The following is a 57,671-nucleotide window of genomic DNA, read 5'->3' on the forward strand; positions in this document are numbered from 1 at the left end:
TTCTTTTTTAGTTTCAGGTGTCTCTACTGGTTTAGTAGTGTCTTCTTCTTTGTTTTCAGGTGTTTCTACTGGTTTAGTAGTATCTTCTTCTTTAGTTTCAGGTGTTTCTTCTGCTTTAGTAGTAGTATCTTCTGTCTTAGCTTCAGGTGTTTCTACTGGTTTAGTAGTGTCTTCTGTTTTAGCTTCAGGTGTTTCTACTGGTTTAGTAGTGTCTTCTGCCTTAGCTTCAGGTGTTTCTACTGGTTTAGTAGTGTCTTCTGTTTTAACTTCAGGTGTTTCTACTGCTTTAGTAGTATCTTCTGTTTTAACTTGAGAAGGTACTGAAATAACAGATGATTTATTTTTATTATCATCTCCATCGTCTCCAGCAGAAGCATCGGCAGTTACCTCTACTGATGCAGGTGATGATGATTCATCGGCAGAAGCTGTATTTCCACCAACAACACCTAAACCAGCAAGGAGAGCACCAGCATATAGCCATTGCTTACCGGATTTCCATTTTCTAAAACCAATTTTGTTTTGATCTTCTTGATTTTTTTTCAATAATCTATTCCTTTCTTCGAGTACTTGTATTAAAACAATTTAAGATACTTAAGTATCTCTCAATAGTCTAAAACAAGTTTTTAACGCATACTGTACTCAATAAAATATTATAGAATACAAGTAATTTTGATGATAAATTTATCATCATCAATCTCCCATTTCTAAGTTATAACTCCATTATAGCCTAGATTTACGACTTTCCCTTTGTAACACCTTCCTTTCTAATACAAATGTTTGTTAAACATTGAAATAAAAGAAAATCTATTTTTGATAAAAATAGTCTATTATATTATTACATAATTCATGAAAATAGTAAAATAGTTACTACAGTTTTAATTGGTATAGACAGGTCTGCTTATTAAAATATCTGATAAAATTTTTCCTAAAATTTAGTACAAAATATATTCTTTAAATCAAAATCTCATCATATAATAATATAATAAATATAGTGTTTCAATTTTAAATATTAATATAGAATAGTAGAAAGATTAAATATTTAGTTATGTATGCAGGTTTTAAATACTCAATAAACTTTCAAAATATAATATAAATGATAGTAATAAAAAATAATCAATCAGATAAAACTATCCGATTGATTATTATTAATGTTCTATTATTCTTACAGGGCTTCCGACTGCTGTGGCATTATCTGGTACATCTTTAAGAACGAGACTATTTGCCCCGACTTTGGAGTTCTCACCAATTGTGATATCCCCCAAAATTGTTGAACCTGCTCCCAGCATAGCGCCTTTCTTGACAGTTGGATGTCGTTTATTATCGGGAGAAAGATCAATTCCTCCTAATGTTACTCCATGATAGATAGTAACATCATCTTCAACAATTGCTGTCCCTCCAATGACAATGCCCATTCCATGATCAATAAATACTCTTTCACCTATTACTGCTGCTGGATGTATTTCAATTCCAGTTTTTCTGCGTGACTTTTTTGCTAGCATGAGGGCTCGAAAGGTTTTGCCCTTCTTAAAAAGTCGGTGGGCTCTGTAATGGTTAGCTAGTGCCTGTACTCCGGGGGTGAAGAAATATGCTTCTAATTTGCTTGTTGTTGCGGGATCTTTTTCTACTGCACTTGTCAGTAGGCCGTCAATATATTTGATGTACTGACGCATTATTCACCGAACAAATCTGTTGATAGGTAGCGTTCGCCTGTGTCAGGTAGAACTGTTACGACTACTTTGCCTTTTCCTAGTTCGTCAGCGACCTTAACTGCTATAGCAAGGTTTCCTCCTGAAGAAATACCAGCTAGGATACCTTCTTTTTGAGCTAGGTGATGCGCGTACTCATAGGCTTCTTCCTTACTTACAGTTTTGATTTCGTCCACGACTTCTGCTTTGAAGTTATCTGGTACAAAGTTGGCTCCGATTCCTTGGATAGCATGTGGTGCAGCCGTACCTTGGCTAAGTAATGGACTAGAATCTGGTTCGACTGCTACTGCTTTTAGCACGATTCCTTGGTCCTTAAGGTAGCTTGAAACTCCGACTAAAGTTCCTGCTGTTCCTACTCCTGCGACAAAAGCATCAACTTTTCCATCTGTTGCTTGGAAAATTTCTGGTCCAGTTGTTTTATAGTGGGAAGTAACGTTTGCTTCGTTGCTAAATTGACTAGGCATGAAGTAACCTTTTTCTTCTACTAATTCTTGGGCTTTGGCAACTGCCCCTTTCATACCGCCTTCACTTATTAAAACAAGTTCCGCACCATAGGCTGCCATTAATTTTCTTCTTTCAATTGACATTGAAGATGGCATTACAAGAACTACCTTGTAACCTTTTGCTGCTCCGATAAGAGCTAGGGCAATACCCATGTTACCACTAGTTGGTTCTACAATTGTATCACCTTCTTTAAGACGACCTTTTTCTTCCGCATCTACTATCATTTGATAAGCAGGTCTATCTTTTACGCTTCCGCCAGGATTACGAGATTCGATTTTTACTAAAATATCTGCACGATTATCTGCTTCAAGACTTTTAAGTCTAACTAATGGAGTATTTCCGATTGTATCTAAGATTGAGTCATAAATTTTATTTGTCATTTTAATTGTCCTTTTTATTTAATAAGGAAGTCTGGTGAGACTTTTAGCACATTTTATCTTTAAGGATTATACAGCAGCAAGCACTGATATCCTTCATAGATTTACTACATCGATATTTTGATTTCATTTTTTAATACTTACTGCTCCTTTCTCAATATAAAAACCTCCTGCAATGTATATAATATAAATACATTACAGGAGGCGATATGTGCGCGGTTCCACTCCGATTTTTATCTCTTAAGATAATAGACTTTAAATATGAATTACGAAAATTCGATATTTATCGTCCTTATTTAAGCTCGATAACGAGAGCGACCGTATCTTCTACTTTGTCAATTGACAGTTCAATTCAAAGCTCAATGAAGCACCTTCCATATTTTCAGTAATGCACTCCCACCTGCCGTGCACTCTCTAAATACCAATAATATGTACTTTCTCATTTCAAAGCCTTGAGATTATAATACATAACTTTCAACCTTTAGTCAATATTTACAACCCAGAAAACTTGAATAAGTATTTAAAATTAAATATAATCATATGAAAGGAGATATTATGCCTATTGCACAAAATTCAATTTTTATAAGTCTTGCATTTCTAATTTTTTATATAGTAAGTATATATTTTATAAGTAAATCATTGTCTTATGGAAAAATATTAACTATTATTTTCTCGTTAATTTCCCTTATCTTTATAAGTTATTATAATCTTAAATATTTTGGAAAACTAAACAATGAAAATCTTTTTGAGATGTCATATCTAATGAAAATTGCTACTCCCATTTTATTTGTCCCTTATTTTTTAGGAACTGATGCATGGATAAGAAAGGGAAATTTTAAGATTAAACCAATTATTGTTTTCATCTTGGAAGTTTTATTATTCCTATCAATGTATTACTTATGGTCATTGATAATGAACTTAATATTTGTAGGAACAATTTAGAATCATCATCATTGATGGTTCTTTTATTTTTGATTTAATTGTTCAAGCTCTTGTTCATTTAGGTCCCTATATTTACCTTTATCAAGGTTTGGATCAAGCTCAAGATTTCCCATTTTTATACGTTTGAGATAGGTTACCTCTTTACCGACTGCTTTTACCATGCGTTTGACTTGATGAAATTTTCCTTCATGTAAAACCAAGCGTATTTCAGATGTATTTTTGTCCAAATCACGCGCCACTACCTTAAGCTCTGCTGGCATACAATCTTCTCCACCATCAATGGTAATTCCTTCATCAAAAGCTTTCACGTCTTCATCAGTCATAACTCCTGCTACCTTGGCGTAATATTCCTTAGGTACATGACTTTTAGGTGCTAATAATCTGTGAGACATGGCTCCGTCGTTGCTTATTATAAGTAAACCTTCCGTATCTTTATCGAGGCGTCCTACAGGGAAAAGATCGTCACGATAATCTGAAGTAGAAAATAAATCCATGACAGTTTTATCATGATTATCCTTGGTCGCTGACACGACACCGGCTGGCTTATGTAGTAAATAATAGAAAAATTCCTGATACTTAATTTCTTGTCCATCAAAAATAACCTTATCTATTTCTGGATCGACCTGAAATTTATCTGATTTAATTTGCTTGTCATTTACCTGAACAAGTCCTTTTTTGATATAGTTTTTGACTTCCTTGCGTGAGCCAATATTCATATCTGCTAAATACTTATCTAATCTCATGTTACCTCTAATATAAGTCCATAATCCAGTCATCACCTACTTTTTTGTAGTAAAATTCAGTGATTTGATCATTATTTATTACTTCCATTATTTCTTTAAGTCCACTTGAACATGGATGTTCAAAAATCTCCGTTTTGTCTATCCAGAATACTCGTCCTTCTTCTGACGACATTAGTTGACCTGAAAAATCTTTGGTTTTATATAAAAAACTTATTTGACTAACTCCATCACCTGGCAAATACTGCATTGTTCCACAAAGCTCAGGATTTTCGATTGTTAATCCAGTTTCCTCATAAACTTCTCGTATTACTGCATCATAAAAAGTTTCATTTTCTTCCACATGACCGCCTGGAAGCGTTAGTCCAGGCCAGTCTTTCTTAGTACGTTTTTGTACCAATACTTTTCCTTGGTCATCATAGATCATACACATATTTGTAAAACTTACTAGTTGTGCTCTTGACACTCTAATTCTCCTTTAACTCTTTTAACATTTTTTCAACTTCTTTTTTCCCAATTTCATCATCTGCTTGCTCAAAATATTCAATTGAAGATTTGTAGTTTTGAACTACCTTCTCTTCATTTGATAGAGAAGCATATGTTTCACCTAATGCTCTGTAGGAACATGCAATAGATATTAAATCATCGCTTTCCACAGCAAATTTTAAAGACTCTTCAAGCAAAAGTAAAGCTTTTTTATATTGATTAAATTTTAAATGTAAATAACCTTGTTCGTATAGATTAATTGAATTCTTAAGAGAATCTTCAGGAAAATTATCAATTATTATTTTATATTCTTGATTAATAAGATCAAGTGCATTTTTATACTCTTCCTTCTCACGATAAACCATAGCTAACTGATGGAGCCCAATGTGAAGGTTATCTAAATCTTCTTTTTGCTTTGCTAGATTTACATATTCTTCATATATTTTCATTGCCTGTTCATATTGACTATTCTCAAAAAATGAATAACCTTTTAGATTTAAAAAGGAAAAATAAAGTGGACTATCTTGGTTAAGATTATACGTTAAATCTGTAATTATATTTTTTACCAAGGAAAGGTTTCCTTCAAAAAGTGCAACGAAACCTTGATTAATTTTCTCTTTTTGAATCATTTTAAATCCTCCTAGTTAGTACTACTATAATATCATTTTTCTTTATTTATAAATAGAATATTAATAAAATGTAGTATTCAATATTTTGTAAGTTTGTGATAGAATTATGTTATGTGTAAAAAAATGCAAAAAACTAATGGGAGACTGATTTGAAAAAGATATTTTTATTACTAACGACAGCATTAACTATGTCCTCGATAATGGTTAATTCAAATAATATTGCTTCTGCTGAAGAAGTTAACAATACTGGTGATATTGTACAAGTTGCTCGAAATTTTGGCTATCAGGTTAATGAAATTAATAGGCCAAAATCATCTATAGTAATAGATGCTGAAAATGGTCAAGTTTTGTGGCAGGACAATCCAGATATTCCTAGAAATCCAGCTAGTATTTCTAAATTAATGACTATCTACCTAGTTTTTGAAGCTATTCATAATGGACAAGTTTCTATGGATACTATTGTTACAGCTACTCCAACAGATGAAGCAATTGGAAAGCTACATGTGATTAGTAATAATAATATTGTTGCAGGCGTTAGGTATCCAGTAAGAGAGCTCATTACAATGACACTTGTACCTTCTTCGAATATTGCAACGGTTATGCTTGCTAACCTTGTCTCAAATAATGATGCTGGTGGATTCGTTACGAAGATGAACAATAAGGCTCAAGAAATTGGAATGACTAATTCTTACTTTAATAATGCAAGTGGTGCAGAGGCAGTTGCCTTTAGCGGGATGTATTTGCCACAAGGTTATGATCAATATGCTGCAAATGTTACTACTTCAAGAGATTTATCTATTTTAGCTTTCAATATGCTGAAAAATTATCCTGAAATACTTGATTTCACAAAAAATCCTCAAGTTACTACAATGAAGGGTACGCCTTATGAAGAACATTTTGAAACATATAATTATTCAACACCTGGCGTGAAGGAAGATGTCCAAGGTTCTGTATATGGTTACCCAGGAGTCGATGGCTTAAAAACTGGATCAAGTCCTGGTGGTGCATTTAACTATGTAGCAACCTGTAAAAAGGGAGATATGCGTGTTATAGAAGTCATTATGGGAGTTGGTGACTGGTCAGATCAAGACGGTGAATATTATCGTCACCCATTTGGAAACGCCCTACTAGATCAAACATATCAAGATTATTCTCTTCAAACCATCCTTCCTGCGGGGGAGCATGAAGTTAATGGTAAGAAAATAAAGATCGATTCTGAACTAAAAGGAGTCGTAAGGAAAAATTCAACACCTGAATTTAAATTAGAAAACGATGAACTCATGCTTTCTAATACTCTTCCACTCGTTAACGATAAAATGACACCTATCGAAACAAAATACGAAGAAGTTAATGACGATAACGATAATTCAAATGAAGCTACCTCTTCAAGTAAAAATGAAGACAAAAGCAATGGAGATTCATATAAGGATTTCTTTAAGAAAATACAAAATAGATTAACAGAAATTCCTAATAAAGATCTTCATTCACTCATTGCAGTTGTTTCTGGTGTAATATTACTTCTACTATCAAAGATCTTCAATAAGAAAAAAATCTTATCATTGATTACTGCTCTTTTGGGAATTGGTACAATTGCACTAGCTATAATTAACTTTTTTCACCCTCTTATTTAATTATTATTAAATTTTCAATTTTAAACCAATGATTTTAGTGCTCTAAGCCTAATTTTATTGGTTTTTATTATATAAAAAAACTTTTTAAGAAACGTTGTTCTAAAAGTAAGTTTTAGATATAATTATTTTAATAACGTAAAAGAAAGATATTTTATGACTAAAAACATTCAAAAGCGACCTTTCTATCATAAGTGGTGGTTCTATCTACTATTTATATTTTCCGCCACAATACTGATTTTTATTTATATTATTTCAAGCACTTTTTTCACTCTAACTGATAAAGATATTGTTGCAGATGAAAATGGAAGCTACCGTATTAGTGGGATTAAGGAGCCTAATGTAACTGTTAGTTTAAACGGTATAACTGTTAATCTACCTGTAGATGATAATAATCGCTATGATGTAATAGTAAACCAAACGGAACCAAAGGACGAGATTAGCCATGCTCAAATTATTGCAGTTCACAATAGTCGGACGATTTCGCGAGATATAAGGATTGATAATAGAAAATATTTGGAGCATCAAAAAAAGCTTGCTGACGATAAGGCACAAGCCGATGCTGAAGCAAACGCTATGGAAAAACTTAACTTAGTTGAAGGACAACCAACTAGAAATAATCTTGCTGAAGCTATTTCGGCAATTGATAATTTACCACATGAAAATGCTGGTTTATCTGAAAGACTGAAAGCTGCCATAGATAAAGTTGATGAAGCTGAAAAATTAGACAAGGAAGAAAAAGAAAAATATAAGCAAATTGAGAATAAAATTTCTGCTGCTGAAGCTAATCCTAGTAGAAAAACAATTGATGAGGCTGAAAGAGCATTGGAAAATTACTCTTCTCCTAATAAAGCTGATTTATCTAGTCGTTTAGAAAAAGTAAAAACTAAACTTGAAAAATCTAATAAGAGCAATACTTCTACTACATCTTCTTTTGAAAAATCTGATAATCATCAAAATAATCAATCCAAAAAAACTGTTTATATTGCTAGAAAAGGTGACTCAAAAGTTTATTGGTATGATAAAAATAAAATGCCTTCCTCAACAAACTTTGATAATGTTGTAAGTATGACTGAAGATGAAGCACTCAGCATAGGGAAGAAACATTCACCAGAAGAATAAAGTTAAGAAAACTTTCAGAACTATATCATAAAATTGATGTAGTTCTTTTTATCTAAATTTTTAGATTTGAGAATATAGTATTTTTATACATATTACTCACTATTGAGAGGAAAATGATGAAATTTATAAGTAAAATAATGACAATATTTTTAGTAATAATTGCAATAATAATTGGTGGAACTTTGTATGCTTTTAAAATAGAACCATATCAGGTTAGGGTCAAAGAGTACCAGATTAATGATACTTCAGCAAATAAGCAAGAATTAAGAATTGCTCAAATATCTGATACTCATATTAAGGAGGATTATACTACTGAGAATCTCTCTAAAGTTATTAATAAATTAAATGCAAGTAATCCAGACATTGTAGTTTTTACAGGTGACTTATACGACAACTATGCTAAGTATAATGACGATGCAAACCTAATAAATGAATTAAGTAAAATTAAATCTAAGTATGGTAAATTTGCTATCTGGGGAAATCATGATTATGGAGGAGGTGCATCAATTCAATACCCTACTATTATGGAAAATTCAGGTTTTCAGCTTTTATCTAACGAAAATACTGAAATAACTACAGATAATGGTAAAATAATTTCTTTAACAGGTATAGATGATTCTATGTTAGGAAATCCCTCTACTGAAAACTTAGCTGAAAATATCAATGCTGACTATAAAATTTTGCTTTCTCATGAACCTGATTCACTAAACAACTATATTAACTATGACTATAATCTTGCAATGAGTGGACATAGTCATGGCGGACAGGTTAACATACCGTTCTTTCCTTCAATAAATGAAGCAGCTACTTCTACAACTAATTTAGCTTCAAATTATAAGAAGGGATTGTACCATATTGGTGAAAATGGACTTCAAAATATATTTGTTAATTCCGGTATTGGTACTACACATATTTCAGCTAGATTTGGGGTTACACCTGAAATTTCGATACTAAAGATTAGTCTTTAGTATCTTTTTCTTTTGTGATATACTTAGAAAAATTTATTAGGAGGTCACATGGAAAAAATACAAATTATAAAGTTTGACAAAAAATACCAGGATGATATGGTAAATTTCATTCTTGATATTCAACAAAATGAATTTGGTGTTGCTATAACCCTAGATGACCAACCAGATTTACTAAATATTACTCATCATTATGAAGATAAGGATGGACTTTTTTTACTAGCAATGGACACAGAAAATGAAAATGTTATTGGAACAATTGCATTAGTTAAATTAGATGAAAATAAGTCTGCTTTGAAAAAGGTTTTTGTTGATCCTAAGTATAGGGGTGAATACAGGGTGGGGCAAAAACTACTGGATGCTGTTGTTGATTTTGCGCGAGAGACTGATATTGAAAAAATATATCTTGGTAGTACTGCTATGATGAAACGTGCTCATAATTTCTATAAGAAAAATGGTTTTGTTGAAGAAGATTTTTCTGTCTTTCCCAAAGATTTTCCTATTGTTGAAGTAGATAGTATATTTATGGTCAAAGACTTATAGATTAATTTATACTCTTATTTAAGAGTATCTTTGATATCAAAAAAAATTCCATCATAATTGATGGAATTTTTATTTTATATAAATATTAAGCTAAAGCTTTTTTTGCTTCATCAGCAAGAGCTGTGAAAGCTGCTGAGTCGTTAACAGCTAGGTCAGCTAACATTTTACGGTTAACTTCGATACCAGCTAATTTAAGACCATGCATAAGTTTTGAATAGCTAAGACCATTCATACGAGCTGCTGCATTGATACGTGCGATCCATAATTTACGGAAATCACGTTTCTTTTGACGACGATCGCGGTATGCATAGTTATATGAGTTATAAACTTGTTCTTTAGCAGTACGGAACAAAGTATGTTTAGCTCCATAATAACCTTTCGCAAGTTTTAGAGTACGTTTACGACGTTTGCGGCTTACAACGCCACCTTTAACACGTGCCATTTATATATTCCTCCGATATTTTTCTTTAATAATAGTTTTAAATGAAATCTGAATTATCTCATTTGTGAAAGCATTGCTTTAATACGTTTGAAGTCACCACTACTTACCATTGAAGCTTTACGAAGTTGACGACGTTGTTTTTTAGTTTTTCCGTGGAAACGGTGAGAAGTGTAAGCACGGAAACGTTTAAGTCCGCCGCTACCAGTACGTTTAAAACGTTTTGCGCTTCCGCGGTGAGTTTTTTGTTTTGGCATTTTATTGATTCCTCCGAATTATTTTTTGTCTGCGATTGGCGCCAATTGCATAAACATTGAGCGTCCATCCATTTTTGCACGTTGCTCAACGACTGCAATATCTTTAGTCGCTGCAGCAAAGTCATCAAGAACTTTTTGTCCAACTTCTTTATGGGTAATCATACGACCCTTAAAGCGGATTGAAACCTTAACTTTGTATCCTTTAGCAAGGAATTTCTCAGCTTGACGTAGCTTAGTATCAAAGTCATTTTTGTCAATTACTGGACTTAAACGAACTTCTTTAACTGTTACCACAGTCTGGTTTTTCTTTTGTTCTTTTAATTTTTTCTTTTGCTCAAATTTGAACTTAGAAAAGTCCATAATTTTTGCTACAGGTGGTTTAGCTTGTGGTGAGATCAAAACAAGATCTAAATCTTGGTCTTGTGCTTGTCTTAAAGCATCTGAAGTTTCTACAACTCCAAGTTGGTCACCATCTGCACTGATTAAACGAACTTCGCGAGCGCGAATTTGCCCGTTCATAAACAAATCTTTTGCTATGATATATCTCCTTCTAAATATTCTTTTTCGTTTCAAAGCGAAAAAATGAGCCTACCGCAGTAAGCCCATTTAAATTCCTCACCAGTGCATACAAATACGCTAGTAAAGATTAATCGATCTCTGCCCAGTACTATACACACTTAGGCGAGAAGCTGGTGCTTCTGCTTTTCAACTTTATTAGTATAACATATGTACAGTACATGTCAAGAGTTTTATTTCAATTATTAATTTTTATATTAAAAATAATTTTAAAACTATAAAATATGAAATTTTTATCAGTCTATGACGACTTATAACTTTCTAATAGCTACAAATCTACGATTACCACTTCCTGCAATATATGATATCCATTCATATCCGTTAAAAGTTGTTTTATAGTCATAAATTACAGATTGACCTGAATTATATGTAGCAAGAGATGGACTATGTATTTTTGGTTCAGCTCTAACATCTGATTTCTCTTTAAATACATGAGTACCGCTAGATTTTGTAAGAGACCAAGTAGATGATGGGTTTGCATTTGAACTAGATGTATTTTTGGATATTAATTCAACTTGCATATCATATATTTCCAAAGATTTCCCACTTGTACCTGACATTTTACCATTAGTAACCCAAGGTTGCCATCCATTATTTTGAACATTCACTCTATATCTAATATCATATGTTTTTGCTAAATCACCAGTCAATCTAATTTCTACAGCTTCTAATCGTTTGCTTTGTCCTGTTGTACCTGATACATTTCCATTTGAAGTCCAATTTTGCCAACCCACATCCTGAATATGAGATCTATATTCAATTGATCCAGAGCTTGATAGGTTGTTTACAGTCAATGCAATAGCTTCAACTCTTTTCTCCCCTTTTAAACTTGAACTTCTACCATTAGAAACCCATGGTTGCCAACCATAAGTCGATACATGGGCTAAATAATTAATTCCATCTGATGGATTATTATTTTGTAACTTTGAATCTATTTTATTGGTATTTGAAGATAAACTATTTTTAATGATTGGAATATATCGACGATTTCCTTGATAACTAAGATAAGAAATCCAGGTATAGCCATCTGCATCTAATTTTCTATCATAATTAACACTTGCACCTGCTGAATAGTATGCCAAATCAGCACTAGAAATTTTAGCTTCTGCTTTAATTGGATATTTACCATCAAATTTATATACACCACTTGGTGGAATATTATTATTTTGACTTTGTGGATTCGTTTGATTGCTAGTATTTGTCTGAGAACCACTTAAGTCCTTAAAATGAATATACCCACTTACACTGTTTTTATCAATCCATCTGGAATTATAGTTTCCTGAATAGTTCCAATTATATTCTTCAATACGTACTCTATTACCTTCAATCTCAGCAACCCACGCAACATGCATACTCGTCCACCACGCTATTGCTCCGATAGCTGGGGTCATATCTACACGATATCCTTGATTTCGAGCAGTGTATCCCCATGTATTCGCATTACCATATCCACCTGGAAGATTAAACTTGTTTACGGTACTAAGACGATTGGCAACAAATGATGTACATTGTCTTACGTACATTCCCCAATTATCTGATGCATGTGACCCAACTGGATAAGCCTTCCATTTAGATGGATAGTCATCACCTATTACTGCCGCTTGTGCAACAGTTGCTTGGTTGATTGAAAACATACCTGGTACAATGCTTCCTAATAATGTAACGCTTAAAGCACTACTAGCAACAAATCTTTTAAAACTAATCAAATATTACTCTCCTCTTCATCATTTACTTCGTACTAAACTATAATTTGTACCATCATTAAAATTAACATTGACTTCATCATCACCATTAAAAATAATAGTAACTTTATTTTTAGCAGGTGTTTCACGATATCTTCCCCAATTTGCCGTAACAGTATTTCCATTACTTGAAGCACTGCTAAGATAAATAACTCTTTCTACTGCTTGACTTCCCCATGAAAAATAATCATCATATCCTAATGGACCCAATAAATATATGAAACCTGTTTCTGTATCTTTCCATGTTCCGGTTAAGTTATCCAAGCTATAAATCGTTTGATTTGGTATCTCCTTAGCCTCTGTATTTGTTTCAGAATCATTTGTATAAGAATTTGTTTTCTCCGGTTCATTATCATTACTGCGATAATCTTCAGATTGTTCATTTGTAGTCAGTGGAATAGAATTATTCTCAGTTGAAATTTCTTGAGTATATTCTTCATTTACTGCTGAAGTAGAACTTGTTTCCTCTATAATTTGAAGAGCTGACGACTCTGATTTTTCACTAATGCTTTCACTACTTTTATTAGTGATTGAAGAAGTAATTGAAGATTCACTAATAGAATTTGTTGACGACACATTGTTGTTAGTCTTACTCCCTCCACAAGCTGTAAGTGTGAGAATAGACACTGAGCTTAATATTCCTATTAATATTTTTTTATTCATTGTTCACCTCGTTATATTTTGCTAGCTAAAAGATACAGAAACCACCTGACGGTAATCGAATATTCTTATCTGTCTATCTTTCTGAATATATATACGAAGTTAAAAATAATAAATATCAAAATAAAAATATTTTCCACAAAAAAGGATATTGATTCATTCTAGAATCAATATCCTTCGGGAAGCTTTAATTAGGCATTATTGTCATCTTTTGGATTATGACTACGATATTTATGCCACATAATAAGACAACAAACTGCTGAAATACTTAAATTTGGAAATGTATCTACCCCATTAATTTGATATACATAAGACATAATTACTGCAAGAAAAATTAATGTGTAAAATGTTGGAATTAATATTCTGAATTTTCCGCTTAAAATACTATCACTGAAAACTAGAAACATAACTAGGAAAATACAAATCGTCATCATAAGTGGTTCAATCATACGATCTCCTTAATTGTAAAGCGTTTTTATTTATTATAAAGATAGTAAATATCTTTTAATCTCTTTTTCTGTTTATATTATAGCATATATTCACAATCTTTGCAAACGCTTTCTAATTATATAGATAATGCAAATTCCAATAAATTTATAAGAAATTAAGTATTCTCTAATATATATAACTTTAAAACTTTACTTAGAAATCCCTTTTCGCTCATAAGACCAAGACATAATATATGAGAATAAAAATAATGATATTACTGTACCTTCTCGCACATAGATTGGTAAGTTAAAGAGGAAGGATAATAGTAAAGAACCACTGAACCCTACTACGTCAACGCAATAACGGTAAAACTTCATAGAATGATTTGTTCTTTCAGAAACTAAAGTACAAAAGTTTTCTATTGGAAATTTTAAGGTGTTGTAATAGAGAATACGTCCAACTGCAAAACACGTTACCACTAAACCGATGAAGAAGCAGATAACCTTCATAAAATAATTATCTAAAGTAACTGAACCCAATAGGCTATAGTAAAAGAAGTTTACTACATAGCCGAAACATAAGTTTGCGACTAACATTAGAAGATAGCGGCTGATACTTCTTTCCTTATCCAAAATGAAGCAGACAAGTAAGAACGAAAGATTACTAATTGTCGTTAGCGTACCAACCTTCATATTAAAAATATCAGACATTGAGAGTATAAGAGCATTAAAGCAAGTTACTCCAATATCTGCTTTAATTGAAAGCGACATTCCAAGCCCACTTACTGCATAATAAAAAAATGAAATTAGTAAGGCTTTCTGTCCATAGCTAAGTTTGTTAAAAAAATTCAAAGGTTCCTCCTGATTTAAATAAATCCATACATATACATAGTCAAAAAAATATTGAGCATAGTCCAAAAACTAATGCTCAATAACTATTAATCAATGTGATTTTCAATAGCTTGCCAAGCCTGATCATAACCAGTCTTATCGACACTTGAAAAAATGATAAAATCATCAGTGCTGTCAAACTGCAAAGCTTTTTTAATCATACTTTCATGTTTATTCCATTTACCACGAGGGATTTTATCTGCCTTAGTAGCAACTAAAATTACTGGAATTCCATAATATTTAAGAAATTCATACATTTGTACATCATCTACTGATGGTTCATGGCGCATATCTACAAGGCTAACAACAGCACGTAAATTGCTACGAGTTGTAAGATACTCTTCAATCATTTTACCCCACTTAGCGCGTTCAGATTTACTAACTTTAGCGTATCCATAACCTGGAACGTCCACAAAGTGAATTGTATCATCTATATTATAAAAATTTAAAAGTTGAGTTTTACCAGGTTTACCAGAAGTTCTAGCAAGGTTTTTACGATTCAAAAGAGTATTGATAAAACTTGATTTACCAACGTTTGAACGACCAGCTAACGCGATTTCAGGCATGTCAGTTTCTGGATATTGCTTACTTGACGCTGCACTAATAACGATTTCTGCATTATGTTTGTTCATATTTCACCTCCTGTGTTTATGATTTTAAAAGGCACCATAGTGCCAATATATTATTCTTTTTCTTCAGTTTTTTCTTTGTCAATTGCATTTTCAGCTTTTTTGATAATAATTGGATCTTCAGAACCATCAACTGCTGCTTTTGTAATGATTACTTTTTCAACATCATCAATACTTGGCACGTCATACATAATATCCATCATAACTTCTTCGATGATTGAACGTAGTCCACGCGCACCTGTTTTTCTTGAAATAGCTTTTGCTGCGATCTCAGTAAGAGCATCATCCTCAAATTCTAAGTCAATTCCGTCATACTTCATCAACTTCTTGTACTGTTTAACCAAAGCATTTTTCGGTTTAGTCAAAATGTTAACTAAGTCTTCTTCAGTCAATTGTTCAAGAGCTGCTACAACCGGTAAACGTCCAATAAATTCTGGAATAAGACCAAATTTTTGAATATCTTCAGAAGTAATTTCTTGCATGTATGAAGCATCATCAGCAAGTTTTTTATTATTAGAACCAAATCCAATAACTTTTTCACCTAAACGTGACTTAACGATATCTTCTATGCCATCAAATGCTCCACCTACGATGAACAAAATATTTTTTGTGTCAACTTGAATCATTTCTTGGTTTGGATGTTTACGTCCACCTTGAGGTGGTACACTTGCTACTGTGCCTTCAATAATTTTAAGAAGGGCCTGTTGAACTCCTTCACCTGATACATCTCGAGTAATTGAAACATTTTCAGATTTTTTAGCAATCTTATCAATTTCATCAACATAGATAATACCACGTTCTGCACGTTCAACATTATAGTCACTAGCTTGTAAGAGCTTCAATAGAATGTTTTCTACATCTTCACCAACATATCCAGCTTCTGTTAAACTAGTCGCATCAGCAATTGCAAACGGAACGTTAAGAGATCTTGCCAATGTTTGAGCTAGGAAAGTTTTACCACTACCTGTTGGACCAATTAGTAGAATATTTGATTTTTGAAGTTCAACTTCTCCTTCTTCTTGTGTTTGAGAGAAATTAATACGCTTGAAATGATTATAAACTGCAACTGCTAAGGCACGTTTTGCACGGTCTTGTCCAACTACATATTCATTTAAAGCACCCATTATTTCACGGGGTTTTTTACTGTCATTAACTTCAGCTAAAACTTCTTCGCGTTGTTCTTCTTCAAGAATTTGGACAGATAAATCTACACACTCATTACAAATGTATACTCCACTTCCTGCTATTATTTTTTTAACTTGATCTTGGCTCTTTCCGCAGAAAGAACAAGTTATCATATCATTTGTACTTGCCACATTATACCTCATTTTCTAACACCACTAGTCATAAATTATGACTAGTGTTTTTTATTAACTTATTTATTCTAAATGGCTTTTTATTTTTTTCGGTCTAAAACTTCAACTGTAAAGTCATAGATATTGGCTTCATCTTTTTCATGCAATTCTTGTCTTGCTAGCTCAAATTCAGAAATTGGAAATGTTTCTGGAAAATAAGTGTCACCGACAAGTTTAGCATGTACTATTGTACGATAAAGCTTAGTAATATCTTGAGCAAACAGATCAAGAATTTGAGCACCCCCGATAATATATAAATCTTTATCCTGATTTTTGTACCAGTCTAAGACTTGATCGCGGTTTGTCATGACTAAGATTTTATCAGATTCAGCATCATAATCTTTATCAGTAGTTAGAACAATCGTTGTTCGTCTAGGTAATGCACGTTTGTTCATACCATCAAAAGTTTTACGTCCCATAAGAATCGCTTGGTCAAGCGTTGTTTCTTTAAAATGTGCCAATTCAGCTGGTAGACGCCATGGTAACGTTCCGTCTTTTCCGATTAAACCATTTTCATCTTCAGCCCATATACCTGCTATCATGATAATCTCCTTTTTGAATGTCACTTTAACTAAAGTTCCTTACTTATTTATATAATATTAACTCATAATAAGTAAATTTGCACGATTAAAGTGGACCAAATATGCATTCATTAAACACATCAGATATCTATTATAACATATTGCACTTATCTAGTTAAGAAAAAGAATTCAAAATGCACTATATATGGTCTTAATAATTCGTATTTTAAAAGAAAGCTAAGATTTACTTAACTTTCTTTTTATAAGCATTATATATAAGGTAAATACTTTCAGATAAAGCTAGTATTACAATGATTGAAATCAAAGGATATTTTGCAATTGTTACGCCCATCAAGGATAGACTCATAATTGAAATAATAAATATGAGTGAAATAAGTTTAAAGGCAATATAGCCAGCAATTACCACTAATAAAATTTTTAATATTAATGGTAATTGATTGAATTTATTTATTATATCTTTGATAAATTTCGGTGCCTTCTCAGGTACTTTTATATCTTTCATATAACTTACCTTCTTTCAACTATTAATTAAATAGCTAAATCAAATTTTAATTGTGGTTTTACTGGTTCATAGTCTACAAGCTCAAAGTCTTCAGGTTTGATATCAAAGAAGCTTGTTCCAGGTTCAGCATTTAAGACTAATCTTGGTTTGCAATCACTTGCTTGACGACTCAACAACTCTTCAGCATTTTCAAATTGATTGTTATAGATGTGAAGGTTATTTACAAAGTAGAAGAACTTCCCTACCTTCCATCCAAAATGACAAGCAATCATCATTTGAAGGGCAACATATTGCATGGCGTTAATATGGTGAGCAACTAACATATCATTAGATCTTTGAGTTAAAGTTGCATCAAGGTAAATATCGTCGTCGATTTTTCGAACATCAAACATTGTTTGAAAAGCACAAGGAAGTAACCCTTCACTTTCATCGAAATCTTCATATTGCCAAAGATTAATTATATTACGACGATTCCATGGATTCTTTTCTAATCCATCTAAAATTCGACCAATAATATTATGTTTCTTTACAGTAGCCCCGTAACGAACACCTATTGTCCCATCAGCTAGTCCCCAGTCATCCCAGTAGTTAACGTTGTATTTTTCTTTTAGGACTTCAAGTTCATTTGATTGATCTTGATAAATCCAAAAAATTTCCTTGATAGCTGATTTAATAGGAATTGGACGAAGGGTTGTAATTGGAAATTCTCCATTTGCTAAATCGTATTCAGCAAAACTTCCAGTTATGTACTTACTATTGGCAGTTTCACCATTTTTGTAACGTGGGCGAGCTTGCTCACTCCAAACACCATTTTCTAAGATATTTTTAATATTATCTTTAAAAATCTTATCTGCTTTTGTCATTATGCCTCCGATATTAGTAAGGTTTTTCTAAAATAGTTGAATTAAGCTCTTTCGCTTAGGTATTCATAGCGGTCATATTTTTGCAAGAGTTCTTCTTGCGCTTGATCAAGTTCTTTTTGAAGGATTGATAATTTACCAAAGTCACTTCCATTAGAGTTCATTTCGACTTCTATTTCAGATATTCTTTCTTCAATTTTTTCAATTTCGTCTTCAATGGTTACCCATTCCTTTTGTTCAAAATATGAAAGGCGTTCTTTCTTTTCTTTAACCTTTGTTTCTTTTTTAGGTGCTGTTGTTTCCACTTTAGATTCAACTTTCTGTTCAGACACTTTGCTTCCCAGATAAGTTGAATAATTTCCATGGTATTTATCTATTTTACCATCATTAAAGACCAATAGCTGATCAGCTACCTTGTCCAAAAAATATCTATCATGGCTTACTGTAATTACTGCTCCAGGATATGTGGCAAGGAAATCTTCCAATACTGTCAAGGTAGCAATATCAAGGTCATTAGTAGGTTCATCAAGTAGTAAAACATTTGGTTGTTCTAAAAGAATTTTCAAGAGATAAAGGCGTTTCTTTTCTCCCCCAGAAAGCTTAGAAATAAGTGTTCCGTGCGTTGTGCGTGGGAAGAGGAACTGTTCAAGAAGGTTCACAACTGAAGTTGTTTCTCCGCTTTGATTCACGCTTGCTGCTGCAACTTCTTCGAGGAAATTGATAACACGTTTATTTTCGTCAAGTCCACGGATTGTTTGTGAGAAATAGCCAATTTTTACAGTCTCACCTATATCAAGAATTCCAGACGTCAGGTCTAAATCTCCGTTGATGATATTTAGGAATGTTGACTTTCCTGAGCCATTATTACCGATGACACCGATGCGGCTATCTGGCTGAACGATTAAATCAAAATCACTGAAAATTTTCTTGTCAGGATATGAAAATCCTGCATCTTCAAATTTTATAACTTTTTTTCCAAGACGTGTTGTAGCAAGATTAATTTCCATTTCGCTTGAATCATCATTCTTAATGGAATCTTTTAGATTTTCAAAACGATCAATACGTGCCTGTTGCTTTGTTGCACGCGCTTGAGGGCTTTTACGAATCCAGGTAAGTTCTTGCTTGAAAAGTTGTTTTTTCTTATGATTTTGCGTTACTTCACGCTCTTCACGCTCTGCTCTTTGAGTAAGATAATCTTGATAGTTTCCTTGATACTCAATAAGCTGTGCATTATCCAACTCAAAAATCCTTGTAGCAACGTTATCTAGGAAATATCTATCATGGGTAATGAATAAAACTGCTCTTTTTAGGTTAACAAGATAATTTTGCAACCAAGCAATTGTCTCGACATCAAGGTGGTTGGTTGGTTCGTCAAGAAGTAATAAATCGCTTGGATTTACTAAGGCTTGAGCAAGCTGAACACGACGTTTTTGTCCACCAGAAAGACTGGAAATTTTTCTACTCGTATCCCTTATATCAAGTTTTGAAAGAACAGTAGTTATATCTTGTTCGATATTCCATGCATCAGAGCTTGTCATAGCTTCTTCTCGTTTCAAAAGTGCATCTTGATACTTTGTATTTTCAGGATCTTCTGTTAAATCTTCTAATGCTTTTTCATATGCTTTAATAACAGACATTTGTGGGAGACTGTCATCTAAGACTGCATCTAAAATTGTATCATCTTCATTGAATGACGGTTCTTGCATTAAATAGGTAATCTTATAGTCGTGCGCATGGATAAAAGGAGATACATCTCCATCATAGCCCGAAACCCCTGATATTACGTTAAGTAGTGTAGTCTTTCCTGTACCATTTACACCGATTAATCCAATCTTATCCATATCATGAATTATGAAAGAAATATCCTTAAATACGGTCTTGTCTCCGACTGTTTTGCTTAAATTTTCAACTCGAAAATCACTCATTTTATTCTTCCTTTAATTCTTTTTCAACGTATTCTAAGATTGCGTCTTGATTGTTTTCAAGCTGACCATTAACAACTAATTCTTCAACTTCTGATATTATTTGACCAATCCAAATACCACCTTTACGATTGAAATGATTCATTAAAACTTGACCATTTATATTAAGTTCAGATTTTGATTTGATTGGTAATTTCATTGTAAGTTGAGGTAAGAGGGATGTATCAATATCTCTTTCTTCTGCTTCAAGTAATCCTTCAGCATACATAAAGGCATCAAAACCATATTTATATAAATCTTTGACTTCCCAAACACGCTCAAGGGCTATTTTATATGCTTCATAAATATTAGTCACTTTCTTAGTGAATTCATTTGAAACATTCCATTTTTTCAGAAAATCTTTGCAATTTTCAACTTCTAAATTAATCAAAAGATATGCCCATGCTTGCTCTGAGGTAGTAAACCAGAAGTAATCAGATTTTATATTTTTCAATACATTTTCAAGTTGAGCTTCTTTCCCTACTAAACCTGTAAGATGATTATATGCTTTTGAATCAATAAAGTTTCTAAGTCCTTTTCTCCAGTAATCAGATGTAAGGAGCTTATCTAATTCTATAAAGCTACGCTCAATTGATATTTTCTCCAAAAGTGGAGCATGAACTTTCATGGCTTCAAATGTTTTTTCTTCGATATCGAAATCTAGGCTTGCTGAAAAACGGAGAGCACGCATTATTCTCAGTGCATCTTCATTAAATCTTTCATCTGCTACACCCACAGCACGAATTAATTTATTCTCTAGGTCAGTTAAGCCGTCAAACTTATCAATTATTTGCCCGTCTTCTGCTAAAGCAAAGGCATTTATGGTAAAGTCTCTGCGAAGCAAATCTTCTTCTAAACATCGCACGAAAGTAACTCCACTGGGTCTTCTGTAATCTACATAGACATCTTCTGTTCTGAAAGTTGTAATCTCGTATTGACTATCTTCTGCTAAGACAAGAACAGTACCATGTTCAATTCCAATATCAACGGTTTTTTCAAAAATTGCTTTTACTTCTTCCGGATATGCACTTGTCGCAATATCCACATCATGTATACGACGCTTTAATAAAACGTCTCGTACACTTCCACCGACAAAATAGGCCTCATAACCAGCCTCTTCTAAGGTATTAATTAAAGGTAAAGCCTGCTGAAATTCAACAGGCATGTTTTCTAATCTCATAATAAATGTTCCAAACCATATACTAAATGATCCAAATCAACCACTTTTTTAATTCCAAGATTTACTCCTGTCATAAATGAAGCACGATCATATGAATCATGGCGAATTTTAAGTCCTTCTCCTGGTGCTCCAAAAAGTACTTCTTGGTGAGCAACTAAACCAGGTAATCTTACGCTGTGAATCCTAAATCCATCATATTCAGCACCACGTGCACCTGGGATACTTTCTTTTTCTCCCTTGGCACCTTGTTTCTTGAAGTCACGATTTTCTTTGATTAATTCAGCTGTTTTAATGGCAGTACCACTTGGAGCATCCATTTTATTATCATGGTGAAGCTCAATAATTTCTACATCTGGAAAATATTTTGAAGCTTTAGCGGCAAATTCCATCATTAAGATTGCACCGATTGCAAAGTTTGGAGCAATCAAGCCACCAATTTTCTTATCAACTGATAGTGATTCTAAATCCTTAATCTGTTGATCAGTAAAACCAGTTGTCCCAACTACTGGTGCAAAACCATTCTCAAGGGCAAATTTTGTATTTTCATAAACAACTTTTGGAGTTGTGAAATCGACCCATACTTGGGCATCAATTCCTACTAAGCCTTCTTTATCATTAAATACTGGGACACCATAAGCTTCTTTTTCCGTTGCAAATGGATCTAAAACAGCAACTAATTCTAACTCAGGATCATCTTGAACCATACTAACTGCTGTTGATCCCATTTTCCCACGATAGCCAGCAATAATTACTTTAATCATAAGGTGTGACCTTTCTATTTTACGATAGGTGAGATTGCAAGCGCTAGGGCATTTTCACCTAGATGAGTTCCGATAACTGCTCCAAATGATGCTATTGAAATATCATCAAATCCTTCTTTGCGAAGGTTACTGACCATATCTTCCGCAAGATCATTTGCATTTGAATGGATAACAAAAATTTTATAGTCACCATATTTTGTACCATCTTCAATAATTGAAATTAATCTCTTATAAGCTTTTTTACTAGAACGAACCTTATCGAGTACAACAATTTCTCCATCACGGTCAAACTCAAGGATTGGCTTGATATTTAAGAGATTACCTACAATTGCTGCTCCATTTGATAAACGTCCACCTAAAACGAGGTGATTCAAGTCATCAACAACAATATATGCACGAGTTTTTTCAATTATTTCATCGATATGATTACTTATTTGTTCAAAGTCTAAACCATCTTTTGCCTCATTAAGTACAGTTTCAACCATGTATCCAAGTGGTGCACTAGTAATCAATGTATCAAAGAATTTGATAGTCATATCTTCATATTCATTTTGAAGGTAAAATGAATTTTGATAAAAACCTGAAATTCCTTTTGATATGAATAGACCGATTACATGAGTGTAACCATTCTTATTAAGATCATTTAAAAGTTCTTCTAATCTGGCTAAACTAGGCTGTGAAGTCTTAGGTAGTTCAGAGCTAGCTGCCATTTTTTGATAAAACTCTTTATTTGATAGATTTCTTCCTTCATAGTATGTTTCCCCTTCAATAACTATAGGAATATCTAAAATGAAAAGATTATCTCTATCCTTATACTCTTCCTCCAAATAAACGGACGAGTCTGTAATAACTGCAATTTTCATATGTTCTTTTATCTCCTAAGGAGTTTAAACCTTAAAATTTAAGATTCACACCTGGTTCGTCTAAGGCAACTTCACTAACTTCACGAGTTAAACGAGTAATCATATTAAGTAACGGACGAGCGATTTCATCCATCTCTTCTTGTGTTAATTCATTTCCTTCATTAACTTTTCTATTTTGGATGACATTATTTTGCATAACATAACCAGAAACGATGAAGTTATCTAATAAAATTACAAACTCAACACTAGCACCTAAAACTGTATTTTCTTCACTATATTCAGGTACATCAGGAATTACGTTAATTTGAATTTGAACCTTTTGTTCTGGTGTTCCATTTTCTTCCTCAAATGCAAAATTTCTTGCATTGTAGCTAAAAAATTGAACAAACTCTTTATCACGAACGATTTCCATTTTTATTCTCTCCTAGTAAGAAACTTCAGCACTTTTATTTTTTAATACTGTTGTATACTTAATTTCTATAATATTACTTTTGAATTTTTATTGTTATATTTTATCATAATTCTGACTTAATTTCAGCCAGCATTATTTTTTCTTCTTCTGAAAAATCATATGTTTCTAAAAGATCAGGACGACGAGCCAAAGTCTTTTTCAGACTTTCTTTGATACGCCATTTACGTATATTTTCATGATGACCACTCATCAAAACGTCAGGCACCTTCATATCTCGATATGTTTCTGGACGAGTATATTGAGGGTATTCAAGAAGACCAGATGAAAAACTATCTTCCTCATGACTTACAGCTTTCCCAAGAACTTCTGGAATTAAACGCACAGTAGCATCAATAATAACACTTGTTGCTACTTCTCCACCAGTCAAGACAAAATCACCAAGACTAACTTCATCAGTAACAAGTGTCTTAATTCTCTCATCGTATCCTTCATAGTGACCACAAATAAAGACCAGATGATCTTCTTCAGATAATTCTTCCGCAAATTTTTGGTCAAACTTTCTACCCGCTGGATCAAGCAATATTACTCGAGCATTTTCATGTGGTATTTTGTCCATAGTATCAAAGATCGGTTGTGGCATCAAAAGCATTCCTTGACCACCACCGTATGGATAATCATCTACGTGTTTTTGAGTATTTGTCGCATTATCACGAAAATTATGAAAATCGATCTGTACTTTTCCATTATCTCTTGCACGACCAACTATTGAGTGTTCAAGATTAGAAAACATTTCTGGGAAAAGAGTTAAAATATCAATTTTCATCATCCAGACCCTCTGGAATTTCAATCTCAACTCTATTTCCTGCTACATCTACATCTAAGACAACTCCAGGAATGAAAGGTAAAAGTAAATCTTTTTTCTTTGGTCTATCAATTACCCATACATCGTTTGCTCCTGGAGATAATATTTCCTTTACTGAACCAATTTTTTCATCATTTTCATAGACATCAAGTCCAATAATTTCATGATAGTAGAATTCATCTTCACCTAAATCCGAAAGATCATCTTCAGCAACTTTTAATACATGTTCACGATATTTTTCAACATCATTAATATGGTACATTCCTTCAAACTTAACAATATCAAAGTTCTTTTGTTTTCTGTGAGTTTTAATTTTTACATTTTGAATAAAATTATCTTTTTTATCAAAAAGAGCTAGTTCATTTCCAATTTGAAATCTTTCATCAGCGAAGTCAGTTACACTAAGAACTCTAACTTCTCCTTGTAAACCTTGAGTATTTACAATTGTACCTACTTTATAGTAATTCATTTTTTCTCCTGATATAAATTCCTTATATTACTTTTGGAATTTATCTATTTTCATTCTTTTTAAAAGAGTAATATAATCTTTATAATTTTAACATAAATTTTTTCTTTATTCACTAGGCAAATACTCTTTGAAATCCTTTACAGCACAAAAAAAGCACCTGATAAACAGGTACTTTTATTGATTTACCAAAAGTCGAACTTTTTTACCTTCAACAGGTACTGAGTAGACGATTGTACGGATGGCTTGGATAATTCTACCCTGTCTTCCTATAATTCGTCCCATATCCTCAGATGCCACGTTTAAATGATATTCAATGAATTCGTCTCCATCAATTAATTCAAGGCTAACTTCTTCTGGTTTTGAAACAAGGGGAGTAACAATCGTTAATACTAAATCTTTAACATCAGATTGCATATTCCACCCTCCTTATTATTATTTAGATAACTTTGATTCGTGGAATTTTTTCATAACTCCAGCTTTTGAAAGGATATCTCTAACAGTATCAGATGGTTGTGCACCATTTCCTAACCATTCAAGAATACGATCTTCTTTTAAAGTTACGCCATTTTCTTCAACAAGTGGATTGTATGTTCCAACTGTTTCGATGAAACGTCCATCACGTGGTGAACGTGAATCTGCAACGTTAATTCTGTAATAAGGTTTTTTCTTTGAACCCATGCGAGTCAAACGGATTTTTACTGCCATTTTATATATATCTCCTAATTAAATTATTTTACTTAAGTTAGTATAACATATCTGAAACAGGTGTCAAGTTTTTTTCTTGACATCTTTTCGAAAATTTATTTATCAAGAAAAATACTTGTTTTAGATGGTATTAATATCCCTTTATTTTCATCTCTTCCTTGAAGAAGATATTTTTGATTTTCAGTTTCTGGTGCTTCCATAACTTCGTCAGTTAAATCTGATATTAGTCCTTGGACACCGATATTATGAATTATTCCTACTTGAAGGTCTGTAAATTCAGCGAGCATAGGGTAATCTCCGTTACTATCTCCTGCTACTAGGATAGGTTGTGTACCATCATATTTGGGTGAAATCAATTTTTCAATGGTCTCAACTTTTCCTTTTTTGACAGTTTTAGGATAATTTTCATCAAATTTAGCTTTAATAACTCCATTATCCTTAGCTAAACGCATAGCAAAGACATTTTCAAGTGGGATGTTATAGCCATATTTTTCATTATTGGCGAAAACCTTAATTACATCAATATAGGAAGCTGAACAGATATAAACATCAATTCCTTTTGCCATAAGTTCTTGATAAAGATCACGCATTTCTTCAATTACACGAATCCCATCCTTGAAAGTCACTTGAACCATTCCCGAACTTGTCTCCATATCCTCAGGGCTCGACCAAGTTAGATGTTTAAGTTCACGTTGCAGTTGATCATCAATCGCTTTTTCGACCAACTCTCCTGCCTCAGCACTAGTCATCCCAGCATACAAGTAGATGGAGATGTCTGTTCCAAAAGCCTTATTTATAACAGTATAAAGATAGCGAAGTTTGGCTGAAAAGTCTTTGTAGTAGTCTGTCTCATGTATATTATTCAGACTAGCATTTTTTTTCAAGTCTAGTAACTTACTATAATCATCAACTACATCCTTACAAATTTTTTCAATCTGTCTTTTTTCTGATTGAAGTTCAGGATTTGAAGATTCAGGGCTTTCCAAAATACTTTTTGCTAAAATCTCCTCAAGTTGATTTGTAGTGATTTTAAATGCTAGATTTTCAATCTGATAGGTTAATGTTGCTTCTTCAATGTCATTTATAACACTTGTATTGTCCCAGTCAAATACTGCATATGGTTTATTTTTAGTATTATAATTTGGAGAATCAATTCCATTTTCTCTTATTAATTTTTCTAATCTTTTGAAGTTTGCTGGATACCAGTTTCCTTTTTTCATATAAATCTTTCTAATGTTTATTAACGCATAGTAACAAATTCTTCTGAGCCTGTTGGGTGAATGGCTACTGTGTTATCAAAATCAGATTTTGTTGCTCCCATCTTAATTGCAACAGCGAAGCCTTGAAGCATTTCATCAACACCTAGTCCAATTGCATGTAGCCCAATGATTTTTTCTTCTTTTCCAAGACATACTAATTTCATGTTACATTTTTGCTTGTAGTCATTTAAACCAAAATAAAGTGGAGTAAAGGTTGATTTATATATTTTTATTTGGTCACCATATTTTTCAATTGCTGCTTCTTCTGAAATCCCGATTGTAGCAATTGGTGGATGAGTAAACATTACAGTAGGTATTAAATCATAATCTAAATATAAGTCAGATTTTCCATTAAATAGTCTTTCTGAAAGTCTACGTCCAGCAGCTATTGCTACTGGTGTTAAATCAATTTTTCCGATAACATCACCTACTGCATAGACTCCTTCAGCACTGGTATTTTGGAATTTATCAACCTCCACAAAACCACGCTCATCTAATTTAACATCTGTGTTTTCAAGACCAAGATTTCCTGTATTTGGATTTCTGCCCCCGGCAAAAAGAACTGAATCACCTATCAAAGTCTGACCATTTTCAAATGTTACAGTATATTGATTACCTGATTTTTCAATTTTTTCAGGTACATAGTTAGGCAAAGTCTCAATTCCATTGTCATTATATATTTTAACAAGATTTTCGGAAAGCATTTTATCAAAATTACGCAACGGCAACTCTTTACGATAAGCCCATGAAACCTTGCTACCTAATCCGTGAATGACTCCAGCTATTTCTGAAGCGATATAGCCTGCACCGATCACTATCATGTGCTTTGGTGCCTCTGTGAGCTCAAAGAACCCATTTGAATCGATAGCATATTCTCCACCTGGAATTTCAAGAGGACTTGCGTAACCTCCTGTTGCAATAAGAATATTTGATGCCGTGAACTTTTCATTATTTACTTCTACAGTGTGGTTGTCTAGAAACTTTGCATAACCTTTGATTCGTTCAACATTATTGCTATCTAGACCACGCTCATAGGCTCCATGAAGAAAATCAATGTAGGCTTCACGTTTTTCGACTAGTTCTTTAAAATTAAAATTTTCAACTTTAGCATATATGCCAAAACTTGATGCATCTCGCTCAATAGTTTCCATAATATCACTAGCGTGCCACATTATCTTTTTAGGAACACAACCAACATTGACACATGTACCACCTAGCTCACTTCCCTCAATCAGAAGTACCTTAGCACCATACATACCTGCTCGGTTTGCTGAAGCGATACCGCCACTTCCACCACCGATAACTATATAATCATATTTTTTCATATTATCACCTCGTTAGAACTATTATAGCAATCTTGAGGAATAATAAAAACCTAGAAGATTTATTTCTAGGTTTTTAATGAATTATTCATATTTTTGTTTTTTGATTCCATAAAAAGAAAAAATATAGTTACTACTATAATTAACAAACTAACGATACTTACAGAAACACCATAATCTCCTCCAGTGATTAGAAGGTTTGATGTCCTAATTTTATATAAAAGCGGCCAATCTTTACTATTTTTATTTGAAATCAATATAATTGATGATAAAAAGTTATATCCACCGTGTACGATTATCGATGCATTTAGTGAATTAAAAGTTTTTTTAACAATGAATAGCAGTGCTCCCATTTCAAACCCACTCACTAGTAACATTACTATACTTAGAAAACTTAATTCTCCATTTAAAATATGCACTGCTCCAAATATAAATGATGAACATATAAATGAAAGTCCCAATCCATAGTTTTCCTCTATAACGTTTGCAACTATTCCTCGAAAAATAGTCTCTTCTATTATTGGGGCAACAATTGCAGTACCAAGTACCATATCTAGAAATGATATAAAAAAGTTAAAAGTATTGATTTTATTAAGTACAAATTTTCCATCCACAAATAAAAAGTAAATAATATATGCTGTTAAACACATAAATATAGGAATAATAAAATATATGATCTTAATTTTCTTTTTATAAAAATCCTTTATTACATCTCTATGAAAAATATATTTACTTAAAAATTTTATTATCAAGAATAACAAAAACAGAGACAGTAGATTGTTAAAAATTATATAATAAACTTGAAATATTTTATTATCCTGCAAAGTTAGAGATAAATTTGTAGGCATTTGAATTCCAAAAAATATCTTTCTTGTAAAATAAACAATAATTGGAATTACTATTGTACCTAACTGAGCAATTATTTGAGATATCGGTATTGCAATTATTGATAGAAGAACTGACCCTGTAGTTTTAAATAATTTTCTCATAATTAGATTCCTTATTTAATTTAATAATTTCACTAATATCATTAATAAATATTTCTATCCTTCATCGTCAACGTACTCTAAAATATCACCTGGTTGGCAATCTAGTGCCTTGCAAATAGCATCCAAGGTAGAAAAACGTACTGCTTTTGCTTTTCCTGTTTTTAAAATAGAGATGTTTGCTGTTGTTATGCCGACCTTTTCGGCTAGTTCGCTGGAAGACATTTTCTTTTTCGCTAACTCTACATCTAAATTTACGCGAATCATATATTCCTCCTTATATCGTCAAATTATTTTCATTTTGAATATTAAATGCACTCGTAAATAACTCTTCAACAATTAAAGTGAACACATACATAGTAATAGTCAATAAAACAAATAGGAAACCAAATATCATGAATCCTGGTCCATCTGAAAGATCCGCAATCATATATACAATTGGTAGTATCCCAAAAGATAAAATAACCAAAATCATCACTGCCTTCTTAATACTTCTCACCGTTTCAATTGTCTGAACCGAAAATGCCTTATTTTTTTCTATGAGTTTTAAAATATTATTTAATTTGAAAGCTACAAAGTAAGAAATGAAGAGGCTGCCTAGAATTGTTATCCAAAACATTACTATCGGAAAAGAGAATTCTAATTTCCCCTCATTAAGACTACTTATTCCTATAATAAAAACAATGCTAGTCAATATTACTTCTAAAAAAATTATTGCTAACTTTAAAGCAAAATTTTTAAATTTCATTTTTATATTATCTCCTCTAATTATACTGTAAATTCATTTTCTTCAGAAATTATTATAGCATCTTCAAGTATTTTTGCGAGAGACCATATAACTAAAGCAATGATTCCAAAAAATATCACTCTATGTCCATCATAAAATGTAGGAACTAATGATGCATCATAATCGCCAAATAAACTTAAAAACAATCTAATATTGACCTGTAATGCTGTATTGCCATCTGTTATTGTGGTCGCTGTTGAAAATCCTGATAAAAATATTAGTATAGAAAGAATTTTTGCTAGCCTTACATTTGCTTTAATGAAAAATTTAGAATTGGAAAGATTATCAAATATTTTATACATAACTATGAAGATAGTAGTTTGTAAAATCGAAGTCAAAAGATATATGAAGTAATCTGACTTAGTAATAGAAGGCAAAGGAAATTGTAAGGGAATTGAATTTGCATCAATATCTGATCCAGGAGCTATTAAACCAACATCACCTAGCATGATATACCCTTTCCCTGGATATTTAAAAAGATAGTAATATGAAAATAGCAACATTCCTATTATAGAGATAATGATGGTAATTATTAGTAAAACTTTTATAAATTTAAAGAATTTTTTATCGTTCATAACACTTCTCTCCTAACCTAAATTGTGTATTCATTTTCTTGAGCAATCTTAATAGCATTTTCTAATATTTTCGATAATCCCCACACTACTAGAGCTATTAAAGTGCAATAAAATATCCTTTGTATAATATATAAGTTATACTCATTTCCACTATTTCTTCCAAAGATTTTTGCTCCAATTATATAATTTACAAAAGAAGGAACATTTGCAATTGTAGGTACTTCTGTAGTGTATAAAAAACCAGAAACAAAAATTAGAAAGGCAAAAACTTGGGCAAATAACACATTCTCTTTTACAAAGATTTTTGCTTTTGAGAGGTTATCAAAAATTTTTGTTAGTACAAGTAAAATAATAATTTGTAAGATAGAGGATATTACATATGTAACATATTTACCATCACTAAAACCCACAATACTTATACTATTAATATCATCTATTTTGATATATCCATAACCTGGATTTCTAAATAAATAGTAATAAGAAAATACTGCAAACCCAATTATTGATAAAACAATAAAAATTATTAATAAAATTTCAATAACTTTAAATATTTTTTTACTTCTCATGAGATACCTCCTTGTATTTAAATTCTAGACAGTAAATTCATTTTCTTCAGCAATTAAATTTGCTCTCTCCATTACCTTCATGGCAGCCCAAACAACGAGACCCATTATTAAATATGAAAAATCAAAATTAAAATTATAACTGTTATTCATTGCACCTGCTATAAACTCAGGAAGTTTAGAAATTATAGCTAATACGAAGAGACAATTTGCGACAGTTCTCAAAATATCAGTATTCTCTTTAACAAAAATCTTGTCATTTTCAAGGTTTTTAAAAAGATTAGCAACATTCCAAAACAAGCCAATTACCATCATTATGACAAGAATTGTAGCTAAAATAGTCCAAATATTTATTACTCCCTCACTGGTAATTGTTAAACCTGCAGGCAAGTTAGTCACATCAAACAACGTGAATTTGGTACCCATTAGTCCTAGTACCAATAAACCGATTATTCCTATACTTAGAAAAATTGCTCCAATGTAGAAACACCACTTTAAAATCTTAAACAAAGTTTTATCTTTCATGTTCATTTCTCCTTCTTATTTAACGCTATTTAGTTTTGTTAATAAATTCAGTATAAACTTTTTTTATTGAAAATCAAGTATTTATTATTGTTTTTCGATATTTATTTATTATTTATTAATATTAAAATTTTAATCACAAATGGTATAATACTTATAAACACTAATGTTGAGGTAAAAATGAATAATAAAATAGCTAATAAAAAATCATTAGAAAAATCATTAGTTTCTGATTTTTTCAAAAAACATTGGGGTGATTCAAAAATGATCATCTCAACCGGCACATATGATTGTAATGACCTTGATGGATATGCTTTTGTTGATGATAATAATGAAATTATTGCATTGATAACATATACTCTAAAAGATTCATACTGTGAAATAATTTCTTTAGATAGTATCATTGAAGGTAAAGGCTTAGGAAGTAAGTTGATTAATAAGGTTGAAAAAACTGCATCGGAAAACAAGTGCTCTCAAGTAAAATTAATAACAACAAATGATAACCTTAATGCACTTAAATTTTATCAAAAACGTGGTTATAGATTAGAAAAAATTTATAAAAATGCAGTCAATGATGCCCGAAAAATAAAAAAAGAAATTCCTAAATATGGAAATTATGGAATTCCTTTAAAAGACGAAATTGAATTGGTAAAGTACATAAAGTAAAAAGAAGCCAGAGCAGCTTCTTTTCTTTAAACATCAATAACTCCCAGTTTAATAATATTTTGTTGCCTTGAAAGTTCTGAAACAACTTCTGTATAGTCCATACCCCTTGGTAAACTAATATTATATGTTTCAGAATATATATCACAATTTTGATCAAATAAAATTTCAAAATTTACTAGTTGGGCATAAATATTTTTAGATTTGAAAAACTGGTCAATAGACTCTCTTGAATCTTCTCTATTGGTATATCTTATTTCCAAAGCTTGAATAGTGTTCACATTTAAGAATTTATGAATCAAATATTGAGTTATCACTGAAGCAACAGTACCAATAATTGCAATGGTATAAAATCCCATTCCTACTGCCATACCAATCCCACCTGCAATCCAAATTGATGCAGCAGTTGTCAGACCAATGACTTGTTTTTTAGTTACAATAATTGCCCCTGCACCTAAAAATCCTATTCCGCTAACAATTTGAGCTATCAATCTTGATTCATCTATTGAAATAGCTGATGCCATTGAAGGAATGCTTTGAACAACACTTGCTTCATTTTGTGCGATAGTAAATTGAGTAAGGGCAATGATTGCTGCACCTAAACAAACTAGAGCATGGATATGAGTTCTCATTCCAGTAGGTCCATTTTTCCGATGGTGTTCAATTGAAATAATACCACCACAAAAAATTGATAAAACTACTCTGAAAATTATCTCATAAATTGATATGCTTCCTAACATAATATAATCTCCTAAAATTTCTTGTATTAAAATAATTAATATTTTACCATAAAAAAAGCAAAGTTCCCTTTGCTTTTTAAACACTGACGATATTTAATTTAATAATATTTTCATGTGCTGACAAATCTTCAATAACTTCAGCATATGACAAATTCTTAGGTAAATTTATGTTATAACTTTTTTCATAAACTCTGAAATCTTGTTCAAAAGATATATCAAAGTTTATAAGTTCAGCATCAATTTTTTTAGAATTAAAATAATCAGCTATAAATTCTTTAGTCTCTTTTCTGTGTATATACTTAATTTCCAAAGTTTTCAAGGTATTAATGCTTAAAATCTTATGTACTAAGGTTAAGGAAATCATAATACCAATACAACCAATAGCTGCTATTGAATAAAACCCCATACCAATTGCAATTCCTAAACTTCCTGCAACCCAAATTGATGCTGCTGTTGTTAGTCCAGTTACCTGTCTCTTGGTTACAATGATAGTTCCTGCACCTAAAAATCCAATTCCGCTTACAATTTGAGCAATTAATCTTGATTGATCAATCGTTATCGCAGATGCTAAATCTGGTGTTGCTTCAACCACATGAAATGCATTTTCAGCAATAGTAATCTGTATTAACGCGATTATAGTTGCCCCTAAGCTCACCAAAATATGAGTTCGCATTCCTGCCGGACGATTCTTATGCTCCCGTTCAACTCCAATCAATCCACCGCATAATATTGATAAAACTATCCTAAAAACAATTTCATAAATAGTAACACTTCCATCCACTATTTTTGCCTCCTTATATAATATTTTATGTGAATTTTATACATAAATTATACCATATAAAAACGCTTACATCTATATGGATAGAGAAAATTTTATGTTAATCTCTCAATATATTATTTGTGATTTTTGGATGATATTATCATCATCATCGGACGTCTTAGCTCGTCCTTCATTCCAGGAATATCTAACATTTGCTTATCAGGCATCGGCTCAACAATATTTTCAATCGAAAAACCATTTCTCAAAAGAACTTCGATATAAGTCGTTAAAGTTTTATGATATTTCTTAACATCACTTCCGAGAAAATGAGAATTTCTTTCTCCCTCGTAAAAATAATTATCTATAGGAAAATGGGAAATACTACCATCTTCATTATAGACCCAATCTTGACTTCCTTCGGAAGTAAATAATGGATGCTCAACTGAAAATACAAATTCTCCCTCATCTACTAGTGCACTATGGAGCTTAGCAAAAAGAGCATTCATTTCATCCTTACTTAGATAGTGAAATGCAAGAGATGATAAGGCTATATCAAATGTATCTTCAGAAAATTTGACTTCTCTTAAGTCAGCCTGCTCATAGGTGATATTTTCATCAAAATTCTTTTCACGCGCAACTTCAAGCATTTTTTCTGATAAATCAATTGCTAATACAGATTTTGCACCATTATCAATAGCATATTTTGCATGCCAACCATAACCACACCCAAGATCTAAAACACGCTTTCCTTTAAAATCAGGAAGCATTTTTTGTAAAGTATGCCATTCACCTGCACCTGCTAATCCATCTTTTGAGCGTGACATTTGGCTATAAGAATTAAAAAAATCTTCATTATCATAAATATTAGTTTTCATTACTTATTCACTTCCATTAATAAAATTAATTAAATTATCTAGTACAAATTTTTCGTTTGTCCACTGGAGACTATGATTCCCAGCTGCGGATAATATTTTGGAAGAAGGTCCAAAAATAGAATTTTTATACTCTTCTTCCCGATCTTTTGAACATAAAAGAACTATATCAAAATTATCTAAATTCCTTTCAGCTATTTCCATTTGCTTTACCATCTCTTCAGTGGCAAGACATTCAGCAATTATTGATTCGTTTGCATAAGCGTTAAAAAGTAATTCCGCATTTTCCTTTTTAACTTCCTCCGCAACAAGCGGATTAACTGAATCTATAAAATCTTCTACACTTATATTACCCTTAGCTTTGTCTTCAGAGAAGTTTTTAAAGTGCTTCAAAAATTGATATGTTTCGTCAAGAAAATTGTACGATATTTGTGAATATCTAGGCTCTATCAAAAAGAGTTCATTGGTTAAATCAGATACTTTATCTACCAATTGTAGAGCATATGCTCCACCGTAACTATGGCCAACAACCATTGGATTTGTAGGTTTTAAATAAGTTATTACCTCAATGATATTTCCAACTACATTTTCTGGTGTTCGATTCATATATTCTTGATAGCTATGGCCAGTTCCAACAGTATCAATAACAAGTATTCCAAATGGATCGGGGAGCTCATCAATAATATTTCTAAATGTATTATAGGCTGAATCACCACTGAAACCAGGAATAAATATTAAAGTTTTTGCATCCTTGCTAAATGGTTTGTAAAAATAATATGTTTTACCGTATTTTGTATCAAGAAAATCTTTATTCATGAACTATTCCTCCTTGGCTTTAAGTTTTACTTCTACTGGTTTTGCTGGACAGATAGCCAAATATTTTTTCATTTTTTTCTTCTTAATACGTTTATTCATGATTTTCACTTCTTTCTTTTTTATACAATTTATTAAATAAAAGGAATAAGCCAAGTATTAACAAAATAATAGATAAAAGAATAATTATTTTTTTATAGTTCTTTTCTAAGATTGCATCACCACCGACCGCATAGAGGATTGATATGGGAATATTCCCGATAATTATATAGGGAAGAAAATTTTTCAGAGAATAATTAAGCTTATTAGATGTGTAGTCAATTAAAAAGGTTGGGATAATTGGAATCATGTATGCTATAGAGAGCCCAAATCTTGGATTTTTCATTTTCTCTACCTTATCCAAAATTTTATTTTGACTAGAGGAATTACCGACTTCAAATTTTACCATAATCCAAATCAGCAACGCATTGCCAATTACGGCCGATGTCAGGTTCAAGATGCTCCCCAATATTGGTCCAAAGACGACCCCTGATGCAATTTCAAATGGCGCGGTTGGAGCACCTGGTATCATAATCACGATAATTATTAGGGCTGCCAAGATAATGATATCAATAGGTCCATGACTTCGAATTTTTTCAATAAGCTCCGTCTGATTAATATGGAAACTTGATAAATCACTACGATGATTCCATACAAACAAAGCTATCAAAAGCAAAAATATTACTAGTAAAATCTTTGTAAATTTATTTTTCATCTATAACCTAATCTTTGAATACCTAACTTCTACTAGGTCACCCATTTGTGAAGTTCCCATATACTTGAGGTTTGTTGGATGACTCATTTTCTCAAAGAGTCTTTTGCCATCGCCTAGAAGGATTGGTGCTATTTGAATATAGTAATCATCAACCATATTAGCTTCAACTAATGGTTTTAGTATAGCACTTCCACCGATTATCCAAATTGTTTTTCCTTCTTTTTGTCTAAGCTTATTTAAATAGTCGACCACATTTCCTTGTACAACTTTTACATCTCCAATGTCATTTTTAAGAGTATTTGAAAATATTATTTTTTCTTGATTTGGATAGAATTCTTCATTTTCCTTAAGTAATTTAAGTACTTCTTCATATGTTACTCGTCCCATAACAACAGTATCTACCGTTTCAATAAATTTATCATATGTTATTTCACCTTCAGTATAGGTATTAAATAACCAGTCCAAATTATCATTTTTATCTGCCAAAAAACCATCAAGGCTTATTGCTCCGTAAAATGCTATCTTTCTCATCTGATACCTCCTAGTTACTCAATATTATAACAAAAACTACCAAAATTGTATGATTTCTACAGTCTTGGTAGTTTTATCATTTTAAATCTCATTTTTCAAATATGCTTTTAAGTAAACAAATATCATGTAAAAAGCATAGATGATTATAGGAATTAGGGCAATTAGACATATTTTAGCAACTTTTTGGTAAATATGTCTAAAAAAAATATGAAATAATGAGATCTAAACCTATATATATCAATAACAAACCTGCAAATATCAATAAATTACTGACTATTTTGGTTGCTTTTCCCACTTCCTCCTTCGGCCTATTATCGAAAGTATTTCCTCCTACGAGTCTTGACGATTTCCCTTGCCTAAACTGAATTGCAAAAAATAGAAAAAATACACCTAGAATCAATATAGATATCATACTATTAGCCTCCTTTAAAAGCTTATTACCTCATCCACAAATTTCAAGTTCTTTTGATGATGAGTTATCATTATTGTTAATTTGTTTTCTAGTAATGGTAGGACATTGTTTAAGATTAGCTCTTCTGTTTTTTCATCCATAGCTGATGTTGCTTCATCAAAAATTATTAGATTTGCTTGTGAAAAGTATAGTCTAGTAAAGGCAATTCTCTGTCTTTCACCACCAGATACATTTAACCCCTTTTCTCCAAGTGATGTGTCTAGTCCTTTCTCAAGTTTTCCAAAGAAATTTTTCAAACCACAATTTTCTAATGCCTCAATTATCTCTAAATCTGTAATTTTTTCATTTTCAAAAATTATATTTTCTCTCAAACTTCCTTCAAAGATTGGAACTTCCTGTGAAATATAGAAAACATCCTTATAATAATCATCAAGATTTATGCTAGATAGTTTCCTATCGTTTATAAGAATTTCACCGCTAGTCGCTTTAAGCAAGCCAAGTATTGTTTTTACACAGGTCGATTTTCCCGAACCACTTTTGCCTGTTAATGCGTAGATTTTCCCCTTATCAAAATTAAGGTTTAGATTGCGGAGAATTTCCTTGTTTGAGATGGAAAGTCCAACATCCACTAATCTGACATTAGTAATTTTTTCATGGAAAAGCTTTTTCTCAGAAGTAAGACCTAAATCATCAGGTGCTCTGTAAAATTCCGCTAGTCGTTCATAGGAAACCTTGTTTAGTCGATAATTGACAAAGATGACGTTGAAGATGGCAATAGGCGTGTAGATATTGTTAATGTAGGCAAGAACCGCAACCAATCCGCCAACCGTCAAACTTATGTGCCCAGTCAGAACTAAAGCCAGCAGAAGGATTTGGATTATTGCGACCAAAATAGCGAAAATAGTGAAGAACAGCTCGTGAATGAGCGTCATGCTAGTGACATTATCAACCACCTTCTCCGACAGCGACTCATACTTTCTTATCTCGCTTTTGTATCTGCGATTTATGCGGAAGGTGACTATTTCAAAAACACCACGGGTCAAAATACTATTTAAGGCCTCCTCGTTTATGAGATTTTCCCTTTTAATTCTTTCAAGATATGTGAGAAGGAACTTGCTTATAAGGAAAACGATTAAATATCCAAGGGTAATGAAGGGTATCACTCTTAAATCAATCAGGGAGATAAAAAGTAAATTGAATATGAGTGATGGAATTAATTCCCTCAAAATATGGCAGTAAAAATCTACATAAATACTTCTTCCAGCCGAGGCTCCTACTTCAATCTTCTGTAAGAGATTCCCTCTTCCAAAAGTCATGTAGCTAAGATAATCAATGTGTGAGATTTTCTCTAGTACTTCTTTTTTAAGGAAATAATAAATTCCATGATAAAGCTTGCTTTTGGGGTATTCCGACATATATGCAAGGATGAAGGGAAGAATTAATGTCGTTGAATAGATTAGAAGACTCCAAAGACTTAGTCCTTTAGAAAATCCATCTAAAATCTTTTGATAGTACAGAATGTTTATTGATTTTAGAAATTGACAAAGAACCCCTAAAATAATGTATGTTACTGTTAAATTCTTAAAATATTTTATTAAATATCTTATGTTTTGTGCTTTCATGCTATATCTCCTATTTTTGTTGTTATTGTCTAGGATTGATACAGCCAAGCTGATAGGACTAAAAATAATAGTTGCTTGGAAATAGATTATTACTTCGTTGACTCATTTCGATGAACGGTAAGTTCTATCAGCAATTCGTCGCCTCGTCTTATTTCTATTTCAGTCAACTACTTGTACTCGATATACTGCCTATCAAATCAGCTATATCGAGAATTTAATTCGTTTGTTCATTTTCGGGAGTCTCCTTGTATGCGTTTTCTACATTATATCAAAAAAAGCCCAAAAGGACGTGTTTTAGTATGTTCATTGCACAAAATTCGCTAAATAATATTTAATATAGTCAAGATATTCATCTTCCATATTCTCTGGTAAAGAATCATAAGGGAAATATTTAAGGTCGAGTGTTTCATCTGACTCCAAGTTCATAATTCCTTTATAAGAAATAACCTTATAAACTGAGGTGACAACGTATATTTGGTCTTTATTTTCTAATGTAAATTGATACTGTGGTCCTGAAAATGTATTGACTAGTTTTAAATCTGTAACTTCAAGACCTGTTTCTTCATGCACTTCTCTAATTGCAGTTTCTTCTAGTGATTCACCGATCTCCATCAGTCCACCAGGTAATCCCCAACTACCATTTGTTCTTTTTTGAAGTAGAACATGAGCATCTTCATTTTCTAAAATAATATTGGAACCAATAAGAATTAATAAATCATGGCCAATCTTTTTCCTCATATCTTCAACATACATTTGACTAACATTGCTCATAATATTTACTTTCTTTCCAAGTTATTTGATTAATTCCTAAAAGCCATATATAATTCTTTACTTGCTAGCACGTCGTTCATGGTATAAAGATGGAGTCCATCGATTTCACATCCCAACAATTTATCTATTTGCTCCATAGAATATTCTAAACCAGCTTGTCTAAAGGAAATTGGGTCATTTGCATATTTTACCAATCTTTTTTCAAGTTCTGGACTCAGTCTAGTGTGGTTTCTTGACACCATAAAGTTGATGACACCCCTTGAAAATGCGGGCATAACCCCGGCTAAGACTGGTATCTTAAAATTTTCCTTCTCATAGGCTTCTTTGAAGCGATAAAAATCTTCGTTGTCGAAAAATGCTTGGCTGATTAGTTGCTGACAACCTGAATCTATCTTTCTTTTAATATCTTCCATCTCACGAGCTAAATCACCATCACCTTCTACTCCTCTTGGATGACATGCTCCTGTAACATGAAAATCAGAAGAATATTCTCTTATAAAAGACATAAGTTGATTAGCATATGGAAAATCAGAATATATTTTAGCCTCATCTCTAACCTCACCACCTACAACTAATATTTCCTTCACTCCTGAATTGGCAAAAGAATTCAATGCATCTTCAACATGTTTTTGATTCATAAATTTTGCAGGTAAATGAGTCATTGCAGGATATGATAAATCATTTTGAATGTAGCGTGTAAGTTCAAAACTTCTTTTATTCATATTTACTTTATCAATAGTCGGAACACCGATGAATGACGGATTGAGTTCTATAAAGTCTTCAAGGTCATCTTTGAAATTCTCATATGGAGTATTAATTGGTGGAGCAATTATTTCTAGTGAAAAAGGAATCTTATTCATTTCTACCTCTATCTATAATTTTCATTCAGCGTCTATTGCGACATATTCAATTCAAATATCAAATTGAAAGAGTTAATACCCCGATGATTGGAGTTATTAGGCCAAGTAAAATAGTGATGAAATAAAGAACTGAGTTTTCTGTCACTACGAATTTAGATTTTGAATCTTTGATGAGTGTCGAATAGCTAGTTTGCTCGTTTTTTAAATAATTCCAGCCCCGATAAGCGATAAAAGCTGTAAATGGCACCATTATTAGGAAAAATATTAATTCAGCTTTTGGATGATTTTTGAAAATTCCTGATCTCATTAATAATAGATATAATGAATTATGCAGCAAACAACTTATTAAGAACCATTCGTTTCCTTGTTTTGAGTCTTGACTTAGTTTTTCAGCCATCTTGTCATCTCCTTTAATTAAATTATCTAGAGATATTTCATAGAAATCGCTTATCAAAATAAGACTTTCAATATCTGGTAGAGTTCTACCATTGCTCCGACGACCTAGTTTCTATGCAATATTCTATTGCATAGTCAACAAGTATGTCGAGAAGCTTTTCCGTAGATGTTCGTTATTCTTCGAATAACTCCTTATTAACTTTAAAGCCTTCCCAATTTGAAATCGTCTGTCTACTCACATGTATTTTTTCAGCCAAATCATCTTGAGTATATTTTAATTCTTTTCGCTTACTTTGAAGTTGTTTTGAAATTTCCATGACTTTCTCCTTTCCTTAATCTTAGAAGATTTTAATTTATTATAACATCAAAAGTCTTTGATAAATAGGATTTTTTTGAAGGAAATTAACTATAAAGATATTTTACATTGCGCGTGGTTAAAGGATTTAGAAGATATGTTTACAAAAAACCTCCATCAATCTTGATGAAGGTTTAGTCAATTATTACCTTGTTATTATAGTTTTGCTCCAGCTTCTTCGTCTACGATTACGTAAACTTCTGGGTGGTTTTGTAGTACGCTTGCTGGTAGTTCTTCAGTTACTTCACCGTTAACCATTGCTGCAACTGCGTCTGCTTTGTTAGCTCCAAACGCCATAAGTACGATAGCTTTAGATTTCATGATGCTAGCGATACCCATTGAGATAGCTTGTTTTGGAACTTCTTCTTCATTTGCAAAGAAACGAGCGTTATCTTTGATTGTGCTATCAGCAAGATCAACAACGTGAGTTGTAACATCAAATGAAGTTCCTGGTTCGTTGAATCCGATATGTCCGTTTGAACCAATTCCAAGGATTTGGAAATCAATTGGGTTTTCATCGATTAATGAATCGTAGTGTTTAACTTCAGCATCTAAATCTTCAGCTTTACCATTTGGTAGATAGTTAACTTTGAAAGGTTTAGCATTGAATAGGTGTTCGTTCATGAAGTAACGGTAGCTTTGGTCGTTAGATTCATCAAGACCAACATATTCGTCAAGATTGATTGAAGTCATATCTGAAAAATCAAGATCGCTTGCTACTACATGTTTGTAGAATTCAACTGGTGTGCTTCCTGTAGCTAGTCCAAGAGTTTTAGCTCCATTTGCCATTTTTTCTGAAAGAATTTCGTATCCTTTTTGTCCGCCTTCAACTTGGTCTTTAACTTTAAAAATTTTCATGTTATTTTTCCTTTTTCTTTATTATTTATATTGGTATATACCAATTATACGAAATTAAATTCATTTGTCAACTATTTTCTTTTAATTTTGATATAATATTTTAGTAAATAATTTTGGATTGGAGAAAGCAAGTGTTTACAAGGTATTTGAAAAAATATTTTATAATCTCTTGCCAAATATTAACAATGAACACAAATGATTTTGACTTTGAACTTCCTGAAGAGCTGATTGCTCAAACACCTCTTGAAAATAGAAGTGAATCACGTTTACTTGTGATTGATCGTGAATCAGGAACCATGCAAGATAAACATTTCTACGATATTATTGACGAACTTGAGCCAGGTGATGCTCTTGTAATGAATAATACGAGAGTACTTCCTGCAAGACTTTTTGGTGTTAAACCTGATACTGGTGGACATGTTGAGCTTCTACTTCTTAAAAACATTGAAGGTGATAAATGGGAAACTCTTGCTAAGCCGGCTAAACGCCTACGTGTTGGTTCAAAGGTTTCTTTTGGAGACGGTCGCCTGGTTGCTACTGTTACTGAGGAGCTTGAACATGGTGGTCGCATAGTTGAGTTTGAATATGATGGGATTTTCTTGGAAACACTAGAAAGTCTTGGCGAAATGCCACTACCTCCATATATTCACGAAAAACTTGAAGATCAAGAACGCTATCAAACAGTTTACGCTAAAGAAAACGGTTCTGCTGCTGCCCCAACTGCGGGTCTACATTTTACTCCTGAGTTATTGAAGAAAATCGAAGATAAAGGGGTTAATCTTGTTGAGCTTACACTCCATGTTGGTCTTGGAACTTTCCGTCCGGTTAGTGTTGACAATGTTGATGAACACGAAATGCACAGTGAGTTCTACCAACTATCAGAGGATGCTGCAGCTAAGTTAAACGAAGTAAAGGCAAACGGTGGACGAATTGTAGCTGTTGGAACTACTTCTATCCGTACTCTTGAGACTATTGGGACAAAATTTAATGGAGAAATTAAAGCTGACTCTGGTTGGACAAATATTTTCATTAAACCTGGATATGAATTTAAGGTTGTTGACGCATTTTCAACAAATTTCCATCTTCCAAAATCAACTTTAGTAATGTTGGTTTCAGCTTTTGCTGGACGTGATTTTGTACTTGATGCATATAAACATGCAGTTGATGAAAAATATCGTTTCTTCAGTTTTGGGGATGCAATGTTTGTTAAATAAAATATTCGATCAGATATATATAACTATCTGATCTTTTTGTTTTTATATAACAATGTTCGTGATTTGATACTAATAAACAACAATTTCTCATTAAATATATATTGGTATAGACTAATTTACTGAAAAATTCCATTTAATATTACTTATTATTTGACTTTTGGTCTATTAATCGTTAATGTTATTAGTACATATTAATAGTAATATGGAAAAAATTAAAAAGGAGAAGGTTTTAATGAAAAATATTAAAATTGGTCTTATTGTTTTAGGAATTATTTCACTTATCTTAGGTTTCTTAGTTCTCACTAGTCCTGATGGAAAATTAGGTTCTATGATTACTATCATCGGTATTCTAAATATCGTTGCTGCTATTGCTTCAGCTTACTTAGCTTACAAAACTAAGTTTTCAGAATTACGTAGCCGTGAAATCTTAAATGCTGTTCTTTCAGCAATCGTAGGTTTAATCTTCCTATTTGATCCAGCTGCAAGTGCAGTATCACTAGGTTTCATCTTTGCATTTTGGATTATTTTCTCTTCTGCTCGTGCTTTCATGTCAGCTTTCTGGCAAGTTGGTATTAGTGGATTAATGCGTGTGTTATACGTACTTCTTGGACTGTTCGGTCTTTACGTAGGATTTGTAATGTTATTAGATCCAGCACTTTCAATCGGTTCATTTGTATTTTTCGTAGGATTCTACCTAGTATTTGATGGTATTATCGCTATCGTATCTGCATTCATGTTACCAAAAGATATTACTGAACAAGTATAAGTTTAGTAAGAAAAAGAGTTTCTAGACATCTAGAAACTCTTTTTTTTACGCATATTTTTACCAAGCTAATTTATTTGCTTTACTTAATGACTCATTTATTAATTGATTCGTTTCAATTACAATATTTCTAATTGAATTTTTAACTTCTTCCTCACCTGATTCTATTGATGGAAATGCGTAATTAATTGCCCTTGAAGAAGATATAATTGCACCCAGTCCATCTTCGTTAAATGAATTAGCTAGTTGGTCAATGTCTCCACCTTGCTTTCCAATTCCAGGTACTAAAAACAAGGAATTGCTTATTTTTTTACGAAAATTTCTTGCTTGCTCTGGATATGTCGCTCCAACAACTGCTCCTATATTTGAATAACCATGTTTACCAATAGAATCTGGATAATTCGATACTATGTAATCGCAAACAAGTTCAGAAATACTCTCATCATCTTCAATAGTAATTTTATCCTGATACTCTCCTGATGAATTATTACTTGTTTTCACTAATACAATAACACCAGTCCCATTTTCCTTAGCGACTTCTAAAAATGGATCAATTCCATCTCTTCCTAGAAAGGGATTTACTGTGACAGCATCTACTTCTTCACTATCTTGCCAACTATTATTTTTATCCTTAAAGAATGCTTGAGCATATGCTTTTGATGTCGAATCAATATCACCTCTCTTTGCATCAGCAATAACTAGCAAGCCTTTATCGTGTGCATATGTGACTGTCTTCCAAAAAGCATCAAGACCAGCAGAACCATATACTTCATAATAAGACAACTGTGGTTTCACTACTGGTACTAAATCTGCAACTTGATCAATGACTAACTTATTGAATTCATAAATGGCGTGTGCTGCTCCTTGTGGAGTTTTGCCATATCTTTCTTCTGCATCATTTAATATGTAGGTTGGAAACTGCTTCAAATCGGGATCAAGACCCACACATAAGTGAGATTTTCTTTCAAGAACTTTTTCAATGTAATTATCAGCGAACATGGAGCTCCATTCTATATTTTTTATAAAAAAGCAAGGCCAAATTGGTCTTGCTTGAATTATGTTGAGAAGTTTACTTAATCAATTGATAGATTGCGTCTGCATAGATTGCTGCTGCGTCTACTAAGAAGTCAACTGGAACGAATTCGTTTGCTTGGTGCATTGTATCTGTGTATCCTGGGAACATTGCTCCATATGCTACACCACGTTCTAGAAGGCGTCCAAATGTTCCTCCACCGATGATTTGTTCGTATCCTTCTTGACCAGTATGTTTTTCATATACATCAAGTAAAGTTTTAACTAATGGATCATCCATTGGAACATAGTGAGGAGGCATGATGTGTTCTGTAAGAGTTACTTTTTCAACTCCATCAAGAGTTACAAGAACTTCTTTAATTTTGTTTTCATCTGTTCCTTTAGGGAAACGGAAGTTAAGAGCAATTGTGTTGTCATCTGAATTTTCATCGAATTTGAAGACACCAGCATTCATAGAAAGTGCACCCATTTTTTCATCAGTATAAGCAACACCTAATTTTTTACCATCATGATCTTGGAAAAGAGTTTTACCAGCGATATTGATGAATGCTCCTGGTCCACCTTGGAAGTCATATCCTGAAAGGAAGTGTGCAAGGTATGTAGCACCATTAACACCTGTGTGTGGGCTAGCTCCGTGAGCTGATTTACCAACAACTGTGATTTCAAATTTATCTTCACCTAAATCTTTGATTTCACCGCCAACTTTGAATTCATTTTTAAATGTTTCAAAAGCTTCTTGGATATCTTCAAGTGGAAGAATTGAAGTTACTACTGCAGTTGCACTTTCTGGTACCATGTTTTCACGCAATCCACCATTGAATGAGTGTAAACGGAAAGTTCCAGCATTAATTCCGTCAAAGTGAAGGTATTCAGTAACATTACCTTTTTCACCATTGATAATTGGGAACTCAGCATCTGGCGAGAATCCAAAGTCAGGTTTTGGAACACCAACGTGTTCGAAGTAATAATCCATATCGCCCCAACCAGATTCTTCATCTGTACCGATAACAAATCTTACTTTTTTAGAGACAGGAAGTCCTAGTTCTTTGATTACTTTTAACCCATAGTAACATGCCATTGTTGGCCCTTTATCATCACTTGAACCACGCGCATAGATTTTACCATCGCGAATTTCTGGTTCGTAAGGATTTGAATCCCAGCCAGAACCTGCAGGCACAACGTCCATATGAGCAAAGATTCCTAATACTTCATCACCTTCACCATATTCAAAGTGACCAGCATAGTTATCAACGTTCTTAGTTGCATATCCATCACGTTCAGCAAGACCTAGAATTGCATCAAGAGCCTCAACTGGACCAGGTCCAAATGGTGCTTCCTTTGTAGCCTTACTATCATCACGTTCTGAGTTGATACGTAGAAGAGTAAATAAGTCTTCAAGCATATCATCTTTGCGTTTTTCAATTTCTTCTTTAAAATTAATTGACATGTTCTTCTCCTTTTAATTTTATGACAAAATCAAGTTCTTCATTATTACAAAGAACTACTAATTCACATAATCTATTTTACCCTTTTTTAAGGATAAAATAAATTATAAATCAATAAAAAGTTTTTATTTTTAAATACTATCTAAGATTTATCTTTTTTGTCTTTTTCGTTTTCTTTTTTCTTAGGTGCAAGTACATTAGATACTTCTTCTGCCACCTTCATTGGAATACCTACTTCATGTATCTCATAAACACTAGCATTTTGAATATTCTTCAGACTCTTAAACTTCTTGAGTAAATTTTGTTTACGTTTTGGACCAAGGCCTGGGATGCCATCAAGTTTTGAAGCAAATGAATTTTTACTTCTAACCTGTCTATGGAAAGTTATTGCAAACCTATGGACCTCATCTTGAATTCTTTGAAGTAAGAAAAATTCTTGGCTTTGGCGACTAAGTGGAATAACTTCAAGTGGATCACCAAAGAGAATATCATGGGTTTGGTGCTTGTCATTTTTAGCAAGACCAGCTATCGGAATATCAAGTCCAAGTTGATTATAGAGAATCTCCTTAGCAGCGTTAACTTGACCTTCACCACCATCGATAATGATTAAGTCTGGTGGAGTTAAATTGTCACGAACTACCCTTGAATAACGACGCTCAATAACTTCTCGCATAGAAGCATAGTCATCAGGGCCAGTGACGGTTTTTATTTTATACTTGCGGTAATCTTTCTTACTTGGTTTTCCATTTTCAAAAACAACCATGGCAGATACAGGACTGGTACCCATAATGTTTGAGTTATCAAAGGCTTCAATCCTTATCGGAGTTGGGATTCCAAGTAAATCACCTAGATTTTCAACTGCACCTTTTGTTTTTTCAACATTCTTTTCTGCTAGGTCAAATTTTTGTTTGAGACTCACTTCCGCATTCTTTGTCGCTAAGTTAACAAGTTGTTTCTTCTCACCACGTGATGGTTGAATAACTTCTGTCTGAGTCAAAACTTTTACGCTATGAACATCTATGTCTTTAGGAATGAATATTTCTTTAGGAATAAAATGCTCATCTTCCTGATAGAATTGACCTATATATGTCAGAAAGTCTTCATCTGGATCATTATAATAAGGAAACATATTTACATCTCTTTGAATCAACTTCCCTTGTCGAACAAAGAAAACCTGAACACACATCCAACCATTTGATACTGCATATCCAAATACATCACGGTCTTTCAAATCATGATTAATTACACGTTGTTTAGTTCTTAGGACACCAACATGTTTAATTAAATCCCTGTATTCCGCTGCCTTCTCAAATTCCATCTGCTCTGAAGCATCTTTCATCTTGTCTTCAAGTTCATGAATTATCTTATCATCATCTCCATTTAAGAAGCGACCAATCTGATCTGACATATCTCGATAAACTTGTGGATCAATATCAAATACACATGGAGCGAGGCACTGATTTATATGATAGTATAGACAAACCTTATTTGGCAAAGTTTTACATTTTCTAAGGGGAAAGATTCTATCAAGTAAACCTTTTATTTCATTTGCGGCTCCTACGTCTGGGTAGGGGCCAAAGTATTTTGCATTATCTTTTTTAACCTGTCTAGTAATTAAAAGACGTGGATATTTTTCATTTGTAATTTTGATAAAAGGATAACTTTTGTCATCCTTTAGCATAATATTATATTTTGGCATGTTCTCTTGAATTAAATTAATTTCAAGAAGAAGTGCTTCTATATTACTCTCCGTTACAATGAATTCAAAATCAACGATTTCACTTACTAGTAGCTCAGTTTTTGTATCATGACTTCCTCTGAAATAAGAGCGTACACGATTTCTCAAATTCTTCGCTTTACCAACATAGATTATTGTCCCATTTTTATCTTTGTGTAAATAACATCCTGGACTATTTGGGAGTAACTCTAATTTGGCTTTTATAGTTGAATTCATTTAAACCTACTTCTAATGACTAACGTGTTGGTGTACCTACTGGATTTCTTAATCCTTTGTCTGCGAATACATCGCCATGTTCTAGGTCGCCATATTTATAGCCAAGATTAAAATATTTTACACGGTCCGCACTTGATCCGTGAGTGAATGTCTCTGGATTAACTTGTCCAGTAAATTTCTTTTGGATGAAATCATCACCGATTACAGAAGCTGTCTTGATTGCTTCTTCAATATCACCTTGTTCAAGGACTGCTTCACCTTTTGTAGTTGTTCTAGATTCTAAATATTTAGTCCAAACACCTGCATAATAGTCTGCCTGTAATTCCATACATACTGAGTATTTATTGTATTCAGTTTTAGAAAGTTGTTGTTGGAGGCGTCCCATTGCTGAGGCGAGTCCAATTCTATTTTGAATATGATGTCCAAATTCGTGAGCAAGTACATAAGCCATAGTATAATCACCTTTTGAACCATATGTATTAGCAAGCTCATCTTGGAAACTTGTATCTAAATAAACTTTTTGGTCAGATGGTGAATAAAATGGTCCCATATCACTTGTCGCAACACCAAAAGGTGTTTGAACCTTACCTGAATAAATCACCAATGTTGGAGATTGATAGTTAATACCATATTCTTTTGATTCTGGACCCCAAAAATCATCAAGCATTTGGAAAACTGTTCTTGAAAAAGCCTTACGGGTATCTGTGCTATCACCCATTGTAGTTTTTGATTTTTGTGAAGTTTTAGGTGCAGTCTGTTGCTGAGTATTTGTCCCAGTTAAATCACCAAAGATACTTCCAAGATTCCCACCACCTAAAAATAACATGGCAATAATAATAATAATTCCAAGTAAACCTCCACCAGGTAAACCAATTCCACTTCTACCTGATCCGGAACCTCCACCAAGACCACCTAATATATCACCCAGGTCTCCACCTGAAGTAACTTTGTCATTTGTGCGATCTTCAAAGTTCTTCGTCTGTTTCTCATCTTCCCAACGCATAAAATTCTCCTTTGTATATTACTTATCTAATTTTATCATAATTTCAAGAAAAATAATAAAAAGTGACATTATTAGCATAATTTTCACCTAATATTTTCCTTCAAAAACTTATTTCATATATAAAAAAATCTATATGAGAAAATTTAAAGTTTTTCTCGTATAGACTATTAATGATTATTTTTAAACTTCCCATCCTATAAGACCCAAGAAACTTCTTTTTTCTTTTTCAGGAGGAGCATCTTCAAATTTTGCTACATACGTTTCACTACTGAATTCTGTTTTTTCAGCAACTTCCAACATAAAATCTTCAATTTGAGGAAAATCAAACTTTTATATAAGCATAGGTAAACAAAAATCTTGGCAAAATATAATTAAGCCAAGATCCGTCTTTTTATAGATTATAGGTTACTTCTTTAATTTCTTCATCTTTTTTAAGTTGCTTTTTAGCGGTCGCAAGCATTAATCTAATCCTGTTGAGTTGATTTACAACACTGACACCTGGGTCGTAGTCAATCGGTGCAATATTTGCACTTGGATATTGACGACGTAGTTCCTTAATCATACCTTTTCCAACGATATGGTTAGGCAAACATCCAAATGGTTGCAGACAGACAATATTATCAACACCATCCTGCAAAAGTTCAATCATCTCACCAGTCAAGAACCAACCTTCACCAGTATGATTACCAATAGAAATGATTTTTTCAGTATCACTCGCCAAATCATCAATTGAATGAAGACCAGTAAATCTATTTGACTCCTTCAAAGCTTTATTCATTGGTTTTTCAATCATATTGATAATATTTAGTAAAGTACGAGCAAAAAGTTTTGCTTTTTTAGACTGACCAATATTATCTGATTTCCAAATTTGGTTATAAAGTGAGTAATTCATGAAACCGATAATGTCAGGGACCACAGCTTCTGCTCCTTCTGATTCAATGATAGAAACAATATCATTGTTTGCAGTTTTTGAATATTTAACTAGAATCTCGCCAACTACACCAACACGAGGCTTTTTAATATCTAGTAAGGGAGTTTCATCAAATTCACGAATTATACGTTTCATATTACGATTAAATTCAAAGAGTGAACCTGATTTAACGTTCTTAGTAGCTTTTTCTAGCCATTTTTCATGAAGAGCATTAATTTGACCTTCTTCAATTTCATAAGGACGTGTGCGATAAACTAGACGCTCAAACAAATCACCATAAAGAGCTGCAATCATAAATCTTGTAATTAATGGAATAGTAAGCTTGAAGCCTTCTGAGCTCTCAGTACCCTTGTTACCCATTGAAAGACTGACAACAGGAACTTGTCCAAAACCAGCATCTTTAAGTGCTTTCCTCAATAAAGGAATATAGTTGGTTGCACGACATCCACCACCCGTTTGAGTCATCATAACACTTGTATTATCTACATCATAATCACCTGATTGAAGTGCATCAATAAGTTGACCAATAGAAATGATAGCTGGGTAGCATGAATCATTATTTACAAATTTCAAGCCTGCAGAAATACTTGCTCTTGTATCTGGTAAGACAACAACATTATAGCCAGCAGATTTAAAAGCAGTATCAATCAAACCTTCTTGATGGATTGGCGAAAGCATAGGCATCAACAAAGTATGTTTCTTACGCATGTCCTTAGTATAAATAGGTTCGCTTTTGATGATTTCTTCTACTTCAACTATAGGTTCAAATCCACGTTTATCACGCTCTTTGATTGCTGCTTTCAGACTTCTAAGACGAATTCTCACAGCTCCCATATTTGATCCCTCATCAATTTTAAGAACTGTATAAAGTTTATTATGTTTAGCCATAATTTCTTCAACTTGATCGGTAGTAACGGCATCAAGTCCACAACCAAATGAATTTAGTTGCACCAATTCTAAGTTTTTATTTTTAGCGACTACACGAGCAGCGGCATATAGCCTTGAGTGATAGACCCACTGATTTACAACGCGCAAACCACCAACATCACCCAACTGAGAAATGCTATCTTCGGTTAAAACGTGGAATCCTTCTTGAGTCATAATATCAGCTATGCCGTGATTTATTTCAGGGTCCAAGTGATATGGTCGGCCCGAAAGAACTATCGCTTTTTCGTCATTAAGATTGACTTGCATCAGTAAATCTTCTGCTTGCTTACGAATGTCTTCCTTGAACGAGTCGAGTTCTTCAAAACCGTGTACAACAGCCTTTTGAACTTCTTCTTCTGTAAGTTCAAATTCAGACAGGGCTTCAAAAAGATTTTTAGTCATACTTGGTACATCTGCAAGATTGATGAAAGGATGAATATAATTTACATTGCCATTACGGATTTCATCAACGTTATTCTTGATGACTTCTGGATATGACTGAACAATTGGACAGTTATAATTGTTTTGAGCAGTCGCATCTTCTTGTCTTTCATAAAGAACACTTGGATAGAAGATTGTCGGTATACCTTTATTAATCAAACTCATAATGTGACCATGAGAAAGTTTGGCAGGGTAACATACTGTATCTGATGGAATTGTTTCAATCCCTTGTTCATATAACTCTTTACTACTTCTTGGTGAAAGAACTACTCGAAAACCTAAGTCAGACAAAATAGTATGCCACAATGGATAATTTTCATACATATTTAAAACACGTGGAATTCCAATCTCGCCATTAACTGCATCTTTTTTACGAATTCCTCTGTATTTGAATAACTTTTTATATTTGTAATCAACAAGATTAACTTTTTTATCCTTCTTATCCATTTTTGTTTCCATGGCTTTTTCTACACCACGTTCACAACGATTTCCAGATACAAACTTGCGACCGTCATTAAAGACAGTTAAAGTCATCTTACAGTTATTCTCACAAAGGCCACATTTTACGAATTCTTTAGTAGTTTCAAATTTATTTAAATCATTAAGACCTAAAATTTCAGAAGGTTGATTATCAGCATTTTCAAGAGCGATTAATGCGCAACCATAGGCTCCCATTAGACCTGCAATGCTTGGTCTAACAACCTCACGCCCACTTATTTTTTCAAAGGCACGAAGAACAGCTTCATTATAGAATGTACCACCTTGAACTACAATCTTTTCCCCTAATTCTTCAGGACGCTTAACCTTTATTACCTTATAAAGGGCATTTTTGATTACTGAATAAGATAGCCCAGCAGAAATATCTCCTACTGTTGCTCCTTCTTTTTGTACTTGCTTCACTTTTGAATTCATGAAAACAGTACAACGTGAACCAAGGTCAACTGGGTGTTCTGTAAGTAACGCTACTTGTGCAAAGTCCTTAACATCATATTTCAATGAATGAGCAAATGTTTCGATAAATGAACCACAACCAGAACTACATGCCTCATTAAGTTGAATACTTGAAAGTGCTCCATCCTTAATCTTCATGGCCTTCATATCTTGACCACCAATGTCAAGAATAAAATCAACACCGGGTTGGAAATAATCCGCTGCCTTATAGTGAGCCATTGTTTCAACTTCACCATAGTCAATCTTAAGAGCATTCTTGAGCAAATGCTCACCATAACCAGTTACAGCAGACTTTGCAATATATACATCATCTGGCATTTCCTTATATAGACGTGATAAAACTGCAATAACATTTTCAAGCGGTTCCCCATTATTACTTCCATAATGGTCAAAAAGGATATTACCATCCTCATCTATCAAGACAACCTTACTTGTAGTTGAACCTGCATCAACACCAAGGTATGCTGGTCCATGATGTTCATTTATATCCTTGTAAGATGCGCTTGCTTTGGCATGACGTTCTCTAAATTCATCAAGTTCTTCCTGATCCTCAAAAAGTAATTCTAGTGTATCTTGAGGAATAAGATTATCAGAGGAATCATTTTCAAGACTGTGAATTAGTTCAGTTACTTTTCTTACGGGACGTTCGCTATCGTCATCAAGGGCTGCACCCATGGCTACAAAAAGTTGAGGATTTTCAGGAAAGACAACATTTTCAGGTTGAATATTCAGAGTTTCGATGAACCTTCTGCGAAGCTCACTCATGAAATACAGCGGTCCACCTAGAAAGGCAATATTACCCTGAATTTTACGACCTGCAGCAAGACCTGCAATTGTTTGATTAACGACTGCTTGGAATATAGACGCAGCTATATCTTCTTTACGAACACCTTCATTTAAAAGAGGTTGAACATCTGTTTTAGCAAAAACACCACATCGACTTGCTATCGGATAGATATTTTGATAATTTTTTGCTAATTCATTAACGCCACTAGCATCAGTTTTTAAAAGTGCTGCCATTTGGTCAATAAATGCACCTGTACCACCAGCACAAGTTCCGTTCATTCTTTGTTCTAGTGTTCCATCAAAGAATGTCATCTTAGCATCTTCACCACCTAGTTCAATCATAACATCAGTTTGGGGGATAAATTTTTCAATGGTAAGAGTTGATGCGATAACTTCTTGGATGAAGGGGACATCAATAACATCTGCAAGACCCATCCCACCAGAACCTGTAATTGAAAGCTCTAGATCTAAATCATCAACTTCTTCTATTAATTCTTTTAAAACCTTGACTGTGGCGGCTTTTACATCCGAAAAGTGTCTTTCATAACGTGAAAAAATTAAGTTGTAATCTTGGTCAAACACAACTACCTTTACTGTAGTTGAGCCAACATCAATACCAGCTTTGTAAGTCATAATATTTCCTTTCAAATAGTATGTAACTATTGTATTAAAACTACTATTCATTCAATTCTTATCAGTAATAATACACTACAATAATTTGATTACAACCATCAATTTTGATACTATATTAGATATACAACACATTGTAGGAGATTGTCGTGAAAAAGAAAAAAGATTTAAGGGTTTTAAGGACCAATAAGATGATAATGACTGCCTTCATTGGTCTCTTACGTAATAAAACATTTGATAAAATTACCATTAGCGAAATAGCAGATGAAGCAATGATTAATCGTGCTACTTTTTATGCACATTTCCAAGATAAACAAGATTTGTATGAGAAACTGATAGAGTATTTTCTCAAAGATATAGCCAAACTTTTAGATGAAGAAAAGGTAATTGAAGGCGAAAATGTTAATATAAGAGAAATTGAAATCGTCTTAGCTAAGTTTTTTCAATTTATCAAAGAGAAACCTGAAGTTGCTCAAGTGGTCATTGACTCAACAAACGAAGATTTTCTTTTGAACAAGCTTATGAATAATTTTAAAGAGCGTTATACCACAGTATTTAATAAGCTTGAGGTTCGTGAAAATGATATTATAGTTCCTACTGAGTTTGTTGCATATTATATTTCAGGAATATTTATTTCTACTCTTAAATGGTGGATAAAAAATCCTAATGCTATGAAACCCGTGGATCTAAGTCATTTGGTAATTAAACTTATAAGTAACGGTCACTTGACTGTCCTTGGTGTTAATATTAATCGTGAAGAATAAATTTAAAAAAACAAAAAAGAATCTCACATAAGTGGATTCTTTTTTATTTATTCAATATCTTGAGCTACTCTTCTTCTTCAGCAAACTGACTATTATATAGGTTACTATACAAGCCATCTTGAGCTAGAAGTTCTTCGTGCGTTCCTTGTTCAACGATTGATCCTTGCTTCATTACTAGAATCAAATCTGCATCACGGATTGTTGATAGACGGTGGGCGATAACAAAGCTTGTTCGTCCTTCCATTACCTTGTCCATTGCCTTTTGAATTAGTACTTCAAGACGTGTATCAACCGAACTTGTGGCCTCATCCAAAATAAGAATCTTAGGATCTGATATTACGGCACGAGCGATAGTCAAAAGTTGTTTTTGTCCTTGTGAGACATTATCTCCTTCTGAGTTAATTAACATCTCGTAACCGTCTGGCATGGTACGAATAAAGTGGTCAACATTGGCTGTTTTAGCAGCATCAACTACTTCATAGTCACTAGCGTCAAGTTTCCCAAAGCGAATATTATCTGCTATTGTACCTTCATAAAGCCAAGCATCTTGAAGTACCATCCCAAACATTGAACGAACGTCACTTCTTTTCATTGTCTTAGTATCAATACCGTCAATCTTTATAGCTCCTGAATTAACATCGTAAAATCGCATAAGAAGATTAATTAAAGTTGTTTTACCAGCGCCTGTTGGACCTACAATTGCTATTGTTTGACCAGCTTTTACTGAAAAATTAAGATTTTCAATTAGTGGTTTGTCTGGTGAATATGAGAAACTTACATTCTCAAAAGTTACATTACCATCAGTCTTTTCAGGTAAAGCAACTGGATTTTTAGTTTCAACTTCGTCTGGTTCATCTAAAAGAGCAAATACACGACTTGATGCTGCGGCTGCACTTTGTAGAACTGATGAAAGTTGCGTGATATTCCCCATTGGCTGACTTACTTGCCAAATATATTGGATAAAGGCTTGAAGTTGACCAACAAGTATCACTCCACCAATTACATACAATCCTCCGACTACTGCGATTACAACATATGCAAGATAAGCAGTCAGTTGGACAAGTGGCATCATAAGACCAGAAATAAATGATGCTTTAAATCCATTTTCTCTTAAGCTATGATTAACCTTTTTAAAATCATTTAGACTCTTCTTCTCTTGCCCAAATGCTTTAATTACATTAAAACCAGTCATTGTTTCTTGAACATATCCATTTAGGCTTCCCAATGAATCTTGCATACTTTGGAAATACTTTTGTGAACGTTTAACAATGAATCTAGAAATAAGAATTGATGCCGGAATCATTAGAATAGCCAAAAGCGCCATTGTTGTATTTATGTAGAACATCATAGCAACTGACATTACAATACTTAAGATTGCATTAATAATTCCAATAAATGATTGTTGAAAGGCATTAGATACTGCATCAACGTCATTTGTCATACGTGATAGAACATCACCTTGTTGATTCTTATCAAAATAAGATACAGGTAGTTTATTTATTTTTGTGTCAATGTCTGAACGCAAGTCCTTCATTGATTTTTGAACTACTCTAGTGATAAGTAATCCTGAAATAAGTTGGCAAGCTCCGTATAAAATACCAAGAGCAAATATTAATACTAAAGTCTTCTTAATGTAGTCAAAATTAATTGGTTGACCATCAGCTAAATTTCTAGCAATTTCAGATGTTGGAAGACCCGTAGCATAAGGCGATGCAACACTGAAAACTACTGTTAATATTGTAAATAAAATTACTAGGAAGAATGATAATTTATAAGGTTTTACATATTCCCATATTCTTTTTAAAGAAGAAAAAGTTTTCATTTTGCTAATTCCTCCTCTGAAAGTTGTGATGCTGCAATATCATGATAGATTGGACAAGTTTTTAATAGTTCATGGTGGCTACCAATTCCTACTACATCTCCCTCATTTAATACCACAATACGATCTGCATCCATAATTGTACCAACACGTTGTGCAACGATTAATACTGTTGAATCTTGAGTTACTTCTTTCAAACTAGCACGTAGTTTTTTATCAGTTTCATAATCCAAGGCTGAAAAACTATCATCAAAGATATAGATTTCCGGACGACGAATTATTGCGCGTGCAATAGCTAAACGCTGTCTTTGCCCACCTGAAAGGTTTGATCCACCTTCAGAAATTGGAGAATCAAATCCTTCTGGTAATTGTGATATGAATTCAGATGCTTGGGCAATATCAGTTGCTTTTTTCATATCGTCAATTGTCGCATCTTCCTTACCAAATCTTAGATTATCAGCAATAGTACCTTTGAATAGCAAAGCTTTTTGCGGTATAAAACCAATCTTATGACGCAGAGCTTCTATATTAAAGTCACGGACATTGACATCATCCACATAGACTGCTCCTTGACTTACATCAAAAAATCTTGGAATCAACTGAATTAGGGTCGACTTACCACTACCAGTACTTCCGATAAAGGCTATTGTTTCTCCAGGCTTGGCATCAAATGAAACATTACGAATTACTGGTGTTTCTGAAGGACCTGGATATGCAAATGTTACATCATCAAAAGTTACATAACCCTTCTTATCTGTATCTTTAACACCGTCTTTATTGTCTTTAATCATAGGTTCTGCATCAAGTGCTTCTTGGATACGGTTGGCAGAAACTGCGGCGCGTGGGTACATCAT

Annotated in this window: 63 protein-coding genes and 1 other annotated feature (1 of these 64 running past the window's edge); of the genes, 9 read left to right on the plus strand and 54 right to left on the minus strand. The window is 32.9% G+C overall.

All coding sequences use genetic code 11. The features are described 5' to 3' along the window. The 3 genes from BG261_RS00005 to cysK all read right to left on the minus strand — a co-directional run. On the minus strand, positions 1-543 hold a 543-nt coding region (locus BG261_RS00005), incomplete at its 3' end, for a KxYKxGKxW signal peptide domain-containing protein (protein ID WP_173646034.1). A gap of 602 nt (positions 544-1,145) precedes the next feature. After that, positions 1,146-1,670, minus strand: coding sequence for a serine O-acetyltransferase EpsC (gene epsC, locus BG261_RS00010; protein WP_070790964.1), 525 nt, complete (start codon positions 1,668-1,670; stop codon positions 1,146-1,148). Then, positions 1,670-2,590, minus strand: coding sequence for a cysteine synthase A (gene cysK / locus BG261_RS00015; protein WP_070790966.1), 921 nt, complete (start codon positions 2,588-2,590; stop codon positions 1,670-1,672). The genes epsC and cysK overlap by 1 nt, the downstream gene beginning before the upstream one ends. A gap of 194 nt (positions 2,591-2,784) precedes the next feature. Continuing rightward, positions 2,785-3,044 (minus strand) — a binding site (T-box leader). Between the two features lie 98 nt (positions 3,045-3,142). Between cysK and BG261_RS00020 the strand changes: the two genes are divergently transcribed. Next, on the plus strand, positions 3,143-3,529 hold the full coding sequence (locus BG261_RS00020) for a hypothetical protein (protein ID WP_070790968.1): 387 nt from the start codon (positions 3,143-3,145) through the stop codon (positions 3,527-3,529). A 23-nt stretch (positions 3,530-3,552) separates the two neighbouring features. Here the strand turns inward: BG261_RS00020 and BG261_RS00025 are convergent, their stop codons facing one another. The 3 genes from BG261_RS00025 to BG261_RS00035 are packed head-to-tail and all read right to left on the minus strand — an operon-like array spanning position 3,553 to position 5,384. Beyond that, positions 3,553-4,272, minus strand: coding sequence for a pseudouridine synthase (locus BG261_RS00025; RefSeq protein ID WP_070790969.1), 720 nt, complete (start codon positions 4,270-4,272; stop codon positions 3,553-3,555). 7 nt (positions 4,273-4,279) lie between these two features. Next, positions 4,280-4,735, minus strand: a complete 456-nt coding sequence (locus BG261_RS00030) for an 8-oxo-dGTP diphosphatase (RefSeq protein ID WP_070790972.1) — start codon at positions 4,733-4,735, stop codon at positions 4,280-4,282. A 1-nt stretch (position 4,736) separates the two neighbouring features. After that, entirely contained in the window at positions 4,737-5,384 is a 648-nt protein-coding gene (locus BG261_RS00035) for a tetratricopeptide repeat protein (RefSeq protein ID WP_075201823.1), read from the minus strand. Positions 5,385-5,533: 149 nt separating this feature from the next. Between BG261_RS00035 and BG261_RS00040 the strand changes: the two genes are divergently transcribed. The 4 genes from BG261_RS00040 to BG261_RS00055 all read left to right on the plus strand — a co-directional run bounded on the left by BG261_RS00040 (position 5,534) and on the right by BG261_RS00055 (position 9,642). Continuing rightward, on the plus strand, positions 5,534-7,015 hold the full coding sequence (locus BG261_RS00040) for a DUF1958 domain-containing protein (protein WP_070790975.1): 1,482 nt from the start codon (positions 5,534-5,536) through the stop codon (positions 7,013-7,015). Positions 7,016-7,168: 153 nt separating this feature from the next. Next, positions 7,169-8,134, plus strand: coding sequence for a hypothetical protein (locus BG261_RS00045; protein ID WP_070790977.1), 966 nt, complete (start codon positions 7,169-7,171; stop codon positions 8,132-8,134). Between the two features lie 116 nt (positions 8,135-8,250). After that, entirely contained in the window at positions 8,251-9,102 is an 852-nt protein-coding gene (locus BG261_RS00050) for a metallophosphoesterase (RefSeq protein WP_099098618.1), read from the plus strand. A 48-nt stretch (positions 9,103-9,150) separates the two neighbouring features. After that, entirely contained in the window at positions 9,151-9,642 is a 492-nt protein-coding gene (locus tag BG261_RS00055) for a GNAT family N-acetyltransferase (RefSeq protein ID WP_070790981.1), read from the plus strand. A gap of 85 nt (positions 9,643-9,727) precedes the next feature. On the opposite strand, the gene rplT is transcribed toward BG261_RS00055, so the two are convergent. The 29 genes from rplT to BG261_RS00200 all read right to left on the minus strand — a co-directional run bounded on the left by rplT (position 9,728) and on the right by BG261_RS00200 (position 31,753). Then, entirely contained in the window at positions 9,728-10,084 is a 357-nt protein-coding gene (rplT, locus tag BG261_RS00060) for a 50S ribosomal protein L20 (RefSeq protein ID WP_070790983.1), read from the minus strand. Between the two features lie 53 nt (positions 10,085-10,137). Next, on the minus strand, positions 10,138-10,338 hold the full coding sequence (gene rpmI, locus BG261_RS00065) for a 50S ribosomal protein L35 (protein ID WP_070788058.1): 201 nt from the start codon (positions 10,336-10,338) through the stop codon (positions 10,138-10,140). 18 nt (positions 10,339-10,356) lie between these two features. Beyond that, the gene (gene infC, locus BG261_RS00070) at positions 10,357-10,857 is read right to left on the minus strand and encodes a translation initiation factor IF-3 (protein WP_070790986.1); all 501 of its coding nucleotides are present in this window, start codon (positions 10,855-10,857) and stop codon (positions 10,357-10,359) included. Positions 10,858-11,165: 308 nt separating this feature from the next. Continuing rightward, the gene (locus BG261_RS00075) at positions 11,166-12,620 is read right to left on the minus strand and encodes an SH3 domain-containing protein (RefSeq protein ID WP_070790988.1); all 1,455 of its coding nucleotides are present in this window, start codon (positions 12,618-12,620) and stop codon (positions 11,166-11,168) included. Between the two features lie 18 nt (positions 12,621-12,638). Further along, the gene (locus BG261_RS00080) at positions 12,639-13,319 is read right to left on the minus strand and encodes a hypothetical protein (protein WP_070790991.1); all 681 of its coding nucleotides are present in this window, start codon (positions 13,317-13,319) and stop codon (positions 12,639-12,641) included. 188 nt (positions 13,320-13,507) lie between these two features. Next, complete coding sequence (locus BG261_RS00085; RefSeq protein WP_070790993.1) at positions 13,508-13,765, minus strand: hypothetical protein; 258 nt, start codon at positions 13,763-13,765, stop codon at positions 13,508-13,510. Positions 13,766-13,954: 189 nt separating this feature from the next. Beyond that, positions 13,955-14,596 (minus strand): YczE/YyaS/YitT family protein, encoded by a 642-nt coding sequence (locus tag BG261_RS00090; protein ID WP_233278878.1) that lies wholly within the window; start codon positions 14,594-14,596, stop codon positions 13,955-13,957. A gap of 86 nt (positions 14,597-14,682) precedes the next feature. After that, positions 14,683-15,267: a ribosome biogenesis GTP-binding protein YihA/YsxC gene (yihA, locus tag BG261_RS00095; RefSeq protein WP_070790994.1), complete on the minus strand. Its 585-nt coding sequence runs from the start codon at positions 15,265-15,267 to the stop codon at positions 14,683-14,685. A gap of 50 nt (positions 15,268-15,317) precedes the next feature. After that, entirely contained in the window at positions 15,318-16,562 is a 1,245-nt protein-coding gene (gene clpX / locus BG261_RS00100) for an ATP-dependent Clp protease ATP-binding subunit ClpX (protein WP_162271524.1), read from the minus strand. Between the two features lie 98 nt (positions 16,563-16,660). After that, positions 16,661-17,161, minus strand: a complete 501-nt coding sequence (locus BG261_RS00105; protein WP_070790998.1) for a dihydrofolate reductase — start codon at positions 17,159-17,161, stop codon at positions 16,661-16,663. 223 nt (positions 17,162-17,384) lie between these two features. Beyond that, on the minus strand, positions 17,385-17,663 hold the full coding sequence (locus tag BG261_RS00110) for a hypothetical protein (RefSeq protein WP_070791001.1): 279 nt from the start codon (positions 17,661-17,663) through the stop codon (positions 17,385-17,387). Positions 17,664-17,689: 26 nt separating this feature from the next. Continuing rightward, positions 17,690-18,526: a thymidylate synthase gene (locus BG261_RS00115; RefSeq protein WP_070791003.1), complete on the minus strand. Its 837-nt coding sequence runs from the start codon at positions 18,524-18,526 to the stop codon at positions 17,690-17,692. Between the two features lie 41 nt (positions 18,527-18,567). Then, the gene (locus BG261_RS00120) at positions 18,568-20,448 is read right to left on the minus strand and encodes an ABC-F family ATP-binding cassette domain-containing protein (protein WP_070791005.1); all 1,881 of its coding nucleotides are present in this window, start codon (positions 20,446-20,448) and stop codon (positions 18,568-18,570) included. A gap of 1 nt (position 20,449) precedes the next feature. Beyond that, the gene (locus BG261_RS00125; RefSeq protein ID WP_070791007.1) at positions 20,450-21,664 is read right to left on the minus strand and encodes a CCA tRNA nucleotidyltransferase; all 1,215 of its coding nucleotides are present in this window, start codon (positions 21,662-21,664) and stop codon (positions 20,450-20,452) included. Beyond that, positions 21,661-22,425 (minus strand): 4-hydroxy-tetrahydrodipicolinate reductase, encoded by a 765-nt coding sequence (gene dapB / locus BG261_RS00130; protein WP_070791008.1) that lies wholly within the window; start codon positions 22,423-22,425, stop codon positions 21,661-21,663. Before dapB ends, BG261_RS00125 begins: the two co-directional genes overlap by 4 nt. Before the next feature lie 14 nt (positions 22,426-22,439). After that, positions 22,440-23,288, minus strand: a complete 849-nt coding sequence (locus BG261_RS00135; protein WP_070791010.1) for a DegV family protein — start codon at positions 23,286-23,288, stop codon at positions 22,440-22,442. 31 nt (positions 23,289-23,319) lie between these two features. Continuing rightward, complete coding sequence (locus BG261_RS00140; RefSeq protein ID WP_070791013.1) at positions 23,320-23,700, minus strand: DUF1149 family protein; 381 nt, start codon at positions 23,698-23,700, stop codon at positions 23,320-23,322. 103 nt (positions 23,701-23,803) lie between these two features. Next, on the minus strand, positions 23,804-24,526 hold the full coding sequence (gene trmD, locus BG261_RS00145; RefSeq protein WP_324609663.1) for a tRNA (guanosine(37)-N1)-methyltransferase TrmD: 723 nt from the start codon (positions 24,524-24,526) through the stop codon (positions 23,804-23,806). Further along, positions 24,513-25,031, minus strand: a complete 519-nt coding sequence (gene rimM, locus BG261_RS00150) for a ribosome maturation factor RimM (RefSeq protein ID WP_070791015.1) — start codon at positions 25,029-25,031, stop codon at positions 24,513-24,515. The genes trmD and rimM overlap by 14 nt, the downstream gene beginning before the upstream one ends. Before the next feature lie 174 nt (positions 25,032-25,205). Next, on the minus strand, positions 25,206-25,445 hold the full coding sequence (locus BG261_RS00155; protein WP_070788042.1) for a KH domain-containing protein: 240 nt from the start codon (positions 25,443-25,445) through the stop codon (positions 25,206-25,208). A gap of 18 nt (positions 25,446-25,463) precedes the next feature. Further along, complete coding sequence (rpsP, locus tag BG261_RS00160) at positions 25,464-25,736, minus strand: 30S ribosomal protein S16 (RefSeq protein WP_070788041.1); 273 nt, start codon at positions 25,734-25,736, stop codon at positions 25,464-25,466. A 95-nt stretch (positions 25,737-25,831) separates the two neighbouring features. Next, the gene (locus tag BG261_RS00165) at positions 25,832-26,956 is read right to left on the minus strand and encodes an HAD family hydrolase (protein ID WP_070791017.1); all 1,125 of its coding nucleotides are present in this window, start codon (positions 26,954-26,956) and stop codon (positions 25,832-25,834) included. A 20-nt stretch (positions 26,957-26,976) separates the two neighbouring features. After that, the gene (gene gor / locus BG261_RS00170) at positions 26,977-28,320 is read right to left on the minus strand and encodes a glutathione-disulfide reductase (RefSeq protein WP_070791019.1); all 1,344 of its coding nucleotides are present in this window, start codon (positions 28,318-28,320) and stop codon (positions 26,977-26,979) included. A gap of 65 nt (positions 28,321-28,385) precedes the next feature. Continuing rightward, positions 28,386-29,306, minus strand: coding sequence for a CPBP family intramembrane glutamic endopeptidase (locus BG261_RS00175; protein WP_070791025.1), 921 nt, complete (start codon positions 29,304-29,306; stop codon positions 28,386-28,388). Positions 29,307-29,360: 54 nt separating this feature from the next. Continuing rightward, positions 29,361-29,570, minus strand: a complete 210-nt coding sequence (locus BG261_RS00180) for a helix-turn-helix domain-containing protein (RefSeq protein WP_070791026.1) — start codon at positions 29,568-29,570, stop codon at positions 29,361-29,363. Between the two features lie 10 nt (positions 29,571-29,580). After that, a complete protein-coding gene (locus BG261_RS00185) occupies positions 29,581-30,051 on the minus strand; it encodes a DUF2975 domain-containing protein (protein WP_070791028.1) in 471 nt (156 codons plus the stop codon). A gap of 20 nt (positions 30,052-30,071) precedes the next feature. Continuing rightward, positions 30,072-30,665, minus strand: a complete 594-nt coding sequence (locus BG261_RS00190; RefSeq protein WP_070791030.1) for a DUF2975 domain-containing protein — start codon at positions 30,663-30,665, stop codon at positions 30,072-30,074. Positions 30,666-30,682: 17 nt separating this feature from the next. After that, entirely contained in the window at positions 30,683-31,231 is a 549-nt protein-coding gene (locus BG261_RS00195) for a DUF2975 domain-containing protein (RefSeq protein WP_070791032.1), read from the minus strand. Between the two features lie 24 nt (positions 31,232-31,255). Beyond that, positions 31,256-31,753 carry a DUF2975 domain-containing protein gene (locus tag BG261_RS00200; protein WP_070791034.1) on the minus strand — a complete coding sequence of 166 codons (498 nt, stop codon included), beginning with the start codon at positions 31,751-31,753 and terminating at the stop codon, positions 31,256-31,258. 177 nt (positions 31,754-31,930) lie between these two features. On the opposite strand from BG261_RS00200, the gene BG261_RS00205 reads away from it, so the two are divergent. Then, the gene (locus BG261_RS00205) at positions 31,931-32,416 is read left to right on the plus strand and encodes a GNAT family N-acetyltransferase (protein ID WP_070791036.1); all 486 of its coding nucleotides are present in this window, start codon (positions 31,931-31,933) and stop codon (positions 32,414-32,416) included. Positions 32,417-32,442: 26 nt separating this feature from the next. Here BG261_RS00205 and BG261_RS00210 read toward each other — a convergent pair whose 3' ends face one another. The 12 genes from BG261_RS00210 to BG261_RS00265 form a co-directional block, all read right to left on the minus strand. Then, positions 32,443-33,153, minus strand: a complete 711-nt coding sequence (locus tag BG261_RS00210) for an MgtC/SapB family protein (protein ID WP_070791038.1) — start codon at positions 33,151-33,153, stop codon at positions 32,443-32,445. A gap of 76 nt (positions 33,154-33,229) precedes the next feature. Beyond that, a complete protein-coding gene (locus tag BG261_RS00215; protein ID WP_070791040.1) occupies positions 33,230-33,937 on the minus strand; it encodes an MgtC/SapB family protein in 708 nt (235 codons plus the stop codon). A 110-nt stretch (positions 33,938-34,047) separates the two neighbouring features. Further along, entirely contained in the window at positions 34,048-34,788 is a 741-nt protein-coding gene (locus BG261_RS00220) for a class I SAM-dependent methyltransferase (protein ID WP_070791043.1), read from the minus strand. 3 nt (positions 34,789-34,791) lie between these two features. Continuing rightward, complete coding sequence (locus tag BG261_RS00225; RefSeq protein WP_070791045.1) at positions 34,792-35,601, minus strand: alpha/beta fold hydrolase; 810 nt, start codon at positions 35,599-35,601, stop codon at positions 34,792-34,794. Between the two features lie 91 nt (positions 35,602-35,692). Further along, entirely contained in the window at positions 35,693-36,352 is a 660-nt protein-coding gene (locus BG261_RS00230) for a VTT domain-containing protein (RefSeq protein WP_070791047.1), read from the minus strand. After that, entirely contained in the window at positions 36,353-36,883 is a 531-nt protein-coding gene (locus BG261_RS00235) for a dihydrofolate reductase family protein (RefSeq protein ID WP_070791049.1), read from the minus strand. A 426-nt stretch (positions 36,884-37,309) separates the two neighbouring features. Continuing rightward, positions 37,310-38,917 carry an ATP-binding cassette domain-containing protein gene (locus BG261_RS00245; protein WP_070791054.1) on the minus strand — a complete coding sequence of 536 codons (1,608 nt, stop codon included), beginning with the start codon at positions 38,915-38,917 and terminating at the stop codon, positions 37,310-37,312. 303 nt (positions 38,918-39,220) lie between these two features. After that, positions 39,221-39,688: an NUDIX hydrolase gene (locus BG261_RS00250; RefSeq protein WP_070791056.1), complete on the minus strand. Its 468-nt coding sequence runs from the start codon at positions 39,686-39,688 to the stop codon at positions 39,221-39,223. A 29-nt stretch (positions 39,689-39,717) separates the two neighbouring features. Continuing rightward, a complete protein-coding gene (locus BG261_RS00255; protein ID WP_070791058.1) occupies positions 39,718-40,548 on the minus strand; it encodes a methylenetetrahydrofolate reductase in 831 nt (276 codons plus the stop codon). A 58-nt stretch (positions 40,549-40,606) separates the two neighbouring features. Beyond that, on the minus strand, positions 40,607-40,945 hold the full coding sequence (locus BG261_RS00260) for a hypothetical protein (RefSeq protein WP_070791060.1): 339 nt from the start codon (positions 40,943-40,945) through the stop codon (positions 40,607-40,609). A 172-nt stretch (positions 40,946-41,117) separates the two neighbouring features. Beyond that, positions 41,118-41,261 carry a helix-turn-helix transcriptional regulator gene (locus BG261_RS11055; RefSeq protein ID WP_075201825.1) on the minus strand — a complete coding sequence of 48 codons (144 nt, stop codon included), beginning with the start codon at positions 41,259-41,261 and terminating at the stop codon, positions 41,118-41,120. 194 nt (positions 41,262-41,455) lie between these two features. Continuing rightward, positions 41,456-42,157, minus strand: a complete 702-nt coding sequence (locus BG261_RS00265; RefSeq protein WP_070791061.1) for a glucosamine-6-phosphate deaminase — start codon at positions 42,155-42,157, stop codon at positions 41,456-41,458. A 185-nt stretch (positions 42,158-42,342) separates the two neighbouring features. Between BG261_RS00265 and queA the strand changes: the two genes are divergently transcribed. Together queA and BG261_RS00275 are read left to right on the plus strand one after the other, a co-directional pair. After that, positions 42,343-43,371: a tRNA preQ1(34) S-adenosylmethionine ribosyltransferase-isomerase QueA gene (gene queA / locus BG261_RS00270; protein WP_070791420.1), complete on the plus strand. Its 1,029-nt coding sequence runs from the start codon at positions 42,343-42,345 to the stop codon at positions 43,369-43,371. A gap of 232 nt (positions 43,372-43,603) precedes the next feature. Then, positions 43,604-44,137 carry an HdeD family acid-resistance protein gene (locus BG261_RS00275; protein WP_070791062.1) on the plus strand — a complete coding sequence of 178 codons (534 nt, stop codon included), beginning with the start codon at positions 43,604-43,606 and terminating at the stop codon, positions 44,135-44,137. Between the two features lie 57 nt (positions 44,138-44,194). Here the strand turns inward: BG261_RS00275 and pyrF are convergent, their stop codons facing one another. The 5 genes from pyrF to BG261_RS00300 form a co-directional block, all read right to left on the minus strand. Then, positions 44,195-45,133, minus strand: a complete 939-nt coding sequence (gene pyrF / locus BG261_RS00280; protein ID WP_070791064.1) for an orotidine-5'-phosphate decarboxylase — start codon at positions 45,131-45,133, stop codon at positions 44,195-44,197. 70 nt (positions 45,134-45,203) lie between these two features. Further along, positions 45,204-46,613, minus strand: a complete 1,410-nt coding sequence (pepV, locus tag BG261_RS00285) for a dipeptidase PepV (protein ID WP_070791066.1) — start codon at positions 46,611-46,613, stop codon at positions 45,204-45,206. 140 nt (positions 46,614-46,753) lie between these two features. Next, complete coding sequence (uvrC, locus tag BG261_RS00290) at positions 46,754-48,565, minus strand: excinuclease ABC subunit UvrC (protein WP_070791069.1); 1,812 nt, start codon at positions 48,563-48,565, stop codon at positions 46,754-46,756. Between the two features lie 19 nt (positions 48,566-48,584). After that, the gene (ypfJ, locus tag BG261_RS00295) at positions 48,585-49,568 is read right to left on the minus strand and encodes a KPN_02809 family neutral zinc metallopeptidase (RefSeq protein ID WP_070791072.1); all 984 of its coding nucleotides are present in this window, start codon (positions 49,566-49,568) and stop codon (positions 48,585-48,587) included. Between the two features lie 391 nt (positions 49,569-49,959). Next, positions 49,960-54,237 (minus strand): 2-hydroxyacyl-CoA dehydratase, encoded by a 4,278-nt coding sequence (locus BG261_RS00300; RefSeq protein ID WP_070791074.1) that lies wholly within the window; start codon positions 54,235-54,237, stop codon positions 49,960-49,962. 146 nt (positions 54,238-54,383) lie between these two features. Here BG261_RS00300 and BG261_RS00305 point away from each other — a divergent pair, with 146 nt between their 5' ends. Then, positions 54,384-54,998: a TetR/AcrR family transcriptional regulator gene (locus tag BG261_RS00305; protein ID WP_070791076.1), complete on the plus strand. Its 615-nt coding sequence runs from the start codon at positions 54,384-54,386 to the stop codon at positions 54,996-54,998. 64 nt (positions 54,999-55,062) lie between these two features. Here BG261_RS00305 and BG261_RS00310 read toward each other — a convergent pair whose 3' ends face one another. Next, positions 55,063-56,820: an ABC transporter ATP-binding protein gene (locus BG261_RS00310; protein ID WP_070791078.1), complete on the minus strand. Its 1,758-nt coding sequence runs from the start codon at positions 56,818-56,820 to the stop codon at positions 55,063-55,065. Continuing rightward, positions 56,817-57,671, minus strand: partial view of an ABC transporter ATP-binding protein gene (locus tag BG261_RS00315; protein ID WP_070791080.1) — the 3' portion only. It continues 879 nt past the right edge of the window; 855 of the gene's 1,734 nt are visible here — the last part of the coding sequence; its start codon lies beyond the right edge, outside the window; its stop codon occupies positions 56,817-56,819. The genes BG261_RS00310 and BG261_RS00315 overlap by 4 nt, the downstream gene beginning before the upstream one ends.

The sequence above is a fragment of the Floricoccus tropicus genome (assembly GCF_001832905.1).
In the GTDB taxonomy this organism is placed as follows: domain Bacteria; phylum Bacillota; class Bacilli; order Lactobacillales; family Streptococcaceae; genus Floricoccus; species Floricoccus tropicus.

Excerpts from the sequence above, each read along its gene's own strand:
- BG261_RS00200 (WP_070791034.1), bottom strand. The coding sequence starts at position 31,753 with ATGAAAGATAAAACTTTGTTTAAGATTTTAAAGTGGTGTTTCTACATT.
- BG261_RS11055 (WP_075201825.1), bottom strand. The coding sequence starts at position 41,261 with ATGGAAATTTCAAAACAACTTCAAAGTAAGCGAAAAGAATTAAAATAT.
- trmD (WP_324609663.1), bottom strand. The coding sequence starts at position 24,526 with ATGATGAAAATTGATATTTTAACTCTTTTCCCAGAAATGTTTTCTAAT.
- pyrF (WP_070791064.1), bottom strand. The coding sequence starts at position 45,133 with ATGTTCGCTGATAATTACATTGAAAAAGTTCTTGAAAGAAAATCTCAC.
- rpmI (WP_070788058.1), bottom strand. The coding sequence starts at position 10,338 with ATGCCAAAACAAAAAACTCACCGCGGAAGCGCAAAACGTTTTAAACGT.
- dapB (WP_070791008.1), bottom strand. The coding sequence starts at position 22,425 with ATGATTAAAGTAATTATTGCTGGCTATCGTGGGAAAATGGGATCAACA.
- infC (WP_070790986.1), bottom strand. The coding sequence starts at position 10,857 with ATGAACGGGCAAATTCGCGCTCGCGAAGTTCGTTTAATCAGTGCAGAT.
- BG261_RS00235 (WP_070791049.1), bottom strand. The coding sequence starts at position 36,883 with ATGAGAAAGATAGCATTTTACGGAGCAATAAGCCTTGATGGTTTTTTG.
- BG261_RS00080 (WP_070790991.1), bottom strand. The coding sequence starts at position 13,319 with ATGAATAAAAAAATATTAATAGGAATATTAAGCTCAGTGTCTATTCTC.
- BG261_RS00225 (WP_070791045.1), bottom strand. The coding sequence starts at position 35,601 with ATGAATAAAGATTTTCTTGATACAAAATACGGTAAAACATATTATTTT.
- BG261_RS00055 (WP_070790981.1), top strand. The coding sequence starts at position 9,151 with ATGGAAAAAATACAAATTATAAAGTTTGACAAAAAATACCAGGATGAT.
- pepV (WP_070791066.1), bottom strand. The coding sequence starts at position 46,613 with ATGTCAATTAATTTTAAAGAAGAAATTGAAAAACGCAAAGATGATATG.
- BG261_RS00265 (WP_070791061.1), bottom strand. The coding sequence starts at position 42,157 with ATGAAAATTTTTAAAGTTAAAGACCAAGTTGAAGGCGGACAAAAAGGA.
- clpX (WP_162271524.1), bottom strand. The coding sequence starts at position 16,562 with ATGATAACTTGTTCTTTCTGCGGAAAGAGCCAAGATCAAGTTAAAAAA.
- BG261_RS00050 (WP_099098618.1), top strand. The coding sequence starts at position 8,251 with ATGAAATTTATAAGTAAAATAATGACAATATTTTTAGTAATAATTGCA.
- rimM (WP_070791015.1), bottom strand. The coding sequence starts at position 25,031 with ATGAATTACTATAAAGTAGGTACAATTGTAAATACTCAAGGTTTACAA.
- BG261_RS00120 (WP_070791005.1), bottom strand. The coding sequence starts at position 20,448 with ATGAGTGATTTTCGAGTTGAAAATTTAAGCAAAACAGTCGGAGACAAG.
- BG261_RS00245 (WP_070791054.1), bottom strand. The coding sequence starts at position 38,917 with ATGAAAGCACAAAACATAAGATATTTAATAAAATATTTTAAGAATTTA.
- yihA (WP_070790994.1), bottom strand. The coding sequence starts at position 15,267 with ATGAACAAACATAATGCAGAAATCGTTATTAGTGCAGCGTCAAGTAAG.
- rplT (WP_070790983.1), bottom strand. The coding sequence starts at position 10,084 with ATGGCACGTGTTAAAGGTGGCGTTGTAAGCCGCAAACGTCGTAAACGT.
- epsC (WP_070790964.1), bottom strand. The coding sequence starts at position 1,670 with ATGCGTCAGTACATCAAATATATTGACGGCCTACTGACAAGTGCAGTA.
- BG261_RS00165 (WP_070791017.1), bottom strand. The coding sequence starts at position 26,956 with ATGAAAAAAGGAAACTGGTATCCAGCAAACTTCAAAAGATTAGAAAAA.
- BG261_RS00155 (WP_070788042.1), bottom strand. The coding sequence starts at position 25,445 with ATGCAATCTGATGTTAAAGATTTAGTATTAACGATTGTTACTCCCCTT.
- BG261_RS00185 (WP_070791028.1), bottom strand. The coding sequence starts at position 30,051 with ATGAAATTTAAAAATTTTGCTTTAAAGTTAGCAATAATTTTTTTAGAA.
- BG261_RS00035 (WP_075201823.1), bottom strand. The coding sequence starts at position 5,384 with ATGATTCAAAAAGAGAAAATTAATCAAGGTTTCGTTGCACTTTTTGAA.
- BG261_RS00125 (WP_070791007.1), bottom strand. The coding sequence starts at position 21,664 with ATGAGATTAGAAAACATGCCTGTTGAATTTCAGCAGGCTTTACCTTTA.
- cysK (WP_070790966.1), bottom strand. The coding sequence starts at position 2,590 with ATGACAAATAAAATTTATGACTCAATCTTAGATACAATCGGAAATACT.
- gor (WP_070791019.1), bottom strand. The coding sequence starts at position 28,320 with ATGAAAAAATATGATTATATAGTTATCGGTGGTGGAAGTGGCGGTATC.
- BG261_RS00205 (WP_070791036.1), top strand. The coding sequence starts at position 31,931 with ATGAATAATAAAATAGCTAATAAAAAATCATTAGAAAAATCATTAGTT.
- uvrC (WP_070791069.1), bottom strand. The coding sequence starts at position 48,565 with ATGAATTCAACTATAAAAGCCAAATTAGAGTTACTCCCAAATAGTCCA.
- BG261_RS00195 (WP_070791032.1), bottom strand. The coding sequence starts at position 31,231 with ATGAGAAGTAAAAAAATATTTAAAGTTATTGAAATTTTATTAATAATT.
- BG261_RS00115 (WP_070791003.1), bottom strand. The coding sequence starts at position 18,526 with ATGACAAAAGCAGATAAGATTTTTAAAGATAATATTAAAAATATCTTA.
- rpsP (WP_070788041.1), bottom strand. The coding sequence starts at position 25,736 with ATGGCAGTAAAAATCCGTTTGACTCGCATGGGTTCAAAGAAAAAACCT.
- BG261_RS00025 (WP_070790969.1), bottom strand. The coding sequence starts at position 4,272 with ATGAGATTAGATAAGTATTTAGCAGATATGAATATTGGCTCACGCAAG.
- BG261_RS00175 (WP_070791025.1), bottom strand. The coding sequence starts at position 29,306 with ATGAGAAAATTATTTAAAACTACAGGGTCAGTTCTTCTATCAATAATT.
- BG261_RS00230 (WP_070791047.1), bottom strand. The coding sequence starts at position 36,352 with ATGAAAAATAAATTTACAAAGATTTTACTAGTAATATTTTTGCTTTTG.
- BG261_RS00085 (WP_070790993.1), bottom strand. The coding sequence starts at position 13,765 with ATGATTGAACCACTTATGATGACGATTTGTATTTTCCTAGTTATGTTT.
- BG261_RS00045 (WP_070790977.1), top strand. The coding sequence starts at position 7,169 with ATGACTAAAAACATTCAAAAGCGACCTTTCTATCATAAGTGGTGGTTC.
- BG261_RS00020 (WP_070790968.1), top strand. The coding sequence starts at position 3,143 with ATGCCTATTGCACAAAATTCAATTTTTATAAGTCTTGCATTTCTAATT.
- BG261_RS00275 (WP_070791062.1), top strand. The coding sequence starts at position 43,604 with ATGAAAAATATTAAAATTGGTCTTATTGTTTTAGGAATTATTTCACTT.
- BG261_RS00135 (WP_070791010.1), bottom strand. The coding sequence starts at position 23,288 with ATGAAAATTGCAGTTATTACAGACTCGTCCGTTTATTTGGAGGAAGAG.
- BG261_RS00260 (WP_070791060.1), bottom strand. The coding sequence starts at position 40,945 with ATGGCTGAAAAACTAAGTCAAGACTCAAAACAAGGAAACGAATGGTTC.
- BG261_RS00105 (WP_070790998.1), bottom strand. The coding sequence starts at position 17,161 with ATGATAGCAGGTATATGGGCTGAAGATGAAAATGGTTTAATCGGAAAA.
- BG261_RS00255 (WP_070791058.1), bottom strand. The coding sequence starts at position 40,548 with ATGAATAAGATTCCTTTTTCACTAGAAATAATTGCTCCACCAATTAAT.
- BG261_RS00140 (WP_070791013.1), bottom strand. The coding sequence starts at position 23,700 with ATGGAAATCGTTCGTGATAAAGAGTTTGTTCAATTTTTTAGCTACAAT.
- BG261_RS00220 (WP_070791043.1), bottom strand. The coding sequence starts at position 34,788 with ATGAAAACTAATATTTATGATAATGAAGATTTTTTTAATTCTTATAGC.
- BG261_RS00210 (WP_070791038.1), bottom strand. The coding sequence starts at position 33,153 with ATGTTAGGAAGCATATCAATTTATGAGATAATTTTCAGAGTAGTTTTA.
- BG261_RS00110 (WP_070791001.1), bottom strand. The coding sequence starts at position 17,663 with ATGAAAGATATAAAAGTACCTGAGAAGGCACCGAAATTTATCAAAGAT.
- BG261_RS00300 (WP_070791074.1), bottom strand. The coding sequence starts at position 54,237 with ATGACTTACAAAGCTGGTATTGATGTTGGCTCAACTACAGTAAAGGTA.
- BG261_RS00180 (WP_070791026.1), bottom strand. The coding sequence starts at position 29,570 with ATGATTCGCGTAAATTTAGATGTAGAGTTAGCGAAAAAGAAAATGTCT.
- queA (WP_070791420.1), top strand. The coding sequence starts at position 42,343 with ATGAACACAAATGATTTTGACTTTGAACTTCCTGAAGAGCTGATTGCT.
- BG261_RS00250 (WP_070791056.1), bottom strand. The coding sequence starts at position 39,688 with ATGAGCAATGTTAGTCAAATGTATGTTGAAGATATGAGGAAAAAGATT.
- BG261_RS00310 (WP_070791078.1), bottom strand. The coding sequence starts at position 56,820 with ATGAAAACTTTTTCTTCTTTAAAAAGAATATGGGAATATGTAAAACCT.
- BG261_RS00190 (WP_070791030.1), bottom strand. The coding sequence starts at position 30,665 with ATGAACGATAAAAAATTCTTTAAATTTATAAAAGTTTTACTAATAATT.
- ypfJ (WP_070791072.1), bottom strand. The coding sequence starts at position 49,568 with ATGCGTTGGGAAGATGAGAAACAGACGAAGAACTTTGAAGATCGCACA.